Genomic DNA, 40649 nt, shown 5'->3' with positions numbered 1-40649 from the left:
TACCCCGGCAACCGGGATCTGTCGGCGATGTCGAACAGGCACTGGCGAGGATCTACGGCATCGACACGTGGGCCGCACGGGAGCAGGTCCGGGCGTAGCGTCCGGGGACGTGAAGACCACCGACGACGTCCTGTCCACCGTCCCCGCTCCCGCCGGCTCCGACGTCCGCGTCGAGCCCGTCCGCTACGACCACGAGGGCACCGCGCTGCTCGGCGTCCTCGCGAAGGACCACGCCGCGTCCGGCCCGCGCCCCGGCGTGCTCGTCGTCCACGACTGGCACGGCGTCAACGAGCACGTCGAGGCCCGCGTCACGATGCTCGCCCGCCTCGGCTACGTGGCCTTCGGCGCCGACGTGTACGGCGAGGGCGTCCGCCCCGGCGACGACACCGCCGGCCAGGTCGCGGGCTCGTACTACCAGGACCTGCCGCTGTTCCGCGCTCGCCTGACCGCCGGGCTCGAGCAGCTCCGCGCCGACCCGGACGTCGACCACTCGCGCATCGTCGTGATGGGGTACTGCTTCGGCGGTTCCGGGGCGCTCGAGCTCGCGCGCACGGGTGCCGACCTGGCCGGAGCCGTCTCGTTCCACGGCGGGCTGATCGTCCACGAGGACTCCGACGCCTCCGCGATCCGGGCGAAGCTCCTCGTGCTCACCGGGGGCGCGGACCCGATGGTGCCGGACACCAAGATCGCCGAGTGGCAGGACGAGATGCGCGCCGTGCCGTCCGTCGACTGGCAGGTCGTGACGTACGCCGGGGCGATGCACGCGTTCGCCGTGCCGGGCACCGATGCGCCGGACCACGGGGCGCAGTACCAGGAGCGCGCGGACCGTCGCTCGTGGCAGGCGCTGCAGGTGTTCCTGGCCGAGGTGTTCGACGAGGAACCGACCGTCGCCTGAGCCCGGCGACACGCCGAGGGCTCGGCGGGAGCGGCTCGATTGGCGTTCGGTGCCGCACCTGTTGTAGAGTCTTCCACGGCCGCAAGGCCGGTATCGGCCCCAGGGCCGGATGCGCTCGTAGCTCAATGGATAGAGCATCTGACTACGGATCAGAAGGTTGGGGGTTCGAGTCCCTTCGAGCGCACATCTGAGAAGGCCCCGTCGCACTGCGACGGGGCCTTCGTCGTTCCCCGGACGCGGGCGGTACAACCGCGCCGATGTGCACCCAGGGAACGGACTGTGCAGCGTGCACGGATTCACGCGCTCGTAACGACACCCTGCACGTGTACGCCCTCCCACCCGCTCACTACGGTTGCTCCAACCCGACCGCCCCGGTCGGCACCCCTTCCCCCAGGAGCATCCCGATGGCCAGTGCAGCGTCAGCACCACCAGCCCCGTCCGTCGTCGTCGACGACCACTCCCTGTCCCGTGTCCCCGCGTCCGCCCGCTACGGCTGGTTCCAGGTGGCGGTGCAGCGGTTCGGGCAGATCTCCGCCCTGTCCCAGTTCCTGCTCGGTGCGACGCTCGGCTTCGGCATGGGCTTCTGGCAGGCCTTCTGGGCGATCACCCTCGGCGCCGTCATCCTCGAGATCGTCTCGGTCTTCGTCGGCATCATCGGCATGCGTGAGGGCCTCAACACGTCGGTGATCGCGCGGTGGACCGGGTTCGGCAAGGCCGGTTCCGCGCTCGTCGGCCTCGCGATCGGCCTGAGCCTGATCGGGTGGTTCGGCATCCAGTCGGGCGTCTCCGCCGCCGGCCTCGTGGCGATCCTGCCCGTGCTGCCCGCATGGGCCTGGTCGCTCGTGTTCGGCCTGCTCGTCACCGCGATCGTGCTCCGCGGCTTCCACTCGATGCAGTGGCTCGCGAACGTCACGGTGCCGCTCTTCCTGATCCTGGTCGGCTGGGCGGTCGTGGTCGAACTGAGCAAGCACTCGATCGCCGAACTCGCCGCGAAGGCCCCGGCCGGGCCGGAGCTCAGCTTCGTCGCCGGCACGACCCTCGTCGCCGGCGGCTTCATCGTCGGCGCCGTGATCACTCCCGACATGACGCGCTTCAACCGCTCCGTCGGCGACGTCATCAAGCAGACCGCGCTCGGCGTGACCCTCGGCGAGTACGTCATCGGACTGGCCGGCGTCCTGCTCGCGCACGCCGTGGGCTCGTCGGACATCACCCGCGTGATCACGTCGAGCGTCGGCTGGGTCGGCATCCTCGTGATCCTGCTCGGCACGTTCAAGATCAACGACTGGAACATCTACAGCTCGAGCCTCGGTGTCACGAACTTCATCGACGTGGTGTTCGGCCGGAAGGTCAACCGCGGCGTCGTGACGATCGTGCTCGGGGTCGTCGGCTCGGTGCTCGCGGCCGTCGGCTTCCTCGACGCCTTCACCCCGTTCCTCATCGTGCTGGGCGTCGTCTTCCCGCCGATCGCCGGGATCATGGTCGCCGAGTACTTCGTCGTCAAGCGCTGGCGCCGTGAGCTCAGCGACAGCGAGGGTCTGCCGGCGACGAGCCCGACGTGGGTCCCGGCGACGCTCGTCATCTGGGCGGTCGCGGCCCTGGTCGGGTACTTCGTCGCCGTCGGGATCCCGTCCATCAACTCGGTCGTCATCGCCTTCGTCCTGTACGTGGTGGCGGGCAAGGCCGGCTGGGTCCGCGGCGTCGGCGTGAGCCGCACCGAGGAGGCCCCGGTCACCGCCACGAGCGTCGCCAGCGCCGAGGCCCCCGCCCCGGCACCCGCGCCCTGAAGCCGGCGGTCGGCACCCCCCCTTCGCCGACCGCCACCTCGTCGCCGGCCGTGCCCGCGCGCGGCACGGCCGGCGCGACGACACCAGCACCAGCACCAGCACCAGCACCAGCACCAGCACCGGCACCACCCGAGAGGAACCCCATGCGCATCGGCATCGACGTCGGCGGCACGAACACGGACGCCGTCCTGATGGACGGCAGCACGGTCGCAGCAGCCGTGAAGCGGTCCACGAGCCAGGACGTCACGTCCGGCATCGTGGCCGCACTCGCCGGCCTGCGGGAGCAGCGCGACTTCACCTCGGCCGACATCGACGGCGTGATGATCGGCACCACGCACTTCATCAACGCGCTCATCGAGGCACGCGGACTCGCCCCGACCGCCGCGGTCCGCCTCGGTCTGCCCGCCACCGCGTCCCTCCCGCCCTTCACGGACTGGCCCGAGCACCTGGTCGGTGCCGTGCAGGGTCGCGCGTTCCTGGCCCACGGCGGCCACGAGTTCGACGGTCGCGTGATCTCCGAGCTCGACCCGGACGAGCTGAAGCGGCACGCCGAGGCCATCGGTGCCGCCGGGATCCGCTCGGTGGCGATCTCGTCGGTCTTCTCGCCGATCAACGACGAGTTCGAGCAGCGCGCGCAGGCGATCATCGCCGCCGAGCTCGGCCCCGACGTCGCCTTCTCGCTGTCGAGCGAGATCGGCCGCATCGGACTGCTCGAGCGCGAGAACGCCACGATCATCAACGCGGCCCTGCGCGAGCTCGCCGACCGCATCGTCGACGGGCTCTCCGGCTCGGTCGCGGGCAGCGGGATCGACGCACCCCTCTTCCTCAGCCAGAACGACGGCACCCTCATGGACGTCGAGTACGCCCGGCGCTACCCGGTCGCCACCTTCGCCTCCGGCCCGACGAACTCGATGCGCGGCGCGGCGGTGCTGTCCGGCTTCGACACGTGCGCGGTCGTGGACGTCGGCGGCACCACGAGCGACGTGGGTGTGCTCACCGGGGGGTTCCCGCGCGAAGCCACCGGCGAGGTCGCCGTCGCCGGGATCCGGACCAACTTCCGGATGCCCGACGTGCTCTCGATCGGGATCGGCGGCGGGTCCCGCATCCGCGAGGACGGCGCCCTGGTCGGGCCGGACTCGGTCGGCTACCGGCTCACCGAGGAGGGCCTGGTGTTCGGCGGCGACACCCTCACCGCCACCGACGTGGCCGTGCGCGGCGGTCGCGGCACGATCGGGGATGCGTCCCGCGTCGCCGGCGTGCCCGCGGCGGTCGCCGAACGCGCGCTCGGGGTGATCGCCGAGCGGGTCGCCGACGTCGTCGAGCGCATGCGGACCTCGTCGGCACCGCTGCCCGTCGTGGCGGTCGGCGGCGGCTCCGTCCTGCTGCCCGACACGCTGCCCGGTCTGGGCACCGTGCACCGCCCCGAGCACTACTCGGTCGCGAACGCGATCGGTGCCGCGATCGCCCAGGTCTCCGGCGAGGTCGACAAGGTCTACGCGATCAGCGACGGCCGGCGCTCCGCCGTCGTCGACGAGGCCCGGCAGGAGGCGGTCGACCGTGCCGTCGCAGCCGGTGCGGACCCGTCGAGCGTCGCGATCGTCGACTTCGACGAGGTCCCCATCCCGTACCTGCCCGGCAACGCCACGCGCATCCGCGCCAAGGCGGTCGGTGACCTGGCACTCGGGGCGCTGGTCCGATGACGACCACGGAGGCGGTCCCGCGCACCGTCCGCCCGATCACCGAGATCGGCGCCGACTGCTCCGCCCTCGCACGGGGTGCCGCGATCCTCGGCACCGGCGGCGGTGGTGACCCCTACATCGGTCGCCTGCTCGCCGAGGCCGCGGTCCGCGCGCACGGTCCGGTGTCGGTCGTCCAGGTCGAGGACCTGCCCGACGACGCCGTCGTGCTCAACGTCGCCATGATCGGGGCGCCGACCGTCATGGTCGAGAAGCTGCCGTCGGGAGCGCAGTTCGCCGAGGCGATCCGCAATCTCGCCACGCACCTCGGGGTCACCCCGACGCACGTCGCCTGCATCGAGGTCGGCGGCGTCAACTCGACGAGTCCGATCGTCGCCGCAGCCGAGCTCGGCCTGCCGCTGATCGACGGTGACGGGATGGGCCGTGCCTTCCCCGAGGTGCAGATGGTCCTGCCGACGCTGTCCGGCATCTCCGCGACGCCGATGGCGCTCGCCGACGAGAAGGGCAACACGGCCGTGTTCTCGACGGTCGACAACCGCTGGGCGGAACGCCTCGCCCGCACCGCCACCGTCGAGATGGGCTGCTCCGCCATCACCGCGCAGTACGCGATGTCCGGTGCCGAGATCAAGGAGTCGTACGTCCGCGGCAGCCTGTCGCTGTCCGTCGCGCTCGGCGAGGCACTCGTCGCGGCCCGGGCCGCCAACGAGGACCCGGTCGCCGCCGTCACCGCCGTGCTCGGCGGGACGATCGTGTTCGAGGGGAAGGTCGCCGACGTCGAACGGAAGACGGTCACCGGGTTCGCGCGTGGCACCGCCCGCATCACCGGTTCCGGGAGCGACACCGGCCTGGAGGCGGTGCTCCGGTTCCAGAACGAGCACCTGCTGGTCGAGGTGGCCGGGTCGGTCCGCACCACGGCGCCCGACCTCATCGTCACCCTGGACGCCGAGACCGGCGAACCGATCACCACCGAGGGGCTGCGCTTCGGTGCGCGGGTCCGGGTCGTCACGGCGCCGGCCGACGAACGGTGGCACACACCAGCCGGGCTCGCGCTCGCGGGACCCCGGTACTTCGGCTACGACACCCGGGCGGTCCGCCACGACGGCACCGTCAGCGAGGGAGAACACGCATGAGCTGGACCATCGACGTCGACGACCTGGCCGACCTCGCGCGTGGCGCCGCCCTGCTCGGCACCGGCGGTGGCGGCGACCCCACCATCGGCATGCTGCTCGTCAAGGCGGCCATCGAGGAGCACGGCCCGGTCACGATCCTCGACCCGTCCGAGGTCGACGACGACGCCCTCGTGATCCCGACCGCGCAGATGGGAGCCCCCACGGTGGTGCTCGAGCGGATCCCCGCCGGCCCGGAGCCGCTCGGAGCACTGCGTCGGCTCGAGCAGCACCTCGGCCGGACGGCGAGCGCCACGATGCCGATCGAGTGCGGCGGGATCAACTCGATGATCCCGCTGCTCGTGGGCGCCACCGGCGGCCTGCCCGTGGTCGACGCCGACGGCATGGGCCGCGCGTTCCCCGAGCTCCAGATGGAGACCTTCTCGGTGTACGGGGTGCCGGGATCGCCCCTCGCGATCAGTGACGAGAACGGTCACGGCGTGGTCATCGACACCGGGCACGACAACCGGCAGATGGAGTGGCTCGCCCGCGGGGTCACGATCCGGCTCGGCGGTGTCGCCTACATCGCCGAGTACGCGATGACGGGCCGCCAGGTCCGCGAGACCGCCGTGCCGCGGACGCTCTCGCTCGCCCTGTCGGTCGGCCGTGCGATCCGTCGCGCCCGCGAGGACCACCGCGACCCGGTCGAGGCGCTCGCCGAGGCGTTCGGCCGGACCATCTACACGCACCTGCGCGAGCTGTTCGACGGCAAGGTCGTCGACGTCGAGCGCCGGACGGTGGACGGCTTCGCGAAGGGCCGGGCGGTCGTGCAGGGTGCGGACGGGTCCGAGCTCGAGATCGCGTTCCAGAACGAGAACCTGGTGGCCCGCCGGGACGGCCGGCTCGTGGCGGTGGTCCCGGACCTCGTCTGCGTGCTCGACGCGGAGACGGCCGAACCGATCACCACCGAGCGCCTGCGCTACGGACAGCGAGTGCGGGTGATCGGCGTCTCGACGCCCGACCTCATGCGCACCCCGGAGGCACTCGCCGTGTTCGGACCGTCCTGCTTCGGCCTCGACGACGACTTCGTGCCGGTCGAGGACCTGCACGAGCGGGTGCCGGCGGGGGCGCGCTGAGGCACGCCGATGCGCGAGGATCGCTGGTGTGCACCAGGGTGAGCAGCGTGACGGAGCCGTGACGAGCCTCCAGGCCGGCGACGTCGACGACTTCGCGCGCGGCACCGCGCTCCTCGGGTGCGGCGGTGGCGGCCAGGTCGACCACATGGCGTCCGCGCTCCGGCGCGCGCTCGGTGCCGGCGGCGTGCCGGTCGTGCCCGTCGCCGGCGGGACGCGCGCGGTGATCGCCGTCGGGCTCGTCGGGTCGACCACCGTGCTCGAGGAGAAGACCCCGAGCGGACGGGAGCTGCCGGACGCGCTCGCCGCGGTCGAACGGTGGACGGGACGTCGGGCGGACGCGGTCGTCGCGGCGCAGGTCGGCGGCGTCACCGGACCCGCTGCCGCGCTCACGGCACACGCGGCGGGTCTGCCGTTGCTCGACGCCGACCTGGTGGGCCGGGCGACCCCGCGGATCGACCAGCTGTCGCTGTTCGTCGACCCGCTGCCAGCGGTCACGGCGGCCGCCGTCACGTCGAGCGGGCTCCGTATCGTCGTGGACGCCCCGGACCCGCGCGACCTGGAGACCGTGTGGCGCGAAGCGGTGTCGCACAGCGGTGGATGGGCAGCCTTCGCGATCGGACCGGTGGACGCCGACGTGCTCGCCGCACGGTGCATACCCGGAAGTGTGACGCGGGCGGTGCGGACCGGGCGGGCGGCCACCGCCGCGAGCGACGTCGAGGGGTTCGTCGCCTCGCTGGCGGGAGCACGCACCGTCGCCCGTGGTCGGGTGCTCGACGTCCAGCGCACCGGCGACGCCGTGGCGTTCGTGCACGGCTCGATGGCCGTGCGTGACGCCGCGACCGGCGCGATCGCCCGGATCGAGGCCGGGAGCGAGTGGGTGCACTGCCTGGTCGACGGCGAGCCCGTCGCGAGCACCCCGAGCTGCATCGTCGTCGTCGACGCGCGCTCGCTCCGACCCGTGACGACCGAACGGGCACGGGTCGGCGACGAGCTCGCCGTCCTCGTGCTGCCCGGAGCGCCCTGGTGGTGGGCGGCGCCGCACCGGACCGCCCGTGTGGCGCCGCGGGCCTTCGGCATCGACGCCGACACCGTGCCGGAGGTCGTCGCGTGATCCCGGTGTCCGAGTTCCTCCCGCTGCTGCCCGAGGGGACCGCGCTGCTGGTCGGACCCGGGACCGGCACCGTCTCGTCCGTCCGCGGGATCGTCGGCCCGCCCGAGCACGTCGGTCGCGCACTCCGTCCCGCCGACGGCGCGGTCGTGCTGCTCACCCCCGTGGAACGGTTCGACGCGCGCTTCGACGTGCTGCTCCGTCGGGCCGCCACCGCCGGGGTACCGCTGCTCGTCGTCGGCCCCGGGGACGCCACGCCGCCGCCCGGACCGGGGACCGCCGCGCTCGCCGACCGGCTCGGCGTCGCCGTCGTGTCGACACCGGACCCGTGGGCCGCGTCGGTGCGCGTGCACGAGCTGATCGGGTCGGGCGACGCGCCCGCTGCCCGGGCGGCCGTCGCCGTCGCACGCATCGGGCTGGACGCCGGGCCCGCGCTCGAGGAGTTGTTCGCGCGGCTCGAGGCCGAGCTCGGACACCCGCTCCGGTTCCTCGACGCGTCCGGACGACCCCTGCGGGGAGCGGGCGTGGCTGCAGCGACCGCCGCGCTCCTCGCCAGGACGGTCGGCACGAGCGAGCCGGTGTGGGCGAGCGACGACCGGGAGACCGTCGTCGCGGTCCCCGTCCCGACCGGGATCGGTCCGCGGGCCTGGCTGGCCGTCGGGCTGCGGTCGCCCCTGCGGGCGGAACGGGCCACGCTCGCGACGGCGCTGCGCGTGGCCGCGGTCGCCGCCGGGCACCGGCTCGTGCTCACCCGGCTCGACGACGAGCGCGACGCCCGGTACCGGATGGCCATGCTCGACGACCTCCGCGCCGCGGACGGTGCGCCCGCCCCACCGCTCGTGCAGCGGACGATCGCCGCCGGGTGGGAGCTCGACGCGTGGCACGTCGGGGTCCGGCTCGTCGCGCGGGGACCCGTGGACGCCGTCGCGCTCCGGCGCGAGGTCGAGACGGCGTTCGACGCCGAGGGCCTCGACGTCGTCGTGGTCGAGCAGACCGACGGGTGGGCGCTGTGGACGTCGACGCCGGACGAGCCGGACCGGTCCGTCGTCGCCGCCGTCGCCACCTCGGTCCGGACCGCGCAGCACGCCCTGCGCTCCGCGGTCGACACGAACGCCGGTGTCGGGAGCGTGCACGCCGGACCGGCCGGACTCGTCCGGACCCTCGGCGAGGCCGGCGACGCCGTCCGCCTGGCCGCCGCCCGTCCGGAGTCGGGCTGGTTCGTCCACGTCGACCGTCTCGGGCTCGCGCAGCTGTTGCTCGCGTGGACGCAGACGGACACCTTCCTGCCGGCCGCGGAGCAGCTGCTCGCACCGCTGGAGCGCGGAGGAGGGGCACTTCGGACGACACTCGCGACCTACCTCGACACCGAGTCGTCGGTCGCGGAGACCGCCGCGGTGCTCGGCGTCCACCGCAACACCGTCGCGGACCGGATCGACCGGGTGCAGCGGTTGCTCGGCGTCGACCTCGGCGACCCCGAGACGCGTCTGGCGCTGCACCTCGCGACGCGGGCGCTCGGCGGGGCGTGAGGTCCGGCGCGGTCTTCTCGCCGAGACGCCGTGGTCGTGCCGAGACAGCCCGGGATCCTGCGGCGTCTCGGGAGGGGCCCGGCGTCTCGCGAGGGACTCGGCGTCTCGTCGGTCGCCCGGGGCTGTCGGTCTCGCGGCAGTTCCGGCACGATGAGGGCATGTGGACCCGCACCGCCGCTGCCGCCGCGGCTGCAGCGATCGTCCTCGTCGCGCTCACCGGGTGCACGCCGCCGTCCCCGTTCCAGGGCGTCGCGCGGGCGGCCTGCGAGAAGAAGGTCGGGCCGGCGGTCGTCGTCTGGTGGCGGGACCAGTACGCCCAGACCCCGTGGAAGGTCGTCGACACGCACACGACGGGCATCGAGCAGCGGTCCGGGCAGCCGAGCGGGACGACCGTGTTCTCCGTCTCGGGTGAGTCCGCGGTGCAGCGTGAGGAGCGAGGGAGCGCGACGGACCGGTTGCGGTGGTCGTGCTCCGCGCGGACCACGGTCGACGATCCCTCGACCGTGTCGGCGTCCGTCCTGGAGATCCGGTTCCGCTGACGTCGTGGCCGCGGACCGGTTGGCGTCGAACCACGAACACGACGTCGAACCAGGCCGGGTGGGTAGTTCGACGTCGGGAACGTGGTTCGACCCCCGGAGCAGGAGCCGCTGGCGCCGCGCGCTGCCGTCAGCCGGGCCAGGAGTCCCGTGACCACGAGCCGTCCGGGCAGCGCTCGTAGACGAGCCGGTTGCTCGCGGCGTCGGTCGCCCCGCGCCAGAAGAGCATCCGCCGCGGCGTGAGCGCGAAGCCGGCCCACGTGTCCGGCGGCTCGAGCTCCGGTCGATCCCGCTCGAAGGCCGCCCACAGCTCCCGACGACGCGAGGCGGTGTCGGCCGCGGCCTCGTGGTCGTTCACCCACGCGAGCACCTGCAGGTACCGGGTGCGGGCAGCGTACGCGGCGCGGGCCTCGTCGGCGGTGACGCGTGCGACGTCCCCGACCACCACGAGCTGCCGGGCGGCCTCGGGCCAGACGATCGTGACCGCCGCGCGGGGGAGTGCAGCGAGCTCGGCGGCCTTCCGACTGCGGCTGTCCGTGTGGAAGTGCAGGCGCTCCCCGTCGAAGCGCGAGAGCAGCACGGTCCGGGCGGACGGGTAGCCGTCGAGGCCGACCGTCGAGAGCGTCATCGTCGGACCGGGCCCGGCGTCGACCCCGGGCAGCCAGGCGGCGGCGAGGACGAGCGGGTCGGCCGGGGCGGTGGCGTCGGGGTCCTCGGCTGCCTGCCCCGGCAGCACGGTCACGACACCGCCACCACGTCGGACGCGAGCGGAGCGGCACCGGCAGCGCCGGGCTTCGCGACCGCCGGGTCGAACCGGGCGATCTCGTGCAGGGACGCCACCGCTTCGTCGAGCGACCGGTCCCACAGCGCCTGCCCGTACGCGGCGGTCGCCCGGCTCGCATCGCCGACGACCCCGGGGGTGCCGAAGTCGTTCGACAGCCACCCGAAGGACACCGGACCACCGTTGAACCGGATCTTCTCGAACTCGGCCAGGTGGTCCGGCACCCACCGCTCGGCCTTCGTCATGTCGACGAGGTCCGGGCGGAGGTGCAGGATCATCGACGTCTCCGCGGCGCCACCGTGGATGCCGAGCCCGCGCTCGTCCGCGTCCTCGCCGGAGGGCCCGGGGGTCCGGGCGAGCGTCGGCATGAGGAACGTCTTCAGCCCGTAGCGCTTGCGGATCTCCCGCAGGGCGACCTGCAGCAGGGCGACGTTGCCGCCGTGGCCGTTCGCGAAGACGAGCGACCCGGCACCCATCAGTGCGACGGCCCGGCCGATCTGCACGGCCGTGTCGAACATGGTCGACTCGTCGAGCCACACGGTGCCCGGTGCCCAGCTGTGCTCGTCGGACTTCGTGAACGCGAGGGTCGGCAGCTGCCAGACGTCCAGGCCCTCGGCCGCCGCGCGTTCGACGGCCGCGCCGCCGATGTGGTCGGCGAGCAGGAAGTCGGTGACGAGCGGCAGGTGCGGACCGTGGTGCTCGACGGCACCGGTGGGCTGCACGACGATCGAGTCGGGACCGAGCCCGGCGGCGACCGCCGGACCCGACAGCTCGGCCAGCAGGCGGGAGCGCGCCCCGCCGCTCACTTGCCGAACCCCGGCACGACGGGCTGCGCGGAGGCGGTGGAGCCCCCGCTGACGACGAGCGCCGGGTCGATCACGTGCCCGGGGTTGAGCAGGCCGTCGGGATCGGTCCGCTGCTTGAGCGCGACGAGTGCCTCGACGCCGTGGTCGACGTAGTACTGGTGCGGACTGTGCACCCGGACGCCCAGGTCGCGGAGCAGCGGGTACCCGGCGTAGACGTCCTCGGCGCCGGTGTAGGGCGCGGTGAGCATGCCGATCGGCCCGACGTGCGCCGCCTCGATGTGGAGCATCCCGCCCGGGTAGACGGCCTCGACCTCGGCGATGCGGTCGATGAGCGCCTCGCCCCCGACCTCGACGTGGAACCACTCGGTGTCCGGGGTGTTCCGCTTGAGCCACCAGATCGGGTGGTTGTACGACAGCATCGACACCTTCGTGGTCTGCTGCAGCCCCTCGCGGACGTCGGACACCTCGCCGCCGGCCTGCTCGATGAGCGCGCGGGCCTCGTCGAGGACGACGTCGTCGATGATCGCGCGCAGGCTGGCGCGGTCGTCCGGGATCGCGGTGTCCGACGGCAGGGTCGCGGCGATCGCCGGCCGGTCGGCGCTGACGAGTCGCGGCACCGGGTCGAGTCCGCGGAGCGTCCGCACGGCGACGAGGGCGTCCTCGAAGGTCGGGAACGCCGCGTACACGGCGCGCCACTCCTGCAGGGGTTCGAGCCGGACGGTGGCACGCGCGATGACCCCGGCGGTGCCGTAGGTGTGCACGAAGGGCTGCGCCTCGTCGCCCTCGACGTGCAGCAGTCCGTCCTCGCCGGGGAGTGCGACGTCGAGCGCGGTGACGAACCCCTGCCAGTTCGAGCCGTGCGCGATCGACCCGGTGCCGCCGGAGCCGCCGGACAGGAAGCCGCCGATGGTGGACTGCGCGGTGGACGGGTACATCCAGAGCTGCTGCCCGGTGGCCGCGGCGGCCTGCTCCATCGCGACCATCGACGCGCCGGCCTCGGCCGTGATCCAGCCGTCCCCGACCTCGACGACGGCGCGGGCGCGCGAGGTGTCGAGGACGAGGCCGCCGTGCAGCGGGATGCCCTGGCCGTAGTTGCCGGTGCCCTTGCCGCGGGTGGTGACGGGGACGCCGTGCCGGACGGCGGCGCGCAGGGTGGCGGCCACGTCGTCGGCGGACGCCGGGTACGCGACGAGGTCGGCGAGGCCGAGCGGCAGCTGCGCGCTGAGGATCGGGCTCATGGTCGCCTCGTCGACGGAGGCGCGGGCGCGGGTGCGCTCGTCGGCGCTCACGCCGCGCTCGCCGAGCAGGTCGACGAGCTCGGCGCGCAGCGCCTCGAGACCGGTGGTCGAGGCGGGGGTGACGGTGGTCATGCTCACTCCTGTGGGGTGGGTGGTGCTGCAACGACGGACGGGAGGCGCGGGGCGGGCGTGCCCCGCGCCTCCCGTCCGGTGGGTGGTCGGGTCAGTTGCCCAGACCGATGGACTTGTCGAGGAACTCGTTCGTGAACAGGTCCGAGGGCTTCAGGTCGCTCTTGACGTCACCGGTCCCGGCGAAGACCGGCTTCGCCTTGTCGATGAAGTCCTGCATGCGCTGCTCGTCCATCGAGCCGATGTAGCCGTCGGTGTCCTTCGCGAGACCGAGCTTCACCATCTGCGACGCGGCGAACGCGCCGACCTTCGAGTCGTAGGTCCAGCCGTTGTTGTACTGCTGCACGAGCTGCGTGATGAGGTCGTTCGTCGCCTGCGGGGCCTTCAGGTAGTCGACGTCGGCCTGCTGCATGACGGGGACGAGCTTCTGCAGGCACGGCTCGAGCTTCGACAGGTCGCCGGTGCGGACCGACATGGCCTCGGGGTACGGGTTCCAGCCCGTGCTCGACACCGGCTTGTACGCGACCTTCTTGCCCCAGGCCGCGACCTGGTTCTGGTAGATGTACGGCTCGGCGGTGGCGAAGCCCTGCTGCGCGTCCTTGCCGCCGGCGGAGACGAACTTCGCCGGGGTGCCGTCGTAGCTGCCGTCGAGGACCTTCTTCGGCAGGATGCCGGACTGCTCGAGGTACGTCATGTACGCGGCACCGTTGAAGTAGCGGACGACGCCGCCGTTCTTCTCGAGCTCCTTGCCGAGGTCCTCGATGCTGTCGACGTCCGGGTAGGTCTTCGGGTCCCACATGATCGACATCGGCGACGAGTCGTTCTCGGCGAAGACGGCCGTGGTCGGCAGGTTCCCGGAGAACTGGACCTGCTCGTCGGTCGACATGTAGCCGAGGGTGATGTCCTTGTCCTGGTACATCTGCGACGCGACCTTCGTGTAGCCGATGGCCGGGCCACCGGCACGGATCTCGAGCTTCACGCCGGTGCTCTTGCCGTTGGCGTACAGGTCGCCGGTGACGGTCTTGCCCGAGGCGTCGATGGACGGGTTCGGGCCGAGCATCTCGTACAGGTGGCCGTGCTCGCCCTCGGGGTTCCAGTCGGTCTGCACGACGACGGTCGCGGGGCAGACGTCGGACAGGTCGATCGCGGGGCCGGACGCCGCCTTGGCGGGGGCGCTGCTCGCGGTGTCCCCGGACGAGCCGGCGGCGCATCCGGTGAGGGCGATGGCGGTCGCGGCGAGGGCGGCGGTCGCGACGCCGAGTCGGGTGGTGGTGCGCATGGAGGCTCCGTTCGTGGTGCGGGTCTCGTGGTGCTGTGGGAACAGGGGTCGGGTGGGAGGGGAGGAGTGGATCAGCTGAAGTCGTGCCACCGACCGACCGCCAGGCGGCCGAGCAGTCCGAACACGAGGAAGACGGCGACGCCGTAGAGCGAGGCGATGATGATCGTCGCGTAGAGCTCCGGACCCATCAGGCGCGAGGCGGTCACCTGGATGAGCACGCCGAGGCCGGGGTTGCCGCGCTGGAAGAACTGGTCGCCGACGATCGCGCCGATGACGCTCAGCCCGGCCGAGGTGCGCAGGCCGACGAAGATCGACGGCAGGGCGGCGGGGAACTGCAGCTTGACGAGCTGGGCGAACCGGCTCGACCGCTGCAGGCGGAACAGCTCGCGCTGCGCCCGGTCGGCGGACTGCAGGCCGAACAGGGTGTTCGACACCATCGGGAACAGGGCGATCATCACCGTGACGATGACCCGGCTGGCGAACTCGTAGCCGAACAGGGCGCCGATGAGCGGGACGAGCGCGAGGATCGGCACGCACTGCAGCACGACCGCGTACGGGTAGAGCGAGCGCTCCAGCCACTTCGCCTGCGCCATGGCCATCGCCCAGACGACGCCGATCACGATCGCGAAGGCCAGGCCCACGAGCGACACGACGGTGGTGCGGCCGAGCGCGGACCACAGGTCGGTGCCGAACGTCGACGGGGAGCCGTCCGGCATGGTCGGGGCGACGATCGCCTTCGCCACGAGGTGCGGGTACGGCACCAGGAAGGCGAGGCCGCGGACGTGGTCGTAGTACGCGGCGGCGGCGTACCAGATGCCGACGAGCACGGCGAGGACGACGAGGGGCTGCCACCACGCGACCCGCGGACGCGAGCGGCCGGTGGTGCGACGAGCGGCGGCGCGGACGGTGCGGGTCTCGGCGACCTCCTGCAGGGTGACCATCAGCGGTGTCCTTCCCGGAGCGCGTGCGAGACCTCGCCGACCAGCTCGGCGAACTCGGGGGTGAAGCGGATGTCGGGGTCGCGCGGCATCGGGAACGGCACGTCGAAGCGGCCGACGATGCTGCCCGGGCGGCCGGACATCACGATGACCTCGGTGGAGAGGTACACGGCCTCGGACACCGAGTGCGTGATGAAGAGCCCGGCGAACTGCTGCTCGACGAACAGCCGGAGCAGTTCGTCGTTGAGGCGTTCGCGGGTGATCTCGTCGAGCGCGCCGAACGGCTCGTCGAACAGGAACAGCTCCGGGTCGAGCGTGAGGGACCGGGCGAGCGAGACGCGCATGCGCATGCCGCCGGAGAGCTGCTTCGGCAGGTTGGCCTCGAACCCGCTCAGGCCGACCAGGTCGATGGCGTGCGCGGCCTTCGCCGCCCGCTCCGCCTTCGGCACCTTCCCGAGCTCGGCGAGCAGCTCGACGTTGCCCTGGACCGAGCGCCACGGCAGGAGGGTGGCGTCCTGGAAGACGTAGCCGATGCGGTCGGTGGCGACCCCGGCGGTGCCGTGGGACGCGGACTCGAGGCCCGAGGCGATCCGGAGGAGGGTCGACTTGCCGCAGCCGGAGGGGCCGACGACCGAGACGAACTGCCCGCGGTCGACGGCCAGGTCGACACCCTGCAGGGCGACCGTCCCGTTCGGGAAGGTCATCTCGACGTCGCGGAAGTCGAGCAGGGTGTCCGTCGCGGTGACGGGCTGTGGGGCGGTGGTGGTCACGGGTACCTCGTGTTCTCGTGCACGGGTGGTGCGCGGTCAGGGAACGGGGACGGGCTGGGGTCGGGGCGGGACGCCGGTTCGCGTCCGCTCGGGGGCGGCGATGTTCCGCCGCACCTCGGTGCGGGCGACGAGTCGTCCGCGGGACAGGACGATCCGGTCGGCGGGTGCGTTCGCGACGGCGTCGGTGACGCTCGTCGCGGCGATCGCGAGCAGGTCGGCGCGCCGCCCGGGGACGGGACCGGCGGCCGGGAGGCCCATCACGCTCCGTGCGGTGTCGCTCACCATCGCGTACGCCTGGTCCGGCGTCACGTGGCCGGCCGACACGAGCAGGCTCGCGGTCTCGAGGGCGTCGCTCCGGCCCACCGGGTTGAAGGGGTCGCGGACGTTGTCCGCCCCGGCGGCGACCCGCACGCCGGCGTCGGTGAGCGCCCGGATCGCGGTGAGCCCGCGGGGCGTCGACACGGGGTGCTGCCAGCCCTGCAGGTAGAGGTTCGTGATCGGCAGCGTGATGATGCCGAGGTCCGCGGCGGCGACGTCGGCGACGACCTCGGCCAGGCGCTCCGGGCCGAGGGTGCCGAGCCGGACGCAGTGCCCGGCGGAGTACTGGCGTGCGTCATCGCGGTCACGGCGAAGTCGGCTGACGGCACGGGCGTAGTGGTCGAGGGTGACGGGTCCGTCGAGGCTCTCGTCGGTGTGCAGGTCGACGCCGACGCCGTACCGCTCGGCGAGGGCGAGCAGCCGGTCGACGTCGGCGAGGGGGTCCTCGGCGAGGTGCGGGGCACCGCCGACCAGGTCGACGCCGCAGTCGAGGACGGCCTCGACGTGGGCGTCGGGCGCGAGCGGTCCGGCGAGGGCGACGAGCTCGATGTCCATCAGTCCGGCGAGCTCCTCGCGGACCTGGACGAGGGCGCGGGCACCGCGGGTCGCGGACTCGGCGGAGGCGGGGGCGTCCGCGGGGGAGCGGCGGCCGCTCAGCACGTCGACGTGGCTGCGGACCGAGGTGGTGCCGGCGGCGAGGAGTGCGAGGGCGGCGGTCCGCGAGCGGTCGGCGATGTCCTCGACCGTCATGGTGGCGGCGTGTGCGGACCACGAGGCGATCGCGGCGCCGAGGTCGCCGAGCGGCGGGCGGATGGCGTCCGCGCTGAGCGCCTTGTCGAGGTGGGCGTGCGGCTCGGCCGGAGCGGTGAGGAGCAGGCGCCCCTCGAGGTCGAGCGTCGCGTCCGCCGGGGTCGATGCCGGTGCCGACATGGTGCCCGCCGGGGCGACGGCCGTGACGGTGCCGTCCTCGATCGTGACGTCGACCAGGCGACCGTCCGGCAGCAGCGCGGACCGCAGGAGCCCGATCGTGCGGGGTGCTGTCGCGTCCATCCGGAGCCTCTCGATCGTGTGTGACAATGTTGATCGCATCAACATCTCCGATGCTAGGGCGGCCGTGTTTCCCTCTCGTTTCGAGGCGGTTGCCGTGTGTGACACCCGTCCCGGTCCGACCGGGGAGCCGGAACGAGCGTTCCGTCGCGGGCGTCCGCGAGGTCGTCGGAGGACCCCGTCCAGGCCGAGAGGAGTGCGCCGTGAGCACCGGCACCACCACCGAGACCGACCGCGTCGTCGACGACCAGACCCAGCGGATCGGCGAGCACATCCGCGCCCGCCGCCGCGCCGCCCGGCTGACCCTCGTGCAGGTCGCCGAGCAGACCGGCCTGTCCCACCCGTTCCTCAGCCAGGTCGAGCGCGGGCACTCCCGCGCGAGCATGGTGTCGCTCGAGAAGATCGCCGCTGCGCTCGGGACCACGCAGGTCGAGCTGCTCGCCGCCGGAGCTCCGGAACGGTCGGACCACGACGTTCGGGCACCCGAGGTGCTCCGCGCGGACGAGGGAGCGCGGGGTCCGTTCTCGAGCGGGGAGGCCCGGCTCCTCGTGCACGCCGGCCCGCATGCCTTCGAGCCGCTCGAGTGGACGGGCGAGAACACCGACCTCGGCGAGTACTTCGAGCACCGCGAGGACGAGTTCCTCACCGTGCTCACCGGCGACGTCCTGCTCGACCTGCGCGGACAGGAGCCGCTCCGCCTGGGACCGGGCGACTCGGCCTACTACCGCGGCGGCACCGGACACCGGTGGTGCAGCGCGGACGGCGGTCGCTTCCACATGATCGTGGTCAAGGAGACCCCGCACGCCGGAGCGACCCCGCACGCCGGAGCGGCCTCGTGACCGCCGTGCCGGAGCGTCGCCGCGTGCGCGTCGCCGCACGCCGGACCGTCGCGACCGACGTCGTCGCACTCGACCTCGCACCCCTCGACGGCGCGCAGCTGCCCGAGTGGGAGCCGGGCGCGCACGTCGACCTCGAGGTCGCGCCGGACACCGAGCGCCAGTACTCGCTCGTCACGACGACGGCCGAGGGACACTGGCGCATCGCGGTGCTCCGGGAGCCGGACGGCCGCGGGGGCTCCGTCGCCGTGCACGACGACCTCGCGGTCGGCGACGAGGTCGTGGTCGCCGGACCCCGGAACCACTTCGGCTTCGACCCGACCCGACCGGCCGTGTTCGTCGCGGGCGGCATCGGGATCACGCCCCTCACCGCGATGATCGAGGCGGCCGAGCGTGCCGGGACCCCGTGGGAGCTCCACTACGCCGGACGCAGTCGCAGTCGGATGGCCTTCGTCGACGACCTCGTCGCGGCGCACCCGGAGCGGGTCGTCGTCGCGGCCGCGGACGAGCACCCCCGGTTGAACGTCATCGGACTCCTCGCCGAACCGCGCGACGCGGTCGTCTACTGCTGCGGCCCACGCGGGCTCATGGACGCCGTCGAGTCGGCAGCCGCGCACTGGCCGGCGGGCAGCGTCCGGGTCGAGCGGTTCGAGCCCGCCGCCGACGTGGACGCGCCCGGAGAGGCGTTCGAGGTCGAGCTCACGCTCACCGGCACGACCGTCACCGTCCCCGCCGACCGCACCCTGCTCGAGGTCGCCGAGGAGGCCGGCGCCTTCGTGCTCTCCTCCTGCCGCGAGGGCACGTGCGGGACCTGCGAGACGCCCGTCCTCGAGGGCGCCGTCGAGCACCGCGACACCGTGCTCAGCCCGGAGGAGCAGGCCGACGACCGCACGATGATGGTCTGCGTGTCGCGCGCCCGGCGCGGATGCCCGCGCCTGGTGCTCGAACTCTGACGCCCTGCGGACGCTCGGCGTCTCCTACGGACGCTCGGTGTCGTCGAGCGCGCCGCCGGTGAGCGCCGACAGACGCTCCAGGCCCGCCTCGGCGACCAGCTGGCGGGCGAGCGGGCGTGCCCGGTCCACCGCCTCGCGGACGTCGACCCTCGTGACGTCGAAGTCGGCGACGCTCAGGTCGCCGTCGACCCAGACGTCACGGACCTCGCGGCTGCCCGCGACGAAGACGACCGCCTGGTAGGGGTCGTGGACGTTCGCCAGGGTGGGGGAGTCGCCGTCGAACACGACCAGGTCCGCGCGCTTGCCGGGTTCGAGCGAGCCGATCTCGTGCTCCATCCGCAGCGCACGGGCGCCGCCGATCGTGCCCATCTCGAACGCCTCCCGGGCGCTCATCGCGGTGGCCTGCAGGTCGCGGACCCGGGCGAGGAGCGCAGCGGTCTTCATCGCCTGCAGGAAGTCCTGCGAGTCGTTCGACGCCGGCCCGTCCACGCCGATGCCGACCGGGATCCCCAGGGCGCGGAGCTCCGCGACCGGGGCGATGCCACTGGCCAGGATGCCGTTCGCGACCGGGTTGTGGGCCACGCCGACGCCGTTCGTGGCGTAGCGCTCCCGGTCCTCGCGGTCGACCCACACGCTGTGCGCCGCGATGACCGGCACCTGGAACATGCCCGTGGCCTCGGCGTGCCCGATCGCCGTCCGGCCGGTGCGCTGGCGCGCGGCGGTGACCTCCTCGCGCACCTCGTGGAAGTGCACGTGCACGCCGTGGCCGCCCGCGACCGCGTAGTCGACGTGCTCCTGCCAGGTGTCGTCGGTGTAGCGGCCGATCGACGAGACCCCGACCCGGAACGTGCTGTACCGGCTGGCGTCCGCGGCCTCGCGCAGCGCCTCGAACTCCTCGAGGATCGGCGTCGCACCGAAGTCGCGGTCGACGTCGCCCGAGCCGAACGACACGACACCGCGCAGTCCGAGGTCCTCGAGCGCCTGCACGACGCCCGGCGTCGCCGGCTCGTCCGGCACCGGGTCCGCGCAGAACATGTCGTTCGCCGTCGTGACACCGCTCCGGAGCAGCTGGATGCCCTGCAGGACCGTCCCGGCGTAGGCCTTCTCGCGGGTCATCACCGGGTTGACGCGGCCGATCAGCGCCGCGAGCCACTCCCACAGCGTGTACTGCGAGCCGATGCCCGTGATGAGGCCCTCGCTGAAGTGCCCGTGCGTGTTGACGAACCCCGGCGTCACGACGTCGTACGCACCGCCGCGGACCGGAGCGTCGGGGTGCGCGGCCGACAGCTCGGCGAAGGTGCCCACGGCGGCGATGCGGTCCCCGTCGAGCAGCACGGCGCCGTCGCGGATCGCGGCGGGGGTGGCGGAGTCGTCGGGCGCGGCGGTCAGCACCCAGCCGGCGCGGATCAGGGTCTGTGACATGTGGCGAACCTAGGGTGCCCGTGTTTCGCGGGTGTCACCGTCGGGTTTCCCCGTGGTGCGCGCGGCCCCCGTCGGAACGCCCGGTGCTCAGGGCCGGATCAGCAGGGCCGGATCAGCAGGGCCGGGTCAGCAGGCCACGCAGCCGGTCGCGCAGCACGTCGTCCACGCCGATGGTCGCGAACGCACCGTCGACGTCCGCGGCGACCTCCGCGACGACGGGTCCCGTGGTCGCGATCCACGCCTCCACCTGCTCCGGTCCCCACGATGCTTGTCGGTCGTGCGTCGGTGCGTGGATCGCCGTGCCCGCCATCGCGCGGACCGATGCGGCGTGGTCCTCGGCGACGATCGCCGGTGCCACCCCGGCGTTCGCCAGGAGGAGCGCACTGATCATGCCCGTGCGGTCGCGTCCCGCGCTGCAGTGCACGAGCACGCCGGTCGGGGCGTCGGCGACGGCCCGGAGGGCACCGAGCACGAGGTCGGGCAGGATCCGCCAGTTGTGCCGCCAGTACTCGGGCGAGTCGAGGATCGGGAAGCACACCGCCCGGAACTCGGGATCGTCCTGGTCCTCGGTCGGGGCGAGCACCACCGGGACGGACGCGCGGGTTGCCGGTGGCACGTCCGGGTCGCCGTCGCGGACACCGACCTCGTCCGGGCAGCGGAGGTCGACGACCGTGGCGAGCCCCCACTCGCGCGCGTGGCTCCAGCCGGCCTCGGTGAGTCGCTCCCGTCGCGGTCCCCGAGCCACGCGACCGTGGATCGTGGCGCCGGTCGGGGAGTCGGGGGTGGGGAGACCGCCGAGGTCACGCGCGTTCGGGTACCCGTCCCAGTCGAGGTTCCGCATCCGCAGGACCCTACTGCGTCACACCCGACGGCGGGGCCGTTCCTCCTGCGACATCGCTCGGAAGCGGGGCAGGATGGTGCGGTGACAGTCCAGCTCCGTCCGTGGTCGCCCGCCGATGCGCCGGCCCTGCTCGCCGCGTGTCGGTCGACCCCCGACCTGTCGCGGCAGTTCAGCGGCGTCGAGATCGCCGACGAGGCACAGGCAGCTGACCACATCGCGACCGTCCTGCGGTCCGACTCGTCCACGAGGAACTGGGCCGTCGTCGAGGACGATGTCGCCGTCGGGAACGTCGGGCTGGCGGCGATCGAGTACCGGCACGGGACGGCCTGGGCGCACTACTGGCTCACGGATCACGTGCGTGGCCGTGGTCTCGCCGCGGAGGGGCTGCGGGCGGTGGCGCGGTGGGCCTTCGCCGCCGGGCTGTTCCGTCTGGAGCTCGGACACCGTCTCGACAACCCTGCCTCGTGTCGGGTCGCGACGGCGGCGGGCTTCGCGGTGGAGGGAACCGAGCGGCAGAAGCTGCGGTACGGCGATGAGCGCTTCGACGTCGAGACGCACGCACGGCTGGCAACCGACCCCGTTGCGGCTGCCCGCGCTCTGCCGATCGGAGGCTGAGGCGCGGACCGCTCCGAGCGGCCGAACGGGCGCCTGGTAGGACCGGAGCATGGTGATCTACGACGCCCGACTCGTCCGGACCGCGGCGCAGGTGCTGCTCGACGTCGTCGTGCTCGGCGGCATCGTGGTCGCCGTGCTCCTGGGACGCGCGGTCTCGGCGTCGATCAGTGCGCTCGCCGCCATCGGGGGACGCGTGGACGAGCAGGGGTCGGCGTTCGAACAGCAGCTCCGCCGGACCGCCGATGCTCTGGGCGACGTCCCGCTCGTCGGCAGCTCGGTGAGCCGGCCCCTGCGTGACGCGAGCCGGAGTGCGGGCGACATCGCGGCGGCGGGGTCGCAGCAGCAGGAGGAGACGCTGCACCTCGCGCACCTGCTCGGCACCTCGCTGGCGGTGGTGCTCGTCGTCGTGCTGGTCGCAGTCTGGCTCCGGTACCGGGGCGGCTTCATCCGCCGGGCGTCCGCGACCCGACGACTGGCGCAGCAGCCCGACGGCACGGAACTGCTCGCCGTCCGGGCGCTGACGACGCGGGACGCGGTCGGGAGGCTCGGTGCCGGCGTCGTGGACCGGTGGCGGCAGCGGGACCCGGAGACGGTGCTCGCGCTGGCCGAGATCGAGCGGCGGAGCAGCGGGCTCCGCGCACCCGTCCCGTCCCGCCGGCCGTAGCCCTCAGCCGACCGGCACCGTCTCGCGGCGCTTCTGCCGCCAGGCCTCGGCGGGCCGGTCGTCGCCGTTCCAGACCTGCACGACGCCCCAGGCCGCGGCGATCAGGGGCACGGCGAGCAGGGCCCCGGTCACCCCGCCGAGGACGGTCCCCGCGGTCAGCCCGACCAGGATGACCAGCCCGTGCAGCCGGAGGGTCTTGCCCATCAGCACGGGTTGCAGGAAGTTGCCCTCGATCTGGTTGACGAGCACGACGATCGCCACGACGACCACCGCCTGTACCGGCCCGACCCCGACGAGGGTGACGAGTGCGGCGAGCGTCCCGGCGATCGGCGCCCCGATCATCGGGATGAACGAGGTCACGAAGGCGACGACCGCGAGCGGGATCGTGAGCGGGACGCCGAGCACGGCCAGCCCGGCGCCGATGGCGACGGCGTCGAACGCGGCCACCGCGGCGGTCCCGCGGACGTACCCGCCGAGCGTCGTCACGACGCGGTCGCCGATGCGTCGGGCGCGGTCGTAGGAGCCGCCGGTGAAGGGTCGGAGCAGGAACTCCCAGAGCGCCGGCCCGTCCTTGAGGAAGAAGAACAGGATCACGGCCATGAGCACCGCGCCGGTGACGACGTTCGTCACGGCGGAGATGCCGGCCAGCGCTCCGGCGCCGAACCGAGCGCTCGTGACGAAGTCGACGATCCCGTCCACGGCGTCCTCGATCTGGCCGTCCGTGATCCGGAACGGCAGCTCGTGCAGGAGGTCCTGCACCTGCTGCAGGCCGTCGACGGCGGAGGACTGGAGCGTCGACCACTGGCTCGCGACGGCCGCGACGAGGAGCCACAGGATGCCGGCGAGCAGCGCCAGCACCGCGACGAACACGAGCGCCGTCGCGAGCACCGACGGGACCCCGTGCCGGCGGAGCCACCCGACGACCGGGTGCAGGGCCGAGGCGATGATGAGGGCGACGAGGACCGGGATCGTGACGAGCCCGACCTGCGCGACCGCGTACACGGTGCCGAGGGCGACGGTCACGACGAGGACGACCTGGGAGCAGCGCGTCGCAAGCCGTCCGAACGAGTCGGCCCAGACGCTCGTGGTGGGTGCGCTGCCGGGGGAGCTGCGTCGGAACATGGTGGGGGCCTTCCGGGTCGTCGTGCGGAACACGTGACGCCGTCGGCACCCGGCCGAGGCTACCCAGGCACGGCCGTGCGCCGTCGACCGTCCGACACACCCCGGAAACAGGACGCTGCTACAAACGCACCCATGCTGACCGTCACCGGTGCCCTGCGCGTGCTCGTCGACCCCCGGACCGAACGGGAGGGCGACGTGGTCCTCGACGACGGCAGCGACCTGGCGACCACGCTCGACGCGTCGGGATGTGTGGTCACGCCGGGCCTGGTGAACGCGCACCACCACCTGCTGCAGACGGCGTTCCGCACCCTGCCCGGCACCCGGGGTGTGCCGATGGCCGACTGGCTGCCGACGATGGCCGCGGCGTACGGCCGGGCGGGGCACGATCCCGAGCTCTACGGACTGGCGGCGTCTGCCGGGGCCGCGGAGGGCCTCCTGTCCGGCGTCACGACGATCGCGGACCACCACCTGAACTGGCCCGCGGACGCGACGACCGACGACACCGTCGCGCTCGCCGCGGCGACGGTCGACGCCGTCCGGGGACTCGGCGGCCGGCTCGTCCTCGTGCGCGGGTCGGCGCGGGACGACCCCGACCGCGCTGCGGCGTCGGCGGACGCGATCGCCACGGGGCTGCTGCACGAGCGGGCGGCGGGCGGGGTGGACCCCGACGGCGGACTGCAGGTGGCGGTGGGACCGGCGGGCGTGCACTCCGACGGCGAGGCGACCTTCCGGGCACTCGGCGAGGTCGCTGCACGGCACGGGCTCCGGCGTCGGACGCAGGCGAACGAGCAGGTCGACACCGCCATCGCGCTCGAGCGGTACGGCCGCCGACCGCTGGACCTGCTCGAGGAGTGGGGATGGCTGGCGCCGGACGTCACGATCGCGCACCTCTGCGACGTGACGGACGACGAGATCGGTCGGCTCGCGGCGGCCGGCGTGACCGCGACGCACGCACCCGGGTGCGACGTGCCGATGGGGTGGGGGATCGCCCCCGTCGCAGCGCTCGCGGCGGCCGGGATCCCGGTCGGACTCGGGACGAGCGGCGGGGGCAGCAACGACGCGGGGCACCTGCTCGCGGACGGCCGGCTCGCGATGCAGGTGTCGGCGCTCGTCGGGCCGCAGCTGCCCGCGCGCCAGGTGCTCGGGATGATGACCGAGGGGTCGGCCGCGGGGCTCGGACGGCCCGAGCTCGGGCACCTCGGGGAGGGGACCGCCGGCGACCTGTGCGTGTGGGACGTCTCCGGGGTGGCGGACGCGGGCGTGGCGGACCCGGTCGCGGGGCTGCTCTGGGCGTCCCCGGGCCGTCGACCGCGGCACGTGGTCGTCGGTGGGCGCGTGGTGGTGCGTGACTACCGGCTCGTGACGGGCGACGAGCGCGAGATCGCCGCTCGGCTCGGCGAGCGGCTCGCGCGCACGCCCGTCGGCTGAGCGTCCGGCGAGCACGGGGTCTCGGTGCCTCCAATGATCATACGATCGGAGCGTCCGCACACTCGACTCCGTACCTGACGCCGACCCCGCACACCGTCCGCGCGCCTCCGCCGGATCGAACCAGGATCCCGACGTCGAACCAGGCGCCGCGGGCGGTTCGACGTCGGATCCGTGGTTCGGAGGGTGCCCGCCGTCAGACGCGGACCGCGCGCCGGTGGATCGGGCCGGAGCCGTCGGCGAGCGCGCCGCCGGGAGCACCCCGACGTACCGCGATGACCTCGGCCATGATCGCGACGGCCAGCTCTGCGGGGGTCTCTGCGCCGATGTCGAGGCCGATCGGCGACCGCAGGCGCCCCAGGTCCGGCGTCCCGAGCGCGTGCAGCGCCGCGAGTCGCCGACCGTGCGTCGCCCGGGAGCCCATCGCCCCGACGTAGCCGGCGCCCCGTCGGAGCGCGAGGTCGATCACCGCGGCGTCGAACCGGTCGTCGTGCGAGAGCACCACGACGGTGGTCGACGCGTCGATCGGCAGCCCCTCGAGCACCCGTGTCGGCCATCCGACGATGCGCTCGTCCGCGGCGGGGAACCGCTCGTCGGTCAGGAACACCGGCCGCGGGTCCACCACGGTCACCGCGTGGCCGAGCACCGCCGCGGCGTTCGTCACCGCGACGGCGGACTCCACGGCACCGACCACGATGCAGCGCGGTCGGGCGTCGGCACGTTCGACGAAGACCCGGCCCCGGCAGCCGTCCGGAGCGGTGACGACCTCGCCGAGTGTGACCGGGTCGAGCGAGAGCGCGAGCGACGTCGGGACGCCCGACGCCGCCCGGCGGAGGGCGTCGACCACGGGGTCGCCGGGTGCTATCCGGCGGACGAGGACCTCGACCCGCCCTCCGCAGCGGAGTGCCGGTGCCCACACGGCGTCCGGGTCGTCCGGGTCCTCGTCGAAGCCGAACCGTTCGAGCACGGGGACGCCGTCCTCGAGGACCTGCTCGGCGGTCACGAACAACGACCCCTCGACGCAGCCGCCGGAGATCGTGCCGACGACCTGACCGCGGGGCAGGACCGCCATCGACGTGCCCACCCCGCTCGGTGCGCTGCCGGACATCGCGACGGCCGTCGCGACGACGACGGGGTCGCCGGTCTCGAGGACGGCCAGGAGGCGCGGTGCCAGTTCGAACATCACGCACCTCCGGCGTCGGTCGCGTCGGTCGTCGTCGCGTCCACTGCCGCGTCCGCTGCCGCGTCCTGCAGCATCGCCCACACGCGGTCGCGCGTCATCGGCAGGCGGTACGGGCGGACCCCGACCGCGTCCCGCACCGCGTTCGCGACGGCCGGGGCGACCGGGTTGTACGGCGCCTCGCTCATCGACTTCGCACCGAGCGGTCCGAGCGGGTCGGAGGTGACGGCGAACCGGACCTCGGTGCGCGGCACGTCCGAGATCTTCGGCACCCGGTAGGAGCGGAACGCGTCGGTGGTGACCCGGCCCTCGGCGTCGAGCACGACCTCCTCGTACAGCGTCGAACCGATCGCCTGTGCGGCGCCGCCCTCCACCTGGCCGCGGAGCTGCTCGGGGTTGAGGACCGTGCCCGCGTCCACCGCCTGGACGCTGTGGAGCACCCGGACCTCGCCCGTCGGCCGGTGCACCGCGACCCGGGCACCGTGCACCGTGAAGGCCAGTGACCGCGGGGTCCCGTCGTGGCTGCCGTGCGCGACGAGGGGGCCCTCGGCCAGGAGCTCGGCGTGCCCGACCAGCTCGTCGCCGATGCGGACGCCGTCGGGCAGCACCGCGACCGCGGGGCCGAGTGGGCCGACGGCACTCCTCGGGGTCCGGGCGGCCGCGATCGTCAGCGCGCGCGCCGTCATCTGGTCGTGCAGGTCCAGCGCCGCGGCGTACAGCGCCTTGCCCGCGACGACGACCCCGGCCGAACCGAACGCACCGGTGTCGTACCGCGCGGCGTCGGTGTCGGACTGGTGGACGTCGACCCGGTCGGGCGTGGTGCCGAGCGCCGTGGCGACGAGCTGCGTGTGCACCGTCGTGGTGCCGTTGCCGAACTCCGCCGTGCCGACGCCGATGCGGTAGCGGCCGTCCTCGGTGGCCTCGACCGAGGCGTGGGCGTGGTGCCCGCGGGGCGGCATGGTGGCGATCGCCGCGAGGGCGACGCCGGTGCCGAACGCCCAGTCCCCCGTCCCGTCGACGGCCGCGTCGTCGAGCGGCGGCCCGTCCATCGCGGGGACCTCGGGCAGGGGAGCGCTGAGGGCGTCCTCGACCAGGTCGATGCACTGGTCGAGGCCGTAGCTGCCCTCCCAGCGCAGGTCGTCCTGCTCGTCCGGACCGGTGACGACGAGCGGGTCGCCGGGGACGACGACGTTGCGCCGCCGGAACTCGAGCGGGTCGAGGCCGAGGCGTCGGGCGAGCTCGTCCATCGCGGACTCGATCGCGAACACGACCTGGCCGAGGCCGTACCCGCGGAACGCGCCCGACGGCAGGTTGTTCGTGTACACGGACTCCGCGTCCACGCGCTTGACCGGGCAGCGGTACACGGCGACCGACTCGCTCACCGAGTGGAACATGACGCCGACGCCGTGGTTGCCGTACGCGCCGGTGTCCATCGTCTGGTCGACGTGCATCGCGGTCAGTCGTCCCGACGCGTCCGCACCGAGACGGACGCGGACGCGCATCGGGTGCCGCGTCGGCGCGATCGTGAACTCGTCGCGGCGGCTGAACTCGTACTGCACCGCGCGTCCGGTGCGGAGGACGGCGAGCGTGACGAGGTCCTCGGTGAGCATCTCCTGCTTGCCGCCGAACCCACCGCCGACCCGCTTGGCGACCACGCGCACACGCGAGGGGTCGAGACCGAAGACGTGGGCGACCTCGTCGCGGACCAGGAACGGGACCTGCGTGGCGGTCCGGAGCACGAGCCTCCCGTCCCGGTCCAGCGATCCGCGGGTGGCGTGCGTCTCGAGCGCGGCGTGGGAGACGCGGCCGGTCGACCAGGTGCCCTCGACCGTCGCCGCGGACGCGGCGAGGGCGGCCTCGAGGTCACCGGTCCCGCCGTGCAGGGCGGCCACCACGTTCCGGCCCGGGTCGGCGATCCGGTGCTCCTCGGTGGTCTTGTCGCCGTGCAGGAGCGGTGCGCCGGGGAGCCGGGCGGCGTCGACGTCGTGCACGCTCGGCAGCACCTCGTACTCGACCCGGAGCAGCGCGCAGGCCTGCTCGGCGGTGCGGACGCTGTCGGCGACGACGGCCGCGACCCGCTGCCCGCGGAAGCGCAGCACGGTGTCGAACACGCGGGTGTCGTCGGGGTCGTCGAGCCGCGACTCGTGGCGCCCGGTCGAGAACAGCACGCCCGGGTCGTCGCGGTGGGTGAGCACGGCGTGCACCCCCGGCAGCGCCTCGGCCGCGCTCGTGTCGATCGCGGTGACGCGGGCGTGCGCGTGCGGGCTGCCGAGGACCGCGAGGTGGAGGAGCGCTTCGGTCCGCCGGACGTCGAGCGTGTACTCCTCCTGGCCCGTGACGATGCGCATCGCCGCCGGTGCCGCGACCGACGTACCGACGGCGTCCCCGGCGGAGGCGCACGCGGTGTTGCGGACCCCGTCGAGGGCGTCCTCGATCGCGCGGTAGCCGGTGCACCGGCAGACGTTGCCCTTGAGCGCCCGGTGCCGGTCGGCGAGCTGGTCGTCGTCGAGCGCCGAGGCCGTGACGACGTACCCGGCCGTGCAGAAGCCGCACTGGAAGCCCGGCGCCTCGGCGAACGCCCGCTGCACCGGGTGCGGGTCCTCCGGGGTGCCGAGGCCCGCGGCGGTGGTCACCGTGCGGCCCTCGAGCCGGTGCGCGGGCGTGATGCAGGAGTGCACGGGCACGCCGTCGAGCAGCACCGAGCACGCACCGCAGTCGCCTGCGTCGCAGCCCTTCTTCACCGCGGTGACGCCGTGCTCGCGGAGGAGCGTCCGGAGCACCTGTCCGGGCTGCGGGCTCGTGTCGAGCTCGGTGCCGTCGACCGTGAGCCTCATCGGGCACCCCCGTCGGCAGCGTCGGTCGCGGCGGCGGCGGCGCCGGCCGCCTCGGCGACTAGTTCGGCGGCGAAGCGTCGGGACACCGCTCGCCGCCAGTCCGGGGAGCCGTGCGGGTCGTCGTACCAGTCGTCGTGGGCTGCGAGGGCGGCGTCCACCTCGGCCGTCGCCGGGATCGTGTTCCACCGCAGCACGAGTGGGCGCGGGGTCCCGCCGGTGACGACGAGCACGAAGCCGTCGGCATCCCGTCGAGCCGTGACGAGGGTCCCGGTCCGCCCGTGCGGGCTGAGCGACACCCGGCGGAAGCCGGTCGTCCCGCGGAGCGCCGCCGTGGGCACGTCGAAGGCCCGGACGACCTCGCCCGGGTTCAGTGCGGTGGTGCGCGGTCCGGTCACGAGGTCCGCGACCGGCAGTCGACGCTCCCCGCCGTCCGTCGTCCACACCACGGCGGTCGCGTCGAGGGTGACGAGCAGCGCGGTGACCGCCCCGGCCGGCAGCGCGGTGGCGACGTTGCCGCCGACGGTCGCCGCGTTCCAGACCTTGAACGACGCCAGCAGTGCGTTCACGCACCGGTCGACGAGCGGCCAGGCACGCCAGTCCGGCTCCGGTCGCACGCGCAGCAGTGCCGCGAGCGTGCAGGTGGCGCCGAGGCGCAGACCGTCGGGCGTCCGTTCCGCGTCGGGCCAGCCGAGCGTCGTCAGGTCGACGAGGCCGGTCGTGCCCGGCTGCTCCTCGGAGTACAGCCAGGTCCCGCCGGCGAGGGGCTGCTCACCGGGGGCGAGGGCGAGGTCGTCGCGGTGCGACGGTGTCCGCACGGTGCGGACGGTGACGAGGTCCATGCGAGGGTCCGATCGGGATGACGGGCGAGGGGTCGGGGGACACCTGCGGCCGTCGGCCGTGCGCGATCATCCCGCGGTTCCACGCCCCACGAGCACGTCGGGACGCCGCTCGGGGTGCGGTCGTGCGTGCCACGGGGCCTCCTCTGTCGGATCGGATCGGATCGGGTCGGACCGGATCGGGTCGTTGCGGCAACGGTAGGGAACGGGTGTTTCAGCGTCGTTACGGGGGAGCGACGCCGGCATCACGGCCGGTGCCCGAACCCGTGACCTGATCGACGCACCACCGAAACACACGGGTGCCATCGTCGCCGTCATGGAGATCACCGAGGCCACGTCCGCCCCCACCACCACGTCCGTCCGTCTCGGCGCGAACCAGTACGGCAAGGCCGAGGTCCGGCTCGTCCGGGTCACCCGCGACACGGACCGGCACGAGATCGAGGACCTCACCGTCACGACGCAGCTCCGGGGTGCGGCGCTCGCCGAGTCGTACACCGAGGGCGACAACGCCAAGGTCGTGGCCACCGACACGCAGAAGAACACCGTGTACGCGTTCGCGAAGGAGCACGGGGTCGGCAGCCCGGAGGAGTTCCTGCTCCGCCTCGGCCGGCACTTCGCGACGGCGTTCGACTGGTACGACGGGTCGACCCTCTCGGCCGAGCAGCACGCCTGGGAGCGCATCGCCGTGGACGGGCGGGAGCACGACCACTCGTTCGTCCGCTCGGGTCGGGGCACGCGGACGGCCGTCGTGCAGGTCGACGGCGACGACGTGCACGTGCTCGCCGGCGTGACCGACCTCACCGTCCTGAAGAGCACCGGCAGCGAGTTCCACGGCTTCCCCCGCGACGGCTACACGACGCTCGCGGAGACCGACGACCGGATCCTCGCGACCTCGGTGACCGCGCGCTGGCGCTACACGCCCGAGGCCGTCGCCGCGGGCATCGACTACGACGCGGTGTACGCCGGCGTGCTCGACCGGATGCTCGCGACCTTCGCCGAGCTGCACTCGCTGGCGCTCCAGCAGACCCTCTTCGCGATGGGCCGCACGGCGATCGAGGCGTTCCCCGAGATCGCCGAGGTCCGCTTCTCGATGCCGAACAAGCACCACTTCCTCGTCGACCTCGCACCGTTCGGGCTCGAGAACCCCGGCGAGGTGTTCTTCGCCGCGGACCGCCCCTACGGCCTCATCTCCGGCACGGTCGTCCGCGACGGCGTCGCCGAGGCCCCGGCGGCGTGGACGTCGGTGCCCGCGTTCGTGTGAGCCCGGCCGCCGTGCGGGATCGGCGCCGCGTGGTCGGGGTCGTGCTCGCCGCGGGTGCCGGCACCCGGATGGGCACCCCGAAGGCGCTCGTGCGGAGCCCGGACGGCGTGCCCTGGCCGACGCTGGCGGTGGACGCCCTGCGCGCCGGCGGCTGCGCCGAGGTCGTCGTGGTGCTCGGAGCCGCCGCCGACCGCGCACGGACGCACGTCCCGATCGCTCCCGACGTGAGGGTCGTCATCGCCGCCGACTGGGCGACCGGGCCGGGGGCGTCGCTCGCCGCGGGGCTGCGCGCCCTCGACGACGAGGACACCGCCTGCATCACCCTCGTCGACCTGCCGACGCTGCCCGCCGCGGTCGTCCGGCGCGTGCTCGGACCGGGGTCGGACCGCGACGTCCTGCGGCGCGCGGTGTTCGGCGAGCGGCCGGGCCACCCCGTCCTCGTCGGTCCGGACCACCGCGCAGGGCTCCTCGCCGCGGTGACGGCCGACCCGGCCGACCGGTCCGCGGGAGTCTGGCTCGGTCGAGCGGGCGTCACCGGGGTCGACTGCGCCGACCTGTGGGACGGCACCGACCGGGACCGGCCGCACGAGGCGACCCGGTAGCAGCGGACCGGACCGGAGACGGACGGGAGGCGCGGTGCCAGCCGGCACCGCGCCTCCCGTCCGTCGCTGGTCGCGTCGACTACGCGACGCGCTCCGACACCTCGGCCATCGTCGGGTAGTCCGTGTAGCCCTCGGCCGTCGCGCCGTAGAAGAGCTCCGGGCGCGGCTCGTTGAGCTCCGCCTCCTGCTCCCAGCGCTCGGCGAGGTCCGGGTTCGCGATCGCCGCGCGACCCACGGCCACGGCGTCGGCGAGGTCGCCGTCGAGCAGCGCGATCGCCTCGTCGCGGGTCGTCATCGACGAGAAGCCGGAGTTCGCGATGAACGGCGCTCCGGCGGTGCGACGGACGTGCTGCACGAGGTCGCTGCCCGGCTCGGCGTGCAGGACGTCGACGAAGGCGAGCCCGAGCGGCGCGAGGCCCTCGGCGACGGCCGTGTAGGTCGCGCGGACGTCCGCGTCGTCCTCCTCCAGGACGCCCTGGATGTTGTGCTGCGGCGAGAGGCGGATGCCGACGCGGTCCGCGCCGATCGCCTCGGCGACGGCCGTGGTGACCTCGACGGCGAAGCGTGCGCGGTTCTCGGGGGAGCCGCCGTACTCGTCGGTGCGGGTGTTCGAGACGGGGGAGAGGAACTCGTGCACGAGGTACCCGTTCGCGCCGTGCACCTCGACGCCGTCGAGTCCGGCGGCGATGGCGTTGCGGGCGGCACGGGCGAAGCCCTGGACGGCCTCGCGGACCTCGTCGGTGGTGAGCTCGTGCGGCACGGGCATGTCCGCCTTCGAGCCGTCGGCGAGGTGGGTCTGGCCCGGGGCGGCGACGGCCGAGGGGCCGACGATCCGCGGGGTCTGCGAGATGTCGGTGTGCGAGACGCGACCGCCGTGCATGAGCTGCATGACGATGGTGCCGCCCCGCTCGTGCACCGCGTCGGTGACGCGACGCCAGCCGGCGACCTGCTCGTCGGTCTCGATGCCGGGCTGGCCCGGGTACGAGCGGCCCTCCTGCACGGGCCAGGTGCCCTCGGTGATGATCATGCCGAGGCTCGCGCGCTGCGCGTAGTGCTCGACCAGCAGGTCGTTCGGGATGCCCTGCTCACCGGCGCGCGTCCGGGTGAGGGGTGCCATGACGATGCGGTTGCGGAGGTGGAGTGCGCCGAGGTCGGCGGCTTCGAAGAGCTTCACGTGTCCGTTCAACCACGTGTTGCGCGGGGCAATTCCCCCGGCACGGCGGATCCTCAGCGACCGGGGCACACCAGCGTGCTCGAGCGGACCTGGCCCTCGGGACGGATCACGGTGTGCTGCGAGAGCGGCTGGTGGCAGATCGGGCAGGGACGGTCGACGGTGCGGTCGTCGACGCCCTCGACGCGTCCGGCACCGATCTGCGACGGACCCATCTTCTCGATGAGCGTGCGGTTCCAGCGGTCGTACCACTTGCCGAAGCGACCCACGGTCCACCCTTTCGTTCGTGCACGAACCATTCTGCCACGCCCGCCGTCGTCAGTCGAGCGTGTCGACCCGACCGAGCAGCTCGGTGAGGTCGTCCTTCAAGCGCTCGAGCCGCTCGACGGGCCACCCCAGTCGGTCGGCGACGGCGACGGGGACGGCTCGGGCGCGATCCCGGAGGGCGCGACCGGCCGTGGTGAGCGACACCTCGAGCTGGCGTTCGTCGACCGTGCTGCGCGTGCGGCGGACGTACCCGGACGCCTCCAGGCGCTTGAGCAGCGGGCTGAGCGTCGCGGAGTCGAGCCGGAGCTCCCGGGCGATCCCGCGCACCGACCGCGGGTCCTGCTCCCACAGGGCGAGCATCACGAGGTACTGCGGGTGGGTCAGGCCCATCGGCTCGAGGAGGTCGCGGTACAGGCCGACGACGCTGCGGCTCGTGGCGGCCAGGGCGAAGCAGAGCTGGCGGTCGAGGGCGAGCGGGTCGACGTCGGTCGCATCCATGCGCCCACGATACCTTCGTGCACGAACGGTCGCGACTGCGTGCCGCACGACGGCCGGGAGGCCCGGTGCCGGTCTCGTGGACCGGCACCGGGCCTCCACGCTGGTGCGTCGTGACGCGGGTCGCCTACGCGCGGTGCGTCGGCGTGTGCCCCTCGTGCGCGTTGGCGTCCGGCTCGACGTCCGCGGCGTGCGAACCGCGGTGCGCGGCGCCGTCGTCGTGGCCGCGCGCGTCGGACGGGTGCGACCGCTCGAGCTTGGCGCCCTCGACGTCGACGTCCGGCAGGATCCGGTCGAGCCACTTCGGGATCCACCAGGCGCTCCGACCGAGCAGGTGCATGACCGCCGGGATGAGGAGCATCCGGACCACGAAGGCGTCGACCAGGACCCCGAAGGCCAGGCCGAAGCCGATCGGCTTGATGGTGGAGGACTCCGAGAAGATGAAGCCCGAGAACACCGAGATCATGATGATCGCGGCTGCCGTGACCACCGCGCGTCCCGCGTGCAGACCACGCTGGACCGCCACCTTCGCGCTCGCCCCGTGGGCGTACGCCTCGCGCATGCCCGACACCAGGAACAGCTGGTAGTCCATCGCGAGCCCGAACAGGATGCCGATCTCGATGATCGGCAGGAAGCTCAGGATGGGCCCCGGGTCGTGGGTGCCGAACACGGAGCTGAGCCAGCCGAACTGGTAGATCGCGGTCAGACCACCGAACGAGGCGAGGATCGAGAGGATGAAGCCCGCCGTCGCGGTGATCGGGACGAGGATCGACCGGAACACCAGGATCAGGATGATCAGCGACAGGCCGACGACCACCACGAGGTAGAGCGGCAGGACGTCCGCGAGCTTCTCGGACACGTCGATGTTCGCGCTCGCGTTGCCGGCGACGCCGAGCGTGATCCGCCCGTCGTCGCTCGACACGGTCTGCTCGCGGAGGTCCTTGACGAGCTCCTCGGTCGAGATGCTGTCCGGGCCGCCGGCGGGCTTCACCTGGAAGGCGATGATGTCGCGGTCCTTCGACGCGCCGATCGGCAGGACGGCGTCGACGTCGTCGTTCTGCACGAGCGCCTTGCCGATCGTGACCTCGGTCGCGGTGACGTCGTCCTCCGCGATCGCCTTCGGCAGGTCGGCCACCACGAGCAGGGGCCCGTTCTGACCGGCACCGAACTCGCGCTCGAGCGCCTTGTACGCCATGTACTGCGACGAGTCGGTCGCCTCGGATGCGCCGGTCGGCAGCCCGAGGCGCATCTGCGTCGCGGGGAGCGCGATCGTCCCGAGCACGGCGACACCGGCGACGAGGGTGATCACCGCGCGCCAGGTCGACATCGGCTTGTTCGGCACCCGGATCGACCCCGTGTCGCCGATGCGCGCGCGTTCCTTCTTCCGGAGCAGGCGCATGCCGAGCAGCGACATGAGCGCCGGCGTGAACGAGGTCGCGATGAGGATGGCGAACAGGACCGCGACCGCGCCGACCGTGCCCATCAGGCCGAGGAACGGGATCCCGGTGATGTTGAGCGCGAGCAGGGCGACGATCACGGTCGCACCGGCGAACACGACGGCGTTGCCGGAGGTGCCGTTCGCGAGCCCGATCGACTCGTGCACGCCCATGCCGGCCTTCAGCTGCGTGCGGTGCCGGTTCATGATGAACAGCGAGTAGTCGATGCCGACCGCCAGGCCGAGCATCACCCCCAGCACCGGCGTGACCGAGATGAACTCGACGAGGCTCGAGAAGGACAGGGCGGCGAGCGAGGCGACGCCGACGCCGAGCACCGCGGAGAGCAGCGGGACGGCTGCACCGATCACCGTGCGGAGCATGAGGAAGAGCACGATCGCGGCGACGACGAGGCCGATGACCTCGCCGGGTCCGAGGATCGAGGGGACCCCCTGGGCGATGTCCTGCGAGACGTACACGTCGACGCCGTCGATGCCCGCGTCGTCGGCCTTGCTCGTGATGGCGTCCTTGGTCTCCGCCGGCACCTCGTTCGTCGACGTGGTGAACTGCACGGTGCCGATCGCGGCGGACTCGTTCGTCGAGACGAAGCGGATGCCCTTGGACAGTGCGAGCAGGTCGGATCCCTGCTCGAGTTCGCGCTCGCTGTCGTCGAGCTTCGTCGTGTTGGCGTCGATCTCCTGCTGGGCGGCCTGGATCTGCTGCTCACCCGAGGTGATCTGCTGCTGCTGCGCGTCGATCTGCGCCTGCGCCTGGGCGAGCTGCTGCTGGCCGGCCTGTGCCTGCGCCTGCGCCGCAGCGCTCGAGGCGGCGGCTCCGGCGGCCTGTGCCTGCGCCTGTGCCTGGGCCTTCTGCGCGTCGAGCTGCGCCTGGGCGTCCGCGATCTGCTGCTTGCCGGACTCGAGCTGGGCCTTCTGCGCGTCGAGCTGCGCCTGACCGTCCTCGATCTGCTTCCGGCCGTCGGCGATCTGCTCGCGGCCGTCGGTGATCTTCTGCCGCTGCTCGTCGAGCTGGTCCTGGGTGGCGAAGCCGTCGCGGACGTCCTTGACGCCGTCGAGGTCCTTCAGCCCGTCGAGGAACGACGTGACCTCGGTCTTCTGCGCGTCGGTGAAGGCCTTGCCGTCGGTGGTCTCGAACACGATCGACCCGTTGCCGCCGTTCGCCGACGGGAACTTGTCGGCGAGCTGGTCCTGCACCTGGCTCGTCTTGGTGTTCGGGATGGAGATCGCTGACGAGATCGTGCCGGCGAAGAGGCCGTACGTGAGGCCCGCGATGCCGATGATGACGATCCAGGCGATCACCACCGACCAGGCTCGTCGTGCGGAGAACCGTCCGAGACGGTAGAGGAGACCGGCCATTGCGGGTGCCCCGTCCTTTCGTGGGTGGTGCTGGTGCGGTGCGGGGTGCGCCGGTGGACCCCGCGGGAGAGTGTCGGTGGTGTCAGTGGGACGGCATGTAGCCGGAGCGGACGCTGTGCACGAGCCGACCGAGCAGGTCGTCCCACGCGCGTAGTGCGTCCGGGGTGAGGTCGGGTCCGTCGTGCGTGAGCCAGTGGTCGGCGATGACGACGATGCCGCTCATGAGGGAGTCGACGAGCAGCGCGGTGTCGAGCGGGTCGGCACCGGGGTGACGCCGGGCGACCTCGTCGCGGAGTCGGTCGGTGACCCGGGAGAACGCCGTCTGGGTGAGCACGGCGGCCTTCGGGTCCTCCTTGCCCGGCTCGCCGATGATCCGGTACATGCCGGAGATCGCCGGGGCCAGGTCGGCCCCGCGCGCCGCGGACTCGAGTTCCTCGAACATCGACGCCCGGCTGCCGTCGCCGACGGGCGTGCGTGCCATGTCGGCCAGGAACCGGTCGATGATGACGGACAGTTCCTCCTCACACACGGCCAGCAGGACCTCGTCGAGGGACGCGAAGTGGTTGAAGACCGTCCGCCGGGCGATGTCCGCGCGGGCGGCGAGGTCGTCGACGCTGAACCCACGTCCTCCGCGGTCGTCGATGAGGTCGCGGGCGGCCTGCAGGATCGCCGCGCGGTGCTTCGCCTTGAGGGCGGTGCGGCGGTCGGTCGTGGTGGTCACGTCTGACAACACTAGGTGCATCGATGCACTCGGTGCACCTTCTTCGAGAGCATCTTCAGGTTCGTCCCCCGACGGTCCGGCATGCTGGCGGCGTGCGGACGACGAGGACGGTCCTGGCGGCGATCGCAGTGTCGATGACGCTCGTGCTGGCCGGCTGCAGCGCCGGCGGATCCGGGAACGCACCGAGCACCGACCGGGCGAGCGCCGCGGCGACGGCCGAGGGGAGCCCGACCCCGGCAGCCCCGACGACTGACGTTCCGACCACCGACGCCGCGACGACCCGCGCCTTCGCGGCCCTCGAACAGCGGTCCGACGCGCGCCTCGGCGTCGTGGCGATCGACACCGCCGACGGCCGCTCGATCGGGTACCGCGCCGACGAGCGGTTCGCGTTCGCGTCGACGAACAAGGCGTTCATCGCGGCCGCGGTGCTCGACGCCACGAGCGCCGCGGGACTCGACGCCACGAGCGCCGCGGGACTCGACGAGGTCGTGCACTACGGCCGCGACGACCTGCTCGAGTACGCCCCGGTCACGAGTCGGCACGTCGACGAGGGCATGACGGTCCGAGCACTCGTCGACGCCGCTGTGCGGGAGAGCGACAACACCGCGGCGAACCTGCTCGTCGAACGGTCGGGCGGTGTGGACGGGGTCTCGCGGTGGCTCCGCGGCATCGGCGACGACGTGACCCGCGTCGACCGGGTCGAGCCGGAGCTCAACACCGCGGTGCCGGGCGACGAGCGCGACACGACGACGCCCGCTCGGTCGGCGGCGGACCTGCGCGCCGTCCTCGTCGGCGACGCGCTCGACGCCGACGACCGTGCGCTCCTGCTGTCGTCGATGGCGGGCACGACCACCGGCGACGGCACGATCCGGGCCGGGGTCCCCGGCGGGTGGTCCGTCGCGGACAAGACCGGCACCGCCTCGTACGGCGTGCGGAACGACATCGCCGTCGTGCGGCCGGCGGGACGCGACCCGATCGTGCTCGTGGTGTTCACGTCGCACGACCGCGCGGCCGCCGAGCCCTCGGACGCCCTCGTCGCGGCGGCGACCCGGGTGGCGCTCGAGCGGCTGGGCTAGTCGTACCGCCGGGCACCGCCGGGTACCACCGGGCACCGCCGGGTGCCCCGACGGTCAGCCCACGGTCACGACCCGGTCACGAGTCGGTCACGGGGCGGTGACGACGGCAGCTGCGTCGGTAACGATCCGTGCCGACTCGGTCGTCTCCCAGCCCGCACGCCGGTCCTCCCCGGGGAACCCCGGGCGGACGCCCGAGGAGCGTTGGGAGGGTCGCCGGGACGCCGCCGGATGACCGGGGGCGCGACGACGAGGGGGACGACATGGCGATGCGACGGGTGACGGGGGCCGCACTCGGCTTCGTGGGCGGCAGCGTGCTCGCCGGACTGCTGGTGGGGGTCGGGGTGACCCCGGTGCTCGCGGTCGCCGGCGTGGGGACGACGTCGGCGATCGACGTCTTCGACTCGATGCCGGAGTACATCGAGATCGGCGACCTGCCCGAGCGGAACGAGATCTGGGCGTACCAGGGGGGCCAGCCGGTGCACCTGGTCGACGTGTGGGACCAGAACCGGCAGGAGCTGACGCTCGACCAGATCAGCGACACGCTCGAGCACGCCGCGATCGACGGCGAGGACAAGCGCTTCCGCGAGACCGGCGGCGTCGACGCGACGAGCCTCGTGCGGTCGGTCGCGAGCGTCATCGCCTCGGGCGGGAAGGGCGGCTCGGGCGGCTCGACGATCACGATGCAGCTCGTGCGGAACATCAAGATCCAACGGGCGAGCGAGCTCCCCACCGCGGAGGAGCGCGACGCCGGCTACCGCGAGGCGATCCGGAAGAGCCCGGACCGGAAGCTCGCGGAGATCAAGCTCGCCATCGGACTCGCGAAGGCGTACTCGAAGGACGAGATCCTGGCGGCGTACCTGAACATCGCGTACTTCGGCGACCAGACCTACGGCGTGCAGGCCGCCTCGCAGCGCTACTACGGCAAGGACGCCACCGACCTGAGCCCCGCCGAGGCCGCGTCCCTCGTCGCCATCGTGCAGTGGCCGGAGCGGCGTGACCTGTCGACGCCCGCGCACCACGCCGACAACCAGGCCCGCCGGGACGTCATCCTCCGCTCGATGCACGAGCAGGGTCACCTCAGCGATGCGGACCTCGCGTCGGCGCTCGCGTCCCGACCCGCCGACTACGTCCGGCTCACCGCGCCGCAGCAGGGCTGCGAGTCGGCGGTCCGCGGCGCCGAGTTCGCCTGTGCGTACGCCGAGCAGGTCGCCCGGGACCTGCCCCAGCTCGGCGCCGACCCCGACGCACGCGCTGCCGCGTGGCGGACGGGCGGGTACCGGGTGCAGACGACGCTCGACCTCGACCTGAACACGCAGCAGCGGGAACTGCTCGACCGGAGCGACCCGGCCACGGAGAGCCGTCTCGCCCTCGGTGCGACGCTGAACACCGTCGAGGCGGGCACCGGCCGTGTCCTCACCATGGCCCAGAACAAGGACTACGACCGCTCCGCCGCGGCCCCGGCGACCGCCACCTCGCTCAACTACGCGACGGACGAGTCGAACGGCGGGTCCACGGGGTTCCAGGTCGGGTCGACCTACAAGATGTTCACCCTGCTGCAGTGGCTCGAGTCGGGTCGGAGCGCGGACGCGGTCGTCGACGGCACGAGGAAGGCACGCAGCACGTGGACGCAGTGCGGGGAGCGGATCACGCTCGACGAACCGTACGACCCGAAGAACGACTCGCCGGGCCAGACCGGTCCGTACTCGGTGCGCTCGGCGACGGCGCAGTCGGTGAACGCGGCCTACGCGGACATGGCGTCGCAGCTCGACCTCTGCGACATCCGCGACACCGCAGCCCGACTGGGGGTGCACCCGGCGACGGGCGGCGAGCTGCCCGCCAACCCGGCGGCGATCCTCGGCACGACGAGCATCGCACCGCTGACGATGGCGGCCGCCTACGCCGGGATCGCGAACGGCGGTGTGTACTGCGCGCCCGTCGTCGTCGACCAGCTGACGGGTCCGGACGGCACCGCGCTCGGCGGGCAGCCCCGGTCCTGCACGCAGGCGGTGTCGGCACCCGTCGCCGCGCAGGCCGTCGCGGTCATGCAGGGGGCGTTCCGCGGCGGGACGGCGACCGGCGGGCAGACCCTCGACGGCGCCACGCTGTTCGGCAAGACCGGCACGACCGACGCGGCCGACCAGGTCTGGCTCGTGGGCGGGACGTCGCGGGCGGTCACCGCGTACTGGCAGGGCAACACGGACGGTGGGAAGACGAACCTCCGGTACCTGGGCAGCGGCCAGGGCGGCACGTACGCCGGGTCGCGTGCCGACGTCTGGCGGCAGGCGCAGACGGCGGTGAACGCGGCGCTGCCGGTCGGCTGACGGACGGGAGGCGGGGGGGGCGGGGGGGCCCCCCCCCCCCCCCCCCCCGCGGGGGGGGGGGGGGGCCCCCCCCCCCCCCCCCCCCCGCCCCGGGGGCCCCCCCC

General features: G+C 73.4%; 35 protein-coding genes and 1 tRNA gene. 18 read left to right on the top strand and 18 right to left on the bottom strand.

The window, feature by feature from the left end; genetic code table 11:
- The first annotated feature begins 109 nt into the window (after positions 1-109).
- The 9 genes from AB0N84_RS14495 (at position 110) to AB0N84_RS14455 (ending at position 9791) form a co-directional block, all read left to right on the top strand.
- The gene (locus AB0N84_RS14495; protein ID WP_363547540.1) at positions 110-895 is read left to right on the top strand and encodes a dienelactone hydrolase family protein; all 786 of its coding nucleotides are present in this window, start codon (positions 110-112) and stop codon (positions 893-895) included.
- A gap of 111 nt (positions 896-1006) precedes the next feature.
- Positions 1007-1079, top strand: a tRNA-Arg gene (locus tag AB0N84_RS14490).
- Between the two features lie 220 nt (positions 1080-1299).
- On the top strand, positions 1300-2679 hold the full coding sequence (locus AB0N84_RS14485; protein WP_182047393.1) for a cytosine permease: 1380 nt from the start codon (positions 1300-1302) through the stop codon (positions 2677-2679).
- Positions 2680-2822: 143 nt separating this feature from the next.
- Positions 2823-4379 (top strand): hydantoinase/oxoprolinase family protein, encoded by a 1557-nt coding sequence (locus AB0N84_RS14480; protein WP_363547537.1) that lies wholly within the window; start codon positions 2823-2825, stop codon positions 4377-4379.
- Entirely contained in the window at positions 4376-5506 is a 1131-nt protein-coding gene (locus AB0N84_RS14475; RefSeq protein ID WP_363547534.1) for a DUF917 domain-containing protein, read from the top strand. Before AB0N84_RS14480 ends, AB0N84_RS14475 begins: the two co-directional genes overlap by 4 nt.
- Positions 5503-6618, top strand: a complete 1116-nt coding sequence (locus tag AB0N84_RS14470; RefSeq protein ID WP_289457068.1) for a DUF917 domain-containing protein — start codon at positions 5503-5505, stop codon at positions 6616-6618. The genes AB0N84_RS14475 and AB0N84_RS14470 overlap by 4 nt, the downstream gene beginning before the upstream one ends.
- Positions 6619-6646: 28 nt before the next feature.
- Positions 6647-7729, top strand: a complete 1083-nt coding sequence (locus AB0N84_RS14465) for a DUF917 domain-containing protein (protein ID WP_363547531.1) — start codon at positions 6647-6649, stop codon at positions 7727-7729.
- Between the two features lie 5 nt (positions 7730-7734).
- Positions 7735-9252: a helix-turn-helix domain-containing protein gene (locus AB0N84_RS14460; RefSeq protein ID WP_363547528.1), complete on the top strand. Its 1518-nt coding sequence runs from the start codon at positions 7735-7737 to the stop codon at positions 9250-9252.
- 158 nt (positions 9253-9410) lie between these two features.
- Positions 9411-9791, top strand: a complete 381-nt coding sequence (locus AB0N84_RS14455; RefSeq protein ID WP_363547525.1) for a hypothetical protein — start codon at positions 9411-9413, stop codon at positions 9789-9791.
- Between the two features lie 127 nt (positions 9792-9918).
- Here the strand turns inward: AB0N84_RS14455 and AB0N84_RS14450 are convergent, their stop codons facing one another.
- The 7 genes from AB0N84_RS14450 to AB0N84_RS14420 all read right to left on the bottom strand — a co-directional run bounded on the left by AB0N84_RS14450 (position 9919) and on the right by AB0N84_RS14420 (position 17097).
- Positions 9919-10530, bottom strand: a complete 612-nt coding sequence (locus AB0N84_RS14450; RefSeq protein WP_363547522.1) for a pyridoxamine 5'-phosphate oxidase family protein — start codon at positions 10528-10530, stop codon at positions 9919-9921.
- Positions 10527-11375 carry a creatininase family protein gene (locus AB0N84_RS14445; protein ID WP_363547520.1) on the bottom strand — a complete coding sequence of 283 codons (849 nt, stop codon included), beginning with the start codon at positions 11373-11375 and terminating at the stop codon, positions 10527-10529. Before AB0N84_RS14445 ends, AB0N84_RS14450 begins: the two co-directional genes overlap by 4 nt.
- Positions 11372-12745 carry an FAD-binding oxidoreductase gene (locus AB0N84_RS14440; protein WP_363547517.1) on the bottom strand — a complete coding sequence of 458 codons (1374 nt, stop codon included), beginning with the start codon at positions 12743-12745 and terminating at the stop codon, positions 11372-11374. Before AB0N84_RS14440 ends, AB0N84_RS14445 begins: the two co-directional genes overlap by 4 nt.
- Positions 12746-12836: 91 nt before the next feature.
- Complete coding sequence (locus tag AB0N84_RS14435) at positions 12837-14021, bottom strand: ABC transporter substrate-binding protein (protein ID WP_363547514.1); 1185 nt, start codon at positions 14019-14021, stop codon at positions 12837-12839.
- A 71-nt stretch (positions 14022-14092) separates the two neighbouring features.
- A complete protein-coding gene (locus AB0N84_RS14430; protein ID WP_069713068.1) occupies positions 14093-14962 on the bottom strand; it encodes an ABC transporter permease in 870 nt (289 codons plus the stop codon).
- Positions 14962-15729 carry an ABC transporter ATP-binding protein gene (locus tag AB0N84_RS14425; RefSeq protein WP_363547511.1) on the bottom strand — a complete coding sequence of 256 codons (768 nt, stop codon included), beginning with the start codon at positions 15727-15729 and terminating at the stop codon, positions 14962-14964. Before AB0N84_RS14425 ends, AB0N84_RS14430 begins: the two co-directional genes overlap by 1 nt.
- 36 nt (positions 15730-15765) lie before the next feature.
- Positions 15766-17097, bottom strand: coding sequence for an amidohydrolase family protein (locus AB0N84_RS14420; protein WP_363547508.1), 1332 nt, complete (start codon positions 17095-17097; stop codon positions 15766-15768).
- Positions 17098-17297: 200 nt separating this feature from the next.
- Here AB0N84_RS14420 and AB0N84_RS14415 point away from each other — a divergent pair, with 200 nt between their 5' ends.
- Together AB0N84_RS14415 and AB0N84_RS14410 are read left to right on the top strand one after the other, a co-directional pair.
- Positions 17298-17933, top strand: a complete 636-nt coding sequence (locus AB0N84_RS14415) for an XRE family transcriptional regulator (protein WP_363547505.1) — start codon at positions 17298-17300, stop codon at positions 17931-17933.
- The gene (locus AB0N84_RS14410) at positions 17930-18883 is read left to right on the top strand and encodes a PDR/VanB family oxidoreductase (RefSeq protein ID WP_182047376.1); all 954 of its coding nucleotides are present in this window, start codon (positions 17930-17932) and stop codon (positions 18881-18883) included. Before AB0N84_RS14415 ends, AB0N84_RS14410 begins: the two co-directional genes overlap by 4 nt.
- Positions 18884-18907: 24 nt before the next feature.
- Here AB0N84_RS14410 and AB0N84_RS14405 read toward each other — a convergent pair whose 3' ends face one another.
- Entirely contained in the window at positions 18908-20305 is a 1398-nt protein-coding gene (locus AB0N84_RS14405; protein WP_363547503.1) for an amidohydrolase family protein, read from the bottom strand.
- Positions 20306-20417: 112 nt separating this feature from the next.
- Complete coding sequence (locus AB0N84_RS14400; protein WP_363547500.1) at positions 20418-21146, bottom strand: tyrosine-protein phosphatase; 729 nt, start codon at positions 21144-21146, stop codon at positions 20418-20420.
- Positions 21147-21227: 81 nt separating this feature from the next.
- Between AB0N84_RS14400 and AB0N84_RS14395 the strand changes: the two genes are divergently transcribed.
- A complete protein-coding gene (locus AB0N84_RS14395) occupies positions 21228-21761 on the top strand; it encodes a GNAT family protein (protein WP_363547497.1) in 534 nt (177 codons plus the stop codon).
- Between the two features lie 49 nt (positions 21762-21810).
- Entirely contained in the window at positions 21811-22425 is a 615-nt protein-coding gene (locus AB0N84_RS14390) for a hypothetical protein (RefSeq protein ID WP_363547494.1), read from the top strand.
- A 3-nt stretch (positions 22426-22428) separates the two neighbouring features.
- On the opposite strand, the gene AB0N84_RS14385 is transcribed toward AB0N84_RS14390, so the two are convergent.
- Positions 22429-23547, bottom strand: coding sequence for an AI-2E family transporter (locus tag AB0N84_RS14385; RefSeq protein WP_363547492.1), 1119 nt, complete (start codon positions 23545-23547; stop codon positions 22429-22431).
- A 132-nt stretch (positions 23548-23679) separates the two neighbouring features.
- Between AB0N84_RS14385 and AB0N84_RS14380 the strand changes: the two genes are divergently transcribed.
- The gene (locus tag AB0N84_RS14380; protein ID WP_363547489.1) at positions 23680-24975 is read left to right on the top strand and encodes an amidohydrolase family protein; all 1296 of its coding nucleotides are present in this window, start codon (positions 23680-23682) and stop codon (positions 24973-24975) included.
- 193 nt (positions 24976-25168) lie between these two features.
- Here AB0N84_RS14380 and AB0N84_RS14375 read toward each other — a convergent pair whose 3' ends face one another.
- From AB0N84_RS14375 to AB0N84_RS14365, 3 genes are read right to left on the bottom strand one after another with little or no spacing between them, the layout of a single operon-like run.
- Positions 25169-26155 carry an XdhC family protein gene (locus AB0N84_RS14375; RefSeq protein WP_363547486.1) on the bottom strand — a complete coding sequence of 329 codons (987 nt, stop codon included), beginning with the start codon at positions 26153-26155 and terminating at the stop codon, positions 25169-25171.
- The gene (locus AB0N84_RS14370) at positions 26155-28986 is read right to left on the bottom strand and encodes a molybdopterin cofactor-binding domain-containing protein (protein ID WP_363547483.1); all 2832 of its coding nucleotides are present in this window, start codon (positions 28984-28986) and stop codon (positions 26155-26157) included. The genes AB0N84_RS14375 and AB0N84_RS14370 overlap by 1 nt, the downstream gene beginning before the upstream one ends.
- The gene (locus AB0N84_RS14365; protein WP_363547480.1) at positions 28983-29825 is read right to left on the bottom strand and encodes an FAD binding domain-containing protein; all 843 of its coding nucleotides are present in this window, start codon (positions 29823-29825) and stop codon (positions 28983-28985) included. Before AB0N84_RS14365 ends, AB0N84_RS14370 begins: the two co-directional genes overlap by 4 nt.
- Positions 29826-30138: 313 nt before the next feature.
- Between AB0N84_RS14365 and pucL the strand changes: the two genes are divergently transcribed.
- Positions 30139-31083 carry a factor-independent urate hydroxylase gene (gene pucL / locus AB0N84_RS14360; RefSeq protein ID WP_289457089.1) on the top strand — a complete coding sequence of 315 codons (945 nt, stop codon included), beginning with the start codon at positions 30139-30141 and terminating at the stop codon, positions 31081-31083.
- A gap of 11 nt (positions 31084-31094) precedes the next feature.
- Entirely contained in the window at positions 31095-31685 is a 591-nt protein-coding gene (locus tag AB0N84_RS14355; protein WP_363547477.1) for an NTP transferase domain-containing protein, read from the top strand.
- Between the two features lie 79 nt (positions 31686-31764).
- On the opposite strand, the gene AB0N84_RS14350 is transcribed toward AB0N84_RS14355, so the two are convergent.
- The 5 genes from AB0N84_RS14350 to AB0N84_RS14330 form a co-directional block, all read right to left on the bottom strand.
- Positions 31765-32859: an alkene reductase gene (locus tag AB0N84_RS14350; protein ID WP_289457091.1), complete on the bottom strand. Its 1095-nt coding sequence runs from the start codon at positions 32857-32859 to the stop codon at positions 31765-31767.
- 53 nt (positions 32860-32912) lie between these two features.
- A complete protein-coding gene (locus AB0N84_RS14345) occupies positions 32913-33125 on the bottom strand; it encodes a hypothetical protein (RefSeq protein WP_182047365.1) in 213 nt (70 codons plus the stop codon).
- A 49-nt stretch (positions 33126-33174) separates the two neighbouring features.
- Entirely contained in the window at positions 33175-33621 is a 447-nt protein-coding gene (locus tag AB0N84_RS14340; RefSeq protein ID WP_069713085.1) for a MarR family transcriptional regulator, read from the bottom strand.
- 124 nt (positions 33622-33745) lie between these two features.
- Positions 33746-36427: an MMPL family transporter gene (locus tag AB0N84_RS14335; RefSeq protein ID WP_363547472.1), complete on the bottom strand. Its 2682-nt coding sequence runs from the start codon at positions 36425-36427 to the stop codon at positions 33746-33748.
- A gap of 82 nt (positions 36428-36509) precedes the next feature.
- Complete coding sequence (locus AB0N84_RS14330; RefSeq protein ID WP_289457094.1) at positions 36510-37148, bottom strand: helix-turn-helix domain-containing protein; 639 nt, start codon at positions 37146-37148, stop codon at positions 36510-36512.
- A 92-nt stretch (positions 37149-37240) separates the two neighbouring features.
- Here AB0N84_RS14330 and bla point away from each other — a divergent pair, with 92 nt between their 5' ends.
- Positions 37241-38224, top strand: a complete 984-nt coding sequence (bla, locus tag AB0N84_RS14325) for a class A beta-lactamase (protein WP_363547468.1) — start codon at positions 37241-37243, stop codon at positions 38222-38224.
- 260 nt (positions 38225-38484) lie between these two features.
- Positions 38485-40545 carry a transglycosylase domain-containing protein gene (locus AB0N84_RS14320; protein ID WP_363547466.1) on the top strand — a complete coding sequence of 687 codons (2061 nt, stop codon included), beginning with the start codon at positions 38485-38487 and terminating at the stop codon, positions 40543-40545.
- Positions 40546-40649 lie beyond the last annotated feature (104 nt).

Origin of the sequence: Curtobacterium sp. NPDC089185 (assembly GCF_040685235.1) — a bacterium.
GTDB lineage: Bacteria > Actinomycetota > Actinomycetes > Actinomycetales > Microbacteriaceae > Curtobacterium > Curtobacterium citri.
The sequence above is the reverse complement of the archived record's forward strand: the minus strand, read 5'-3'. Positions and strand labels throughout refer to the sequence as shown.

Coding starts and splice junctions, on each gene's coding strand:
- AB0N84_RS14485 (WP_182047393.1), top strand. CDS start 1,300: ATGGCCAGTGCAGCGTCAGCACCACCAGCCCCGTCCGTCGTCGTCGAC.
- AB0N84_RS14480 (WP_363547537.1), top strand. CDS start 2,823: ATGCGCATCGGCATCGACGTCGGCGGCACGAACACGGACGCCGTCCTG.
- AB0N84_RS14475 (WP_363547534.1), top strand. CDS start 4,376: ATGACGACCACGGAGGCGGTCCCGCGCACCGTCCGCCCGATCACCGAG.
- AB0N84_RS14470 (WP_289457068.1), top strand. CDS start 5,503: ATGAGCTGGACCATCGACGTCGACGACCTGGCCGACCTCGCGCGTGGC.
- AB0N84_RS14455 (WP_363547525.1), top strand. CDS start 9,411: ATGTGGACCCGCACCGCCGCTGCCGCCGCGGCTGCAGCGATCGTCCTC.
- AB0N84_RS14440 (WP_363547517.1), bottom strand. CDS start 12,745: ATGACCACCGTCACCCCCGCCTCGACCACCGGTCTCGAGGCGCTGCGC.
- AB0N84_RS14435 (WP_363547514.1), bottom strand. CDS start 14,021: ATGCGCACCACCACCCGACTCGGCGTCGCGACCGCCGCCCTCGCCGCG.
- AB0N84_RS14430 (WP_069713068.1), bottom strand. CDS start 14,962: ATGGTCACCCTGCAGGAGGTCGCCGAGACCCGCACCGTCCGCGCCGCC.
- AB0N84_RS14420 (WP_363547508.1), bottom strand. CDS start 17,097: ATGGACGCGACAGCACCCCGCACGATCGGGCTCCTGCGGTCCGCGCTG.
- AB0N84_RS14405 (WP_363547503.1), bottom strand. CDS start 20,305: ATGTCACAGACCCTGATCCGCGCCGGCTGGGTGCTGACCGCCGCGCCC.
- AB0N84_RS14400 (WP_363547500.1), bottom strand. CDS start 21,146: ATGCGGAACCTCGACTGGGACGGGTACCCGAACGCGCGTGACCTCGGC.
- AB0N84_RS14390 (WP_363547494.1), top strand. CDS start 21,811: ATGGTGATCTACGACGCCCGACTCGTCCGGACCGCGGCGCAGGTGCTG.
- AB0N84_RS14385 (WP_363547492.1), bottom strand. CDS start 23,547: ATGTTCCGACGCAGCTCCCCCGGCAGCGCACCCACCACGAGCGTCTGG.
- AB0N84_RS14380 (WP_363547489.1), top strand. CDS start 23,680: ATGCTGACCGTCACCGGTGCCCTGCGCGTGCTCGTCGACCCCCGGACC.
- AB0N84_RS14375 (WP_363547486.1), bottom strand. CDS start 26,155: ATGTTCGAACTGGCACCGCGCCTCCTGGCCGTCCTCGAGACCGGCGAC.
- AB0N84_RS14370 (WP_363547483.1), bottom strand. CDS start 28,986: ATGAGGCTCACGGTCGACGGCACCGAGCTCGACACGAGCCCGCAGCCC.
- AB0N84_RS14365 (WP_363547480.1), bottom strand. CDS start 29,825: ATGGACCTCGTCACCGTCCGCACCGTGCGGACACCGTCGCACCGCGAC.
- pucL (WP_289457089.1), top strand. CDS start 30,139: ATGGAGATCACCGAGGCCACGTCCGCCCCCACCACCACGTCCGTCCGT.
- AB0N84_RS14340 (WP_069713085.1), bottom strand. CDS start 33,621: ATGGATGCGACCGACGTCGACCCGCTCGCCCTCGACCGCCAGCTCTGC.
- AB0N84_RS14335 (WP_363547472.1), bottom strand. CDS start 36,427: ATGGCCGGTCTCCTCTACCGTCTCGGACGGTTCTCCGCACGACGAGCC.
- AB0N84_RS14320 (WP_363547466.1), top strand. CDS start 38,485: ATGGCGATGCGACGGGTGACGGGGGCCGCACTCGGCTTCGTGGGCGGC.